Here is a 57,071-nt window from a genome sequence, read left to right as displayed (position 1 = left end):
CTGTCGTACGATGACTACCTATATCCACTGGACAAGCGTGCCGGTATAGCCCAGCTACCACGGCACCAACAATTTATGGACAGTATGCTCGTTCTTGCTATGACAACTGGTATACATAGCCTGAGAGACCCAATAGAAATTGGCGAATATATTGAAGAAGCGGGCTTAGTGGGTTTGAACGATGCTGTTTTAAGTGCTCTAGCGAAAATTGTTCATTTCGGGCAGTCGGGTAAGAATTATAATCTTCTGGGGCAACTTCGTGAGTATGGCGCAGAATACTCTGATTACAACAGAGTATATGCATATATTAAAGCTTTGTATGATGAGTTATTTGAGGAAGATTTGCGCGATCACAAACAACAGACTCCACAAAATGGCCAAGGAGAAGGTGGCGGACAAGCAGGACCTCAACAGAATAAGCAAGCAGAGGGCGATCAAATTGAGAATCCATTTGACTATTCAAAATCCGGTGGCTGTAAGCACGGCGAGCATAGCAGTGAAGAAAAGTTAGGTGAAGAATCTGGTACAAAAAACAATCAGCCCGGATCCCCAGGTGACATTGGTGAAGCAATAAAAGAGGTTGCCAAAAAAATAGGTGGTGAGATTATTTCTTCAATCAACGATGCCAAAAACGCTAAGCAAGACCAGAAGCAGCAAAGCCAGTTAAGTCCAGAACAAATAGCTCAGCTCAAAAAGGAGCTCGGTCTGTCTGATAATGATTTTGACGGATTTATGAGACTATCAACGCTCTACTCCGCAGAAATAAACGCCATAGCAGATATGATCAGGATGCTGAGACGTGATAGGCAAAACGAGTTCCTTGCACCAAGTCGAGAAGTGGCTGCTCGTGGACATCGGGTGCATATCGGAAAACTCCTGGGCTACCTAGCAGGCGGCTCGAACAACCCATATCCGGATGTTTGGAAGTCTTCTGAGAAAAAAGAGAATATTGAGCATGAGTTTGATGGTGCAGATTTTATATTTATGTGCGATGTTAGCAGAAGCATGGCCGGCGATAAAGCTATTCAAGCAACGGCCAGTGCGGTTACTCTTTCGCAAGGTGTACAGCTTGCTGGGCTCGAAGTCTATGCCGATGAGCCGCCGATTCGAATACAAATTCAGGCTTTTGGCGCAGGCGACGAGATACTTTGTCCGCTCAACGATATGCCGGATAACGCTAGTCTAGGAAAAATGTATAAATCTCTTGCTCACCCAAACTCTAACAGTACTATTGTTTCGGGGGCACTTGAAAAAGTTGAACCTGCTGGAAGGCGTTTGACACTAGTAGTTATCCTGAGCGATGGGCAGTTCCATGATTTAAGTGCCGCCCAAAAGCAGGCCACACGTCTTGAGCAAGAAGGTGCGACGATACTACAGTGTGTTTTCGGCAATGCCGAAGTCGGATCTTTATCTGAAAATAGTAAGCGTATTAATATTGCTAATGCCAAAGATCTTCCTAACTTTCTGCTCGGAATTATGCCAGAACTAATTGATGTGCTTAGGAGTAGCTCTCATGCCTAAACCCCTCACCCCTGAACAAGTCGAAGCACTAGTTAATCTTGGTGCTATGGCAAGCCCAGAAGCTCGAGGCTCTGTAGGTCAAGGAGTAGAAGCTACTCAGGCAACACTAATTGCTCTTGGTAATCTTGGACTTCCTTCACTTGCTCCTGTTGAGCGTATGGGTTCTGACTCTACTAACAACGGCAGTCTTGACTCGCTGTCATCATCTCCTGAAGGTAGAGCTTTTGCAGAATTAGTAAAACAAACCCATCATCAAATGGGTAGGATGATAGAAGAAACAGGCCACGTCTTCAGTGATATACCTAATCTAGACAGCCCAGAGTTTGCTAACACCAACTGGCAACGACTTCTTGAGGCTACTAAAGCCTATGAAGAACTGAATATACCTTCACAATTGGTGTTTACTCCCATCAATCGGCCACTTGGGGAGAAGCTCGCAGATGGTAACTACACACCAGGAAGCTGGCGAGCCTTATTCTCAGGACTAAGGGCTTGGCAAGACACCAATCATCCCGACTCTGCGCACAAGCTCCATAACCTAGCAGATGGTGATGGATTATGGATAAACAATGAAGTTGCTACACAATGGATTAGTGTCATAGACACTAATCCTAATGCCCCACAGTGGCAAGTCAGTGTTGTACCAGTCAGTAGTAAAGTCCCAGTCCCCAATGTTGCCCACAATGGCACCGCAGCTGACAGATCTATCCCTGAAAACCTTCGTGACATTCTAGACAAATTGCCAACTGGTCCAGACAATAGCAACACTGACCCAGACATATATACAATCACCAACCCTAAGGCTGAAACGCTACTTACTATCCATGCTATGAGACAATTCAACAAACAAGATCCTATTGATGGCAAGATAGGCATCACCTACAACTGGTCATGGGCTGAAGGTACCATAAACAATGGTGCGGACGGGCTCGCCGTCGACTGGGATCCTGGCCGCGGTCGGGTGTACTTGAGCCGCAGCGGTGTCGGCCTTCGTGGTGGCGACCTGGGCGTGCGTCCCGAGGTGAGAGGTTAGAGCTTCGGTGATCGTCGTAACTGTCGGTTTGGTCTGATGTTTGCGTAAGAAGAACAGAAAAGCTTAGCATTAATTTTGATTTTTTTTAGGATTTAAAATTTAGGACTTAGAGTTTTTATTTTAGCTTATGCTAAAATTAGCTTAAGGTATGGATCAACACAAAAATTACTTTCCTAAAAACTTTTACTGGGGTGGCAGTACCTGTAGCTATCAAGTAGAAGGCGGTAATGTCAATCAGTGGTCGGTTTGGGAGCTAGAGCACGCTTCTGAGCTAGCTAAAACCGCAGAGAAGCGACTTGGCTGGGTACCAGCTTGGGACCATGTAAAACACAAGGCAGAAAGCCCGGCGAACTATATTTGCGGCCGTGGAATTGAGCATATCAAGCGGTATTCTGAAGATTTTAGCTTGGCTCGTGAGCTCAACTTAAACGCTTTTCGTTTTGGTATTGAATGGAGCAGGGTAGAACCAGAAGAAGGCGTTTGGAACAAAAAGGCTTGGGATCACTACAAAGCCTATGTGGCGGAAATGCGCAGATCAGGTCTTGAGCCATTCTTGAACATCTGGCACTGGACTGTGCCTGTTTGGTTTGCCGAAAAAGGTGGTTTTACTAAAAGGTCCAACCTGAAATATTGGGACCGCTACGTTGCTAAAATCTGCGAAGAGCTGGATCTAGAACACGTCCGACATATTCTGACAATTAACGAGCCAAACGTCTACGCTAGTTTTAGCTATATGACTGGTGAGTGGGTACCACAGCACAAAAATCCGCTTGAGTTGGTTAAAGTCTACTACAACTTAGTTCGTGCGCATCGCCGAGCGTATCGGATCATCAAAGACAAGTATCCGAATATAAAAATTGGTATCGCTCATCAGATGGCCAACATACAGTCGAAACGCCCCCATAACCTGATTGACGTTGTCACTACTAAATGGATGAGGTATTCATGGAACTGGTGGTTTTTGCGCAGAATACGCCGCAGTCAAGACTTCGTAGGCATAAATTACTATTTTAGTGATTATTACAAAGGTTTCTGGCGAGCTAACCCCAAAACACCACTGAACGATCTGGGGTGGTACATGGAGCCTGAAGGGCTTTATCCTCTCGTATTACGGGCTTGGGCTCACTTCAAGAAACCAATCTATATTACTGAAAACGGAGTAGCTGATTCGCGGGATGAGTACAGGCAGTGGTGGTTACAAGAAACGATGATTGCGCTAAACCGCGCCCTCAGCGAAGGAATAGATGTAGCCGGTTACTTCCACTGGAGTCTACTTGATAACTTTGAATGGAAGTATGGTTGGTGGCCAGAATTTGGCTTGGTGCATGTTGATCGCAAGACCATGAAACGTACGATTAGACCAAGCGCCCTGTGGTGGGCTAAAGAAATAGCCGCCTCAAGAGAGAAGTGATTAGCAAACTATTTAAGCTTATTGACAAAAGCATAAGCTTTTGCTATAGTTAAATATATGTCCAAGCATTCACGCAATAACAACAAACGAAATCCTTTTACCACCCATCCTGATGGCAGTATGCGAAAGGTGGGCGAAACTCCAATACCTCGTTCAAAAGATAAACTTAGCGTACCTAACTACAATAGGCGTAGGGTGACATCTGCCTTAGTAGGATTTTCTGCATTGATGCTCGCAGGAGCTGGAATAAAAAGCCTTGTAAGTGATTCATCTTCGCCTGAAGCACCGCCAGCTACTACAGTGGTAATTGCTGAAGAAGGTGATAGTCTGTGGGAACTCCAGTCAAAAGAAGGTAGCCCAGCTGGAAAAACTCTTGGCGAAACAGTTTACGATGTGGTGAAGATGAATGGCGGTAGCGAAATTTATCCAGGTCAGCCGATAAAACTTATCGATGGCCCAAAAAATCCTACACAAAACTCGTAGTGTCCGGTAAGAACAAACTACGCTACATGTTGTGTATAAGTAACATAAAAAAATTAGTACTGTGGATAACCGCTCATAAAGGAGCGGTTTTTACTTAAAAAGTACTTGATTGTGGGTGTGTGTGGGTTGTAGACTCATGTTAGTGGGTAAATGTAGGTAGCCAAAATAGCTGACCTACCAAAAATAAAAACCACTGATTAAAAAACATATGGGCAGGGTAGATTACTTCGAACGTAAGTTAGACGACAAACGTCGTTTGACGATTCCGGCAGATCTCCGCGAGGAGTTGGCCGGTGGAGTTGTTGTTACCCGAGGCTTCGGCCAGTACCTGCACCTTTACCCAAAAGGTGTGTGGGATAAACTAGTTGAGCCAACCCTTGACGGAGATATCCTTGATGAGCGGATTGCTGATCTAAACGTCCAATTTAGGACGGGAAAGGTCGAAGCCGTTTTGGATGACAAGCAGGGCCGTGTCACGCTGGAACAGCACCACTTGGCTTATGCTGGAATTGACAAGGATATAAAAGCTATCGCTATCGGTAACAAGAACCGATATTGGCGAATAATGGCTAAGTAGCACTTTAAAAATTTGGTAGATAGTAGTTGATAAAACTACTCTCCGCGACTAGCCAATTTAGGAAAACTCAAGCGACATGCGATGAGAGTACCGAATTGGCAATCAACACGTGGTTTTTAAGGTAAACACGCTAAACCCTTCGCACATTTCTTAAAAAAACACCTCCCAAAACTCCACCTCACATAAGTCTCTCAATGTTTTAAGCAGGAAAGAAGCATTACTAAGATTTTTTAAATCTAAACAAAAAAGCTTCAATAAATTCTTACTTGAAACAAACAAAAACAAAAACGAACCAAAAATAAAAAGTTGATTGCTAATTCGGTGACCTTGTCATAAAACAAACACCAAAACAAAAACAAATAATTTGTCTACTTTCGTGAGTAGGCAATAAGCCTCAGTAGCTGAGGCAAAAAAGGTTCGATACGAGCCAACAAAATCACATACCTGTGCTTGCGGCAGAGGTTATGCGGATTCTAGCTCCTAAAGCAGGGGAATCATATGTTGATATGACTGCCGGTTACGGCGGACATGCGGCAATGGTGCTTACTGCCACAGGGAACTACGAAGAAGCGTATCTTGTTGACCGCGACAAAAACGCTCAAGTCGTGTTGAGCGGTTTGTTCAGCGCGCAAGGGTGCAAGCTCCTCCATACTGATTTTTTGGAAGCTTCAAAAAATTTAGTAGACGAGGGCAAGAAGTTTGATGTGATTTTGGCTGATCTCGGAGTTTCGAGCCCGCACCTTGACAACAAAGAACGTGGTTTCAGCTTCAAAAGTCCAGCACCGCTTGATATGCGCATGGACCAAAGGGCTGAGCTGACCGCCGCAAAAATCGTTAATGAATACGATGAAACCGAGCTGGCAGATATTATCTATGAATATGGTGAGGAGCCTAAGTCTAGATTGATTGCTAGAAAAATAGTTGAGGCTAGGCCTATAGACGATACGGCTAATCTTGCGGAAGTTGTAGCTTCAGCGTACCGCGGCTGGTCAAAGCGCCATCCGGCAACCAAGACTTTTCAGGCTCTTCGAATTGTCGTAAACAACGAGTTGGGGCTTTTGAGCGAAGCTTTGCCACTTTGGCTGAAGCTATTAAGTCCTGGCGGTCGTTTGGCTGTAATCACTTTTCACAGTCTGGAAGACAGAATAGTGAAAAACGCGTTCAAAAGTGTGTGCGAGCCTGGCTACGAATCGGAATTTATTGATTTGACTAAGCATCCGATTGTGGCCGACAAAAATGAATTAGTTTCAAACCCGCGTGCCCGTAGTGCAAAACTGCGAGCCGTAGTGAAAATAAAAACAAAAGAAAGGGAATAAACTTATGCCAATCAAGGTAAAAAGCGACTCCCGCAGTTATAAAGTAAAAGTTCGGGTAGCCTGACTTTTGCGCAAAAAGGATGCTCTCCAAAATAGAGAGCATCCTTCCAAAAAACAAAAATAAAAAGGAATTAAGTTGGTAGAGCTGCTGTCTAAAAAACAGTTGGCAATACTAACGACTAATATGACGTATTCAGCATCAGTTACCATGAGTAGGGCACGGTTTTCGCATAAGGGACAGAACACAGTTACTTTTGTGCGCGAAGATCGGCGTATGGGCCCAGTCACAAACAGCATAGTTTTGGTTGTGCTTGTTTGTTTACTTGGCATGCTGTATCTTACTCAGGTAACGCACACAAACTCACTTAGCTATAAGATAAATTCGCTTCAAAAGAAGCAAGCCGATCTTAAGGACGAGAAACAAAACCTGGAGCTAAGCTCCGCTCGTTTGCAGTCAATTGAGTCTATCAAATCAAGTCAAGCCGCATCAAAGCTCGTATCCGCAACTCCTGTGGCCGTAGCACCTTAATCTGTTTTTGCTTAATAATTGGCATAAACATTGGTGTTAGTGCTTGTGATTTAAGCTAAAATATTTATATGACCAGCTCAAAAAAACATTTCGGGATTTTAGCCCGTGTAAGGGTAATTGAAGTAGTACTTTTTTTAATATTTTTGATTTTTACATTTAGGTTATTCTATTTACAAATTTTACGCGGTTCATACTATTCAAAATTAGCGATTGCTAATCAGCAAAAACAGTATGAGATTGCGCCAGAGCGGGGCACGTTGTATGCCCGTGACGGCGATAGGACAGTGCCTCTAGTTCTAAACGAAAAGCGATATCGTTTGGTTGCTGATCCGACATTAATTAAGAAAATTGAACAGACCGCCGACGCATTAAAGAGTTACGGCGACTATAGTGAGATCAAAAAGCAGCTCGAAAATAAAGATTTGAGGTATACGGTACTGGCCAAAAAACTGACCGAGGTACAAGCAAGCGAAATCAGAAAATTAGAATTGGCTGGAGTTTTCTTGGAAGAAACTTCCCAACGGATTTACCCGCAGGGCAGTCTGGCGGCATCACTGCTTGGTTTTGTAAATGATGAAGCAGAGGGTAAGTACGGTGTAGAACAGGCGCTTAACGATCGGCTAAAAGGTACGCCGGGTAAGGTAAAAGCTATTACCGATCACAACGGCGTACCGCTACTCGCAAACGGTGATAATATAGAAACTCCGTCAGTCGACGGTGAAGAGGTTGTGCTTTCTATAGATGTTGGCATGCAGCAACAAGTTGAAGAAATCCTCAAAAACGGCTTAGCTAACGCCAACAGCAAGTCTGGTGGCCTGATAGTCATGCGGCCCGATAACGGTGAAGTAGTAGCTATGGCTTCTTACCCAACTTATGATCCAGCAAAAATTGAAGAGCAAAAAGATCCTAGTGTCTTCATAAACTCTAATGTCGCCTCGCCTTATGAGGTTGGGTCAGTCATGAAACCTTTGACCGTAGCTGCTGCGCTTAATAGCGGCGTTGTCAATGCAAACACAACCTTTTATGATCCAGGGTATGTGATAGCAGATGGAAAAACGATAACCAACGTTGAGGAAGACGGTGGAGCTGGCACCAGAACTTTGGAACTGATTATTACGATGTCGCTCAACACGGGTGCTAGTCAGATGCTTAAATACATGGGGGGCGGGGATTTCACTAAGGCAGGGCGAGAGAAGTGGCATGATTACTTAGTCAATCATTATCGATTTGGACAGAAAACTGGTATAGAGCAGGGCTACGAAGAGGGCGGAATTGTGCCAGATCCAAACGAAGGTTTTGGCCTCAATATACGTTATGCTAACACGACTTTTGGTCAAGGTACCAGCCAAACACCAATTCAGATGGCAGCTGCGTTCAGTGCGCTTGTAAACGGTGGTACATATTATCAACCAACTTTGGTTCACTCTATAAAGCAGGCCGATGGCAGTCTAAAGCCTCATCAGCCAACAGTTCTGGCGAGAGATGTTTTATCTTCAAGCGACAGTCAGCAGGTGACGGGCTACATGCAGACTTTAGTAGAGAGGTTTTACTCTGCTGCTGCTCGACCGGGCTATCGTGTTGGCGGTAAAACTGGCACGGCACAAATCGCCGATCCCAATGGCGGTTACTATGCCGATCGTTTCAACGGCTCATTTGTAGGGTTTATTGGCGGTGACAAAATTGAGTACGTTGTTTATGTTCGAGTCGATGACCCGAAAGTGCAGGGCTATGCCGGCCTTAAGGCTGCTGGACCTATCTTTGTTACTGCTGCACAAATGCTGCTAAATAACTTTAATATACAGCCCAAAACGGCCAAATAATGCTATAATCATAACGAAGCGAGAAAAGATAAAAACATGACAGAACTACTCATAAACTTTCAGGCAAATGAACTCATTCAGATATTGCTTTATGGATTCTTTGGGTTCTTGATGGCCATGGGGTTGACGCCACTTTATACTACCTTGGCATACCAAAAACAGTGGTGGAAGAAACCTCGCAAAGATGCGGTAACAGGCGAGAAGGCAAAGATCTATACCAAATTACATGCTCAAAAGCATTATCGACAAATTCCAACCATGGCTGGCATTATTTTTGTGGCTGCAACATTTCTGATTACAGTTGCGACCAACTTAAGTCGTAGCGAAACCTGGCTGCCGCTTGGTGCTATGGTAGGCGCAGCAGTGGTTGGTTTCGTCGACGATTTGATAAATATCGGTAGCGGTGGTCGAGGAGTAGCTGGTATGCGTGCGAGAATTAAGTCATTACTGCTGCTGATGGTTGCGGCAATAGGGGGTTGGTGGTTTTACGCGAAACTCGGGGTTCACACTATTGATATTCCACTGTTTGGGTTATTGTCGGTCGGCTGGCTGATAATACCCCTGTTTATTTTTGTGGTTTATGCAACCGCTAACGCTGTTAATATCAGTGACGGCTTGGACGGCTTGGCTGGCGGCTTAAGTGTGAACGCTTTTGCTGCTTACGGTTTAATATGTTTGACTCAAGGGCGCCTAGGTCTGGCTGGATTTTGTTTTACAGTAGTTGGGGCGCTGCTCAGTTATACATGGTTTAATATCTACCCGGCCAGGTTTTTTATGGGCGACATAGGTTCCTTTGCTCTTGGTACTGCTTTAGCGGTGGTAGCTTTGATTACCAACACCGTGTTCATTTTACCGATTATTGGCGGCATGTTTGTTGTTGAGGCTGGGTCTTCACTACTTCAGATTACCTCCAAAAAACTTCGCGGCGGCCGCAAAATTTTTAAGATTGCTCCGATACATCATCATTTTGAGGCTAGCGGTTGGCCCGAAACAAAGGTAACAATGCGCTTTTGGATTCTTAGCCAAGTCTTAGCGGTTCTTGGTTTGATCGTATATTTTATCGGCCTAGGCAGGTGAGGTAGGGGCGTATGGTTGGCTACTCACAGCGTGGCAGTTTTGCTAGACAGCGAGACGCGTTAGCTGGCTGGAATACTCCAGAAAAAACTGAACTAAAACGTAAACATAAGCCAGATTATATTTTGGCTCTACTGGCGTTGTTTTTGGTGGTAACTGGTCTGGTAGTAGTATATGCAATCAGCCCAGGTATTGCGATTTCTAAGCAGACTAGTGAATCAAGTATTGTGTTGAAGCAGTTCTTGTCGGCCGGTTTAGGCCTTGTGGCTTTCTTTGCAGTTTCACACGTGCCAACTACCTGGTGGAAAAAGGCCGAAAAACCGCTAATCATTGCTTCGATTATTACCGTGATTGTTGTTAAGTTGTTTGGCGAGACGGTCAATGGTGCTCAAAGGTGGATACAGATCGGTGGTCTGTCTTTTCAAGCGGCCGAGTTAGTAAAACTAACTTTGTTAATATGGGTAGTAGGCTTTATCGTAGCTAGGTTAAATCGCGGTGAACTATCAAATCGAGACAAGAGCTTAAAACCCCTGATCTATGCCCTAGGCGCCATTGGGCTAGTTATAGCAGGGCTAGAGAGCGATCTAGGCTCTGCTGGCGTTATGGTGGCCATGGTGGCAGGTATAGCATATACGGCCGGTATGCCGATGCGGCGTCTTGTAATTGTTGGAGCGGCTATATGTCTGCTGTTAATTTTGGCAATTGTATCTAGCCCTTATCGGCGTTCGCGCGTTGAGACTTTTTTAAATCCTGAGAAAGACTGTCGTGCCAAAGGATATCAGATATGTGAGTCGCTAAAAGCAATTGGTTCTGGCGGTATGTTTGGCAAGGGTTTGGGGCGTAGCGTTCAAGCATATGGTTACCTGCCCGAGGCTTCTAATGATTCAATTTTTGCGATTGTAGCTGAAAAGTTTGGATTTGTCGGCTGCGCTACGCTTCTAGGGGTTTTTGGGTTACTTTTTCAGCGAATAAAACGTATCGCCGAACTAACAGCGGATAGCTATGACAGGCTTTTGGTCATCGGTGTATTAGTGTGGTTTAGTTTTCAGACTATCGTCAATATTGGCGCGATGATGGGTTTATTGCCACTAAAAGGTATAACCTTGCCGTTTATCAGTACTGGCGGGACCAGTTTATTCTTTGTATGTTGTGCGCTCGGCATTGTTTTTCAAATTTCGCGCTATACCGCGTTCCGACCGATTGATAGCGAAGTAGTTGAGACTAACAATCCAGAGGCACCATCTAGGCCCAGACCAACTATCTTGAGGAGAAATGTATGAGCCAAGAAGACGAGCTATATTTTTTTAGTGGTGGTGGCTCCGGCGGTCACGTCACTCCTCTAGTAGCTGTAGCTGAAGAACTAAAAAAAAGATGTCCGCAGGCTCGAGTTCATGCCGTGGTTCACAGAGGTGATAGTGGCGGTGTTAACAGGGTAGTTAAGGACTCAGGTGCTATAGATGAAGTACATGAGATATTCGCTGGTAAACTAAGGCGTTATCATGGTGAGGGGCTTAAGCAGCTACTCGATATCAAAGAAATGCTAAAAAATTTACGCGATGTATTCTATGTCATAGTAGGTTTCATGCAGTCGTTATATCTAGTTTTACGTTATAAGCCAAAGGCTCTCTTCATGCGAGGCGGCTATGTAGGTGTGCCTTTAGGCTTTGCTGCAAGACTTCTTCATAGGCCCTACTTAACGCATGATTCTGACGCGGTTGCCAGCCTGGCGAACAGATTAATAGCCAGAGGCGCTTCGGCTCACGCTGTTGGCTTACCGAAAGAAAACTACCGCTACAATCAGTCGCGCACGCACCATGTCGGTATACCCGTTAACAAAGCCTACACAGTAATAAACAGCGATCTTAGAGAAACTGCCAGACAAGAGCTCAAATTGCCTCATGACGCCGAGGTAGTACTTGTGACGGGCGGTGGGCTAGGCGCACGGAGTCTTAATAGGACCGCAGCTGCGGTTCTATTAAGACTCCTAAAGTCAAGACCGAGACTATTTATTATCCATATTGCTGGCAAAAAGCTTCAGGAAGAAGTCGAACATCTATATCGAAACACTAGTCGGTCGTTGGTTTACGGCTTTACTAATGAACTTAGACTTTTGAGCGAGGCTAGTGATGTCGTTATAACTAGAGCAGGGGCGACGGCCTTAACAGAATTCTCTATTCAAAAACAAGCCATGATAATTGTTCCCAACAACCAGCTAACGGGGGGGCACCAACTGCAAAATGCCCGAGTTTATCAGGAAAACTCGGCAGCAGTTTTGGTTGATGAGGACGAAAACACCCAAGAAGTCTTGTATAAAACTGTCAACGAATTACTTAACAATCCAGCAGAGCGGGGGAGACTGGGTGAAAGTGCTGAACAGCTAGTCAAGAAAGATGCTGCAGAAAATGTGGTTGATATACTGATAAAATTACATCATAAAAAATAATGACAGAAGAACGAAGACAACTAAAAACAGTAACGAAAGCTCCGACCTTCCGTTATTATAAAGCGACACATAAGCCTGAGTTGAATAGGCGGCAGAAACACACAAACCAAAAATTGTCGCTTACTAAACCTAAGCTCATTAGGCTTAGGAATCTACCAAGCATTATTGCCTTGATGATAGTTTTTGTCGCTGTGGTGTTCAACGGGTTGGTCGATACAGCAGCCAACTACAAGTATGCTGCTCACAGTGGTGTGTTGCCGGCAGAAAGCTATTACACAAAGTCTATAAACGAGATATTGAGCAGGAGTCCGCTCTACCGTACAAAAATAACTTTGTCGACGCGTGATCTCGAAAACAAAATAATCCAAAAATTTCCAGAGATATCAGCGGCCACAGTTTCACTGCCGCTAGTTGGCACGCGGCCAATTATAGGTATAGTTTTTAATAAGCCTGTACTAGCTGTTCAGACAAATCAAAAAATGTTACTTCTCGGAGAAGATGGTCGTGTTTTAGCTGAAGCTGAGGGTGTCACCGATCTTCTGCCTAAGCTATCAGATGACAGTGGTTTAGACTACAAACCCGGGCAATGGCTGCTACTTGAAGATGAAGTCAGATTTATCTTAGATCTAGTAAAAGAGGTTAAATCCCAGGGCCTTACTGTTCAAGAGATAATCATAGGCACATCGCCTCAAGATGTAATAATTAAACTTTCGGGTGATAGTTATACCGTAAAGTTAAACTTTGGTTTTGATGTTCGACAGCAATTAGGTGCGCTTTGGGCTACAAAACTACAAATCAAAAACGAAAATAAAAACCCGGTTGAGTATATAGATGTACGGCTAGGTGAAAGAATATTTATAAAATAGTCACACTACAGTAGTGAAAGCGCACTGCTTAACAGGGGCCTACCTCTGTTAAAAAACTATTTTGCTGTACTAATGGAGCGGGGGAGCAGGGGAATGATGAGTATTTTCAATTAGTAATTACCAGTTTACAAATATTGGTTAACAGTTACAGATGAGGAAAGCAAAAAAACTATATAAATAAATAAAAACAACAAAAAAACAAATAGTGCTTGTTCGTAGATTGTTCGCCCTACTTCGTTCGTAATTTGTTCGGCTGGGGATAAGTGCTTTTCGTTTCATCATAAAACTATACAATGCTGCAGAAACTGTACAATGTCAAAAACTGATATTTCGCGGTATTTAGTTTATATGGGCGGTTAAACCTTTTCTGCGCCTAAAATCTCCTGCAGGCGCGTGAAATGATTAATTTGAGTGTGTTTATGTAGTACTTCTGCACCGCTAGGGCACAATCCAAAGAGCCATAGGAGTTAATCGCAAATATCCCCCGCCTAGCAAAGGTATAGCCAATCAACTATATGTGGAATAGTAGAGTCGTAAAATATACATTGTGCGACATTCTGTCTATACTCCCTTTTGGGTGTTTGTATGTGTCTTCCGGTACTTCGTTTTTTATTTTTTGCTTTGCTTAAATAATTTTTTATTTTCCCTATTCTATTTCCCTGTGCCAAAGCCCATATGTTCTTAAGTATTATTTAATCAATCCATTGAAGTATATATTGCTTGTTCGTAAAATGTTCTTAATATAGCACATAAACTTTTTTTGATGAATGAGCAGATATCACTAATTATGCCAATTGGTCGCAAGCCGCCAAATAGCAAGCCTCGGCAACCTTGAATACTAATACTGGGCCAAGCCCTCTCGCCACCTGGTTGATCCTGTTTAAAGACGGATTAAGGCGGAGTCCATCAACTATATTATTAGAGATAGAATCGGACGAATGAGACTCAATTACCGAACCCACTATAACACCTAGAGAAAGTGGGTCCATAGCCATGCCCAGCTCTGCAGAAATAGTGGAAGCTCTCTCTGCGGCGGCACTGCCTGCATTTCGTATCTGTTGCTTGGCATAGAAATTTTCTCTTTTACTATTGATACCCGCAACTCTTAGCGGGGTCTCTTTGCTTCCTGATAGAGGGAAATCTCTCGCAGTATTCCGAATCATTTTGACCCATTCTTCAGTTTCTAGGAATTCACGACTAGTTTTAAAGCCGTAGGGTGTTGTTAAAGAGGTTGGTCTTATAGTTATCATCTCATTTTCCCCTCTCCTTTTGTTTACTCTGCTAGTGCGTAAGTGGCTTTGGCGACGCGCTTGAACTGCTTTTTGCCTTGTAGGTTCAGTAGGATTGTCGTTTCTTTGACAAAGCGCTTTTTGAGCACTCTTTTAACGATTTCATCGCGGTGTAGTGGCTCTTTGGCATCCTTGAGGATATCTGTAATAACATCGGCGACTGTTCCCTGCTTGAAGCCCCATTCTTTAAGGGCATAGATACCGCGTCCGACAAGTATGAAGCGGCTGTCTTTGATAAGCTCGTTATGGATAGCTTGAGTGGTAACGTTCTTGCGCTTAAAGTCACTGTCTTTGATAGATTTGGCGATCTCGCCAAAGTGCATGTGTTTGCCGTTTTCGTAGAGGATCACATAGATCTTGTCTCGAATGTTCTTAGGATTGACCATTGGCCAGCGAACTAAGCCGACACGGCCATTTAGCTGAGCAAGTGCCTTACTAACAGTTGCTAGGCTTTCAACAGCCTTGACATCTTCGTTGCCAAGCGCACCGGCCAACTCTGCGGTGGTGATAGGCTTGCCGATTTTTTTGATAGTTGAAATTATCTCTTCTAGATATTTTTTGAGTGATTTCTCTGTTTGCTTTGGTGCAACGCTTGCGGCTGTAAAGTAGTGGTCGTTTTCATCGATAAACACGACTCCAGGTGTCATTTCGGCCAAAAAACAGAGGCGAGCCTGGGTGATTTTGTCTTCACTAGCGGCGATCATCTTTGCTAGTTTAAGAATGCGGGCGGTGTTGCCGGTCTTAGCAAGCTCACTCCTAAAAACAGCCTCAACGAGCTCTATGTTTGGTAACTCATCGGCCGACTGTTTCATCTTAGTTACAGTAGCCTTCTCTAGCTGCCTTACTCGCTCGCGAGTGATACCAAGTAGCTCCCCAATCTGCTCAAGGGTTTCTCGGCGTTCGTAAAGACCGTAGCGACGTGCTACGATTTCTCGCTCACGTTCTTTGTCAATCGTTGCCAAAATATCGGCGATTATTTGCTCTAGGTTAAATGTCGAGTCAGTTTCTTTGACCATTTCCCTACTCTACTTTCATTTAGTTTGTATTCATTGTAAAACAATAAAATATATATGTCAAACAAATTGTTTGGTATAACTCATTGTACCATGCTTTGGCTGTAAATGCACAAATTTCTGTTCATAGCTTATGATGTATAAAAAGCGACAAATTGGCAACAAGTTAATGAAGATTAGTGATTAAGGATTAATGATTAAGGAATGGGATCAAGGAACTTCGTGAATTATCTTCTTTAATCCTTAATCTTTAATCGTTTTTCGCTATTTCTTCTTGCGGCGAGTAAAGCGCCCTTTTTTGGCGGGTGCTTCGTCAAGAATTTTACGAGCCTCCGCCTCTGTTAATTTTGTTGGATCCTGTGTTTTTGGAATGGTTGCATTCTTCTTGCCGTCTGTTACATATGGGCCGTAACGACCTTTTAGCACCTGGATATCGCCAAACTTTGCAATAAACTTCTCTTTCTCTGCCTTAAGCTTGGCTTTGTATAGCTCCAAAGATTCTTCTAGTGTAATGTCGTGCGGATCATGAGGCTTGATGCTTACGAATAGCTTGCCTATCTGTATGTAGGGGCCAAAACGGCCGATGTTGGCCTTTATTTCTTCACCTGAAGCGGTGTGCCCCACTAGTCTAGGTAGTTCAAATGCTTTAAGTGCCTTTTCTAGTGAAATAGTCTCGATTTTTTCACCACGTGGCAGGGAGGCAAACTGCGGCTTATCAGACTCATCGCCTTGTTCGCCTAGTTGAAGCATTGGGCCAAACCGACCGAATCGGGCGTAAATCGGCTTCTTGCTCTTCGGATCTTGACCGACTAGGCGGGCTTGAGCGGCTTCAGAACGGCTAATGTCGTCACTTGCCTTTACTAATCGGCTAAACGGCCCATAGAAGTCGTTTAGTACCTCTAGGCGTGTTTTTGTGCTGTCAGCAACGTCATCTAGTTCCTGTTCAATGCTTTTGGTAAAATCGTAGTCTACTACTTCGCCAAAATGTTTTACCAGAAAATCGGTTACGACCTGGCCCCTGTCTGTTGGGACTAATTTGTTGCTATCTTTACCATATTCAAACGTCTCTGATCGGTCGCTGATCGTGCCTTGAGCTAAGGTGATATGACGTATTTCACGTTGTACGCCCTCAACATCAGTGCGCTCGACATATTCTCGACTTTGAATGGTGCTAATAATGCTGGCGTAGGTGCTAGGACGACCAATCCCCCGCTCTTCCAGAGCTTTAACGAGGGTAGCTTCGGTATAACGAGCTGGCCCGCGACTTAGAGCCTCGATACTTTCGGCAGAGTTTAGTATTAATTTGTCGCCAGTTTTTAGGTTTGGCAGCAGCGTGTCGTCACCAGATCTTCCATAGACCCTAATAAAACCATCAAATGTTAGTACCTCACCCTTGGCTACTAGTCTTACTGGCTTTGAACCCGATGATTCGACAACTACCTCTGTTTTTTCAACGACAGCGGGCGCCATTTGTGAGGCCAAAGTTCGACGCCAAATCAGATTGTACAGTTTGTTTTGCTGCTCATCGGCACCGGCAGTTTTGCGGCTTGGGTCTGTTGGTCTTATGGCTTCGTGGGCTTCTTGGGCACCCGAACTCTTCGTTTTGAAAGTGCGGAATTGATGATAATTATCGCCGAATTCTTTTTTGATATAGCTAGTCGCAGCACCCAAAAACTGCTTGCTAAGATTTAGAGAATCGGTGCGCATGTAAGTGATATGGCCGGCCTCGTACAGTCTCTGTGCAAGTTGCATGGTGGTACGCGGGCTATAACCAAGTCTAGCCGCCGCTTCTTGCTGCAATGAGCTTGTGATAAATGGGGCGCTCGGATTACGGCTGCCGGGCTTTTTAGCGACGTCCACGACGCTAAATTTGCTGTCTTTATAGATGTTAAATAGCTGTTTCACTTCTTCGGCAGTTGCTAGTTTACCACTTGCTTCGGCCTTCAGCTCGTCGCCATTAACAGATTCAAAGTTGGCGCTAATCTTGAATGAGCTTTCCGGCAAGTGAGACTCGATTTCTCTTTCTCGATCAACAATCAGTCTGACTGCAACCGACTGAACTCGGCCGGCGCTAAGCTTGGGTGCGACTTTGCGCCACAAAACTGGACTTAGTTCGAAGCCGACTAGATAGTCTAGGGCTTGTCTAGCCTGCTGTGCCTCAACTAGTGGCATATCTATAGTTCTAGGGTTAGAGATGGCGCCGTCTAGTGCGTCCTTGGTTATCTCATGAAAGACTATGCGTTTTGTAGTGGCTGGATCAAGTTTTAGCACCTCACTTAAATGCCAAGCTATTGCTTCTCCTTCGCGGTCTTCATCACTTGCCAGCAGTACGCTTTTGGCGCTCGCTACGGCTTTTTTGAGCTCTGCAATGATCTTCTTTTTGTCTGGATCGATCTGAAAAGTCGGCTTAAAGTTGTTGGCCACGTCAATAGAGCCGTTTTTGCTGGGCAGGCTGCGGATATGGCCGATACTGCTTTTAACGACATAGTCACTACCGAGATATTTCTCGATTGTTTTGGCTTTGGCCGGGCTTTCGACGATAACTAGATTTTTAGGCATATATAATTAATAAGATTGTAACAAACTGCTTATGCATTTAGCTAAATCTTTATCAATGCATACCCTAACAGAATTATGGTGGATAAATCAAACGCAAAAGATCTTTTAGGCGGTCTTATTCCGCAATTTTAGAGGGATTTTCGTCGACTTTGGGTTTGACACATAGTAATCCTGCCAATCCAGCGGTAGTTGTCCAGGCGATATCCAGAGGGTCATGCGTAGATGGTCTATTCAAAACAAAATCTCCAATTGAAGTTTCCATGGCGGCGCTGACTGCCATCGTGGCACCAAACGAAATGAGGTTGCGAGTGGCAGAGCTTAATTCTTTGAGCCCCTCGCTGCTAAGTCGCAATACGTAACCCAAAGCCATGCCTCCAAGTAAGTGCTTAGAATGAGCCGGAAATTTAAAGGGTTCAGCGAAGTCCAAAAACTTCGAGCTTTTCTGCCGATTCATATCAGCTATGAAGCCGCTAACACCAATACAAGTAGCTAAAGTCTTTATCCTAGTTCGATCTATAGCTTCGCCCACAATGTGCTCAAAGCGCTTTATAGTCTCCCCCACTGATCCCCTCCTAGAGCCTTAATAATTCCCTTTATCTCAAGCATTGTTAGGGTTTGGAGATAAAGCTCAGGGGTGAGGCCGCTGGCGAGGCGGATTGCAGCGCCGTCAGTAGCGCCTTGATTAAGCGCTTCCAGAATTTTGCTTTCTGCTTCTGTATCTGGCGCGTAATCTGTTGAAATTGGATTGTCGATCTCTAGCTCGCGCAATATGTCTTGTGCGCTTAAAATCGGCGTCGCTCCTTGTGCGATCAATCGATTACAGCCCTCGCTTAGCCGGCTAGTTATGGGGCCAGGTACGGCCATTACCGGAATACCCATCTCGAGTGCAAATCTGGCTGTGTGGAGACTGCCGGATCGATCGGCTGCTTCCGGGATAACCAAAACATCGCTTAGCGCGGCGATAATACGGTTTCGAGCGATAAACTGGTCATGTCGTGGTGATCCATCGCCGCTGTATTCGCTAATCAGTAGGCCGCTATCCTCGATTTGTCTGCCTACGCTTGCATTGGTCGATGGATAAAGCCGATCTATGCCACTCGGCAGCACAGCAATGGTTTGGCCGTTTGTTTTTAAACAGGCCTGATGTGCCAAGCAGTCTATACCCAAGGCTAGACCGCTGATGATCACGATATTGTGGCGAGTCAGCTCGCTGACTAATTTATCAACAATGCTTTTCCCGTAAGCCGTAGGTGTACGGGTGCCAACTACTCCGACGCATGGGCGGCTGAGTAGTGCCTCTATATCCAGGTGGCCGCGGTAATACAGATGAGTTGGCTGGTCGAACAGCCTACTCACCTTTATCCCTAGCTGACCACTTATGTTTAGTTCTTGAGACTTCATGTTGATAAATTCACAAATCCATTAAAAAGTATTGACACAATGAAACTTATTTGCTAAAATAGCAATTCGTAACCTCCTGTGAGGAAGTTATGCACCTTATACCGCTGATTGTACGAACAAAATTGTTTTTTCGCAAACAATCAGCAATAAACACTTATCTTTTCTGAGACAAAGCTTCGGCTTCAATCAGTAGAGATGAAGTGTAATAGATTGATTTAGAGCGTGCTGTAGACAGTTGTTACCCTCCACTTTCTACGAGCCGTCTCCCTTGTTTATTCTTTGGGAAAATATGCGTTCTAAATCATCCTATTCCCTTTAACCAGTTCCCCTCCCTCGTTTTGTTTGAGTGTGAGTTTAACGGAGAACGTCAAAACCTATGAGTGGGCCGTTTTAGTCAGTTGAGAGACGACTAAATCGGAGGCCTTCAAGGTGGGTTGAAGGGTGTAATTAAGGCTCAAAATCTATTTGAGCCCTAAATTGAGCTTCTAGCGGTGCCCACCCCCTCTAGAAGCTCTATTTAGTTTGTGCCCAGCCACATTCTGTGGCCTCAGAACTTTCAAACTATAAGCAAGCTTATAATCTGAAAGGTTCTCTTGCGCCAGTCCACCAGACTGGCTCACCCTCAGTAGGCTTTTTATATCACTAAGAAGAAAGCAAAAATCGTGGTGCCGCCAGCCATGGTGTTTTGAAATAATTATAATGTAGACCATTATGCTAAATTATGCTATAATCGGATATAAGAAAAATGTTGTAACGGAGTTAGAGAAAATCATGCGACCACGCCTAGAGGAAGAAGCAAGCTTTGATTATAGTGATTGGAAGATCGCAAATAGACTAGCAGCAGGTATTACGCAACCTGAAGTGAGCTCGTATGTAAATCTTGCTAGTTTTATTGAGGAGGTAGGCAAGCTCGCGGTAATCACTGCTTGTCGTGAGTTGCAGGCTGCAGAACATGGCGAAACAGATCAATCAATCAGCAGTATAAATAATAGTCAAATAGCCCCAAGCGATGCAAGATTGTATAAGCTGAAAGTTCCTGGCAAAATTATCGACAGATCTTTAGCTGCTAGACAGGAAGCAGAAAAACGACTATCGGAGTATGAGAAAGCCGTGCCAGAGAGTTTGCGAGCTAGGACGGCAGATGCACATACTAAATTGGACAAAGCTAAGAAAACTATTCTGGATAAACTTGATGGCGGAACTTTTGGTGCCATGATAGACCTTGATACGGCTGAAACTTGTAATCTAGATGCAGTGGCAATACGGCGTTCCTTACTCAAAAAACAGGATCCAGCTTTGGCTCAGGTTGAAAATCGCTACTATCCTAACGATAGTTCCGAATTCAATGAACTTGTTTATAGAGAAGGAAGATTTACAGTTGTGAATTATACAGGTGAGAGACGCAGAATAGTTGAGCCAATTTCTAGCTTAAAAGATGATATGTACTTGTGCTTCTGGTATGATATGCCTGTTGAAAAAACGAGATGGCTGAAACGTAAAGTAAATGTTGATGATCCTTCTGTGTTGTCTGAATTGCCGCTCACAGTAGGAATTTCAACGGTCTATGGGGTGATACCGCTTCTTTCTAGTATCAAAACGAGCACTGGCTGTAATGTTGTGAGGCCTGATGACGAAGAATTTGCGAGTGAAAACTTTAATAAGCCCGACTTACTAGCGCTTGTGAGCGACCTTATCGATCGGCCAAGCATTACTAGCCTAAATACACTACTGATAATGTTAAGTGACAGCGTTGTGGGTGATATGGCCTATAGGGAAGCCGTGGCCCTCACAAGTAGATTAATGGGTAGGGATATGAATGTCAGTCAGCTTTTGCAGTCGATAGAAGGTATGGCGGTGAAAGAGAGTGTACGTACTGACCCAGATAACAGCAAAAAAACTGATCTCAATGTTATAGCGAAGTATAAAACAACTGTTGTTGTGAAAGAGAATGACAGGCCGAAGTCTGCATGCTTGCGACTTTGTTTTAATGAGGCATTAGATAAAACTGGCTTGGCTTCATTAAGCCTTACAATTTATAGTGGTCTTGACCAGGACAAGTATGGTGATGTAGTAGTAGCATATCCTAAGTTTTTGTTAACTAATGATGGTGTTAATGAGCCAACCATAGCCGCGTACGATTTGGGGGGTATCATTACTTTTGCTACTAGCGAGCAGCTGGTAGAATTTGAAGCCCTGTTAGGGCCGCTTTTGGGTGAGCTAAGGCAGGGTGGAGCATATTAAAGATACAATCATTGTACGCTAGTTACCTAATTTATATTTTTAAATGTTAGCGGTGACTAACTAGGCTCTGGCTAGCCCGAACTTTATGTCGTTTTTTCCTTATTGACAAGTTGCTTAAAGAAGAATATAAAACTACTTAGATGCGGGTGGTAGTGTCTATAAATAGTAATCTAAGAATTTACAGGAGTACGTGCATGAAAAGATCAGCAATAAGAAGTTTAATAGTGGCGGCCTTGCCGCTTTTTGTTTTTGTCGTCATTTTGATGTCAAAAACCAATAAGGTCTATGCGGCTTTGCCTGGCGAAGACGGGGTTATAGTGAGTGTTGAAGTGCCAGCCGACTCTGCAGGTAGTGTCACTCAAATTGTTGCAACAAATCCAGATACGGGCACCACTACCACAGTGGCGACTGTCGATAGCGAAAATGCTGCTATAGAATCCGTAACCGTCTCTGCTCCTAGCGGTACAAGCGTTGCAAATCAGACCAACGACGTTGTTTTTGGACAGGTTAACTACACAGACAACGAAGATGCACGGTATGAGATCGATCTAAAAAAAGTAACCATAGACGCAGAAGGTAATCCAACAACTTCTGTAACAGATTTAGCGACAATACCTTCACAAAATGGCTATGTAGAATACGCGGAGTCGGAAGATTTATCTTACTCTCCTGATTCTAGTAACGTTCTAGCGACCAGCTACTTTGAGGGTGAAGGCAGTTGGACACAACTAGACAAGGTAGACACCGCTACAGGTGCTGTGACCAATATCATTACTGATAATACTTATAACCCAACGTTTCTAAACGGTGGTTATGCGGCAGACGGCACAATTTATTTTTCACAGTGGCACCCATTAAGTGGAGGAGAATTTCCTGATTATGGCTCAGATATTTTCAAAATTACGTCCGGCAAGACCTACGCAGATCGAGAGCAGGTAACTTTTACGGACGAATATGACGAAGTCTACCTAGACGCCGCACCAGACTCCTCGACACTACTTGTATACTGTTTTGCTGACTGGGAGAGATCTTCTAGTATTGTCGAAGGCTATTACAAGGTAGACACTGCTACTGGAAATATTACCTACGTCGCTACAGATGACAGCGATCGACTGGCGTTCTTTTCTCCAAAGGGTAACCGCTTCGCAGGAGTACAGGACGACTACCGAAATTTTAAAAAAGTTACTGATGACGAGATGGTTATGCCTCAACTTGCAACTTTTAGTACGAATGGAGCACGTTTGAGTGGCCTGCGCGCAATCAACGCTATGCATAGCTATTTAGGTTTTGACTCAACATTTCCACAGATGGAATGGGCTCCAAAACTAGCCGTAGCCACGCCACCACAGGTGCTTGGATCGTCTACTACTGTTAGCAAAACCCCAGTTCTTCAAAACACTGGCTCTACTGCTGCCCTACCTAGCTTAATAGCTGGCGTGGTGGTTGCAGGCGGCGCGTTAGCAGTTGCCAAAAAACAAGAGAACTAAACAAAAGTAAAAACAATATTTCCTCCGTTTTGGTTGGTCCTGGCGGAGGATTTATATTTTTCGGGTTTCGGGCTTTAGCGATCCGAAAACAAAGTCATTGATCATAGTTAGCGATTCGTTGATGATGGGCTTTAGCTTTGACTGTTCTTCCTTCGAAAACTTTGCTAGCACGAAGTCGGCGCTGTCGATTTCTGCTGGGCTCTTTGGCCCAATCCCAATGCGTAACCTTTGGAAGTCAAGCCCTATTAGTGTAATTATCGACTTTAGTCCGTTGTGCCCGGCGCTAGAGCCGCCGAAGCTGGAACGAATTGACCCAAAGGCGATATCTAACTCATCGTGTAGCACTAAGGTATCGGAGCTAGGAATTTTATAATATTGCTGTACGGCAATGAGGCTCTCGCCGCTATTGTTCATAAAAGTTGTTGGTTTGATAACAATTACGCGCTTGTCGCCCAGCTTGAGCTCGGCAATATGGCATTTTAGGGTCTTTTTCTCATGCCACGAGCCCTTTTCGGCCTCAACAAGCTTGTCGGCGACGGCAAAGCCTATATTATGGCGTGTTTGACTATACTCTGCTCCTGGATTGCCCAGACCAGCCACAAGCAAGGTCTTCTCTGCCCCAATTCGGTATAGCGGTAGATTATTACCAATTTCACTGCGTTTTACAAATAAACCCATAATAAATAGTATCTAGTAGCAAGTAGAAAGTAGCAAGTCCGCCGAAGGCGGGCCTAGAACGATGAACGAGGAACGAGGGGAAAATTCTAAACTCTAAGCTCTAAAATAGTCCCTAGTCCCTAGTCCCTGGACCCTAGTCCCTAGTCGGCACGGGGTAATACTTACCAACTACCAACTACTAACTACCAACTACTAACTTAAACTCGTCCCTCGTCCAATTCAAGGGTCAATAATTGGCGCTGACTTTTTGGCTTAGCCTGAGCTCATTTTTTCTTTTTGCCATGTCATAAGCTTCAGCCAGGCGGCGGTGGATGCTGGCACAAAACCTTCGGCCCAAAGGATTAGTTTGCCCCCCCTCGCGCAAAATGCTAACGGGGCCGCCGAAGTGAAATTCGACAGGGCTCTTGTAATACTCGAAAACGAAGCCGTAAATTGGCGGGAAATCTTGCTTCAGGGCGATGTTGGTTGGGAGCGGCGCCTCAGCCGGAGTTGGCAGGAACTCGATTACAGTTAGTCCCGTTTGATTTAAGCTTTCGGAGACTAGTAAGCCAAGATGTGTGTTGCGAGGTGTTTCATGATCTCCTAGGGGTATGTAAGTAGTATCTTCTGAGTTCCAAAGTAAAGGTATAAATGGTATGTACTGCCTGGCAGTTTTGAAGTCGGTGCGAACTTGCTCTGGGTCGTAGAAGTGACGGAATCCTTCGTTAGTGTCAACGTACTCAGGAAGTCTCATGCTACTTGCCGTATGGGTTACTTAGGTGAGGCTGCTTTTTGGTTTTGTAGTCTGGGTCGTCGGGATCTTTGGCGCCATTTTCGATAAACCAAAGTTGAATCGGTGAGCCGATGTAGTCGAAGGTTTCGCGCATTGCGCTTTCTAAGAATCGGCGGTAACTCCAGTGCACGAAGCGGGTGTCTTTGCCAAAAATCTTGAATGCGGGGATGGGGTTGTCCTGCTCTTGGACCATGTAACGTAGTTTTGGTTGTCGATTTTTGAGGCCAGCCGGTGGGTGACGGTCAACCTGGTGACGTAGCCAGCGGTTTAGCTCGGTAGTAGCGATTTTGCGCGAGCGCCTCTTCATGATCTGTAAGGTTAGATCAAAAATTTTGACAGTATTCTGACCAGTGACGCTGCTCGTGAATATTAGTGGCGCCCAAGGCACAAAGTCGAAGTCGGTGGCAATGAGCGGCGCCATGCTGTCGCGGGTGTAGGCTGTTTTATCCTCTACTGCATCCCACTTGCTTACGACAATCACCAGACCTTTGCCGGCTTCTTTGACCATGCCGGCGATTTTTTGATCTAGCGCTACTCTAGGTTCGTTGGCGTCAATTAGCAGCAGACAGATGTCGGCTTGTTCTATGGCGCTCAGCGCCCGCAGAACAGAAAAATGCTCGACTCCGCGTTCAATCTTGCCACTTCGACGTATGCCGGCTGTGTCGAGGAGTTCTATTTCGCGTTCGTGGTACTTTACTATGGCCCGGTTGATGTCGCGCGTAGTGCCAGCACGATCGGCAACGATTGCCTGCTGTTTGCGAGCAAGGTTGTTAAAAAGACTAGACTTGCCAACATTTGGACGACCCAGCAGTGCTAGGTGAATGCGATTGTCGTCTTCGCGGATCGTTGCTGTTGGCAGAAGCTGCTCCAGTTCGTTTTCGAGCTTGTCAAAGCCAATTTTGTGAATGGCGCTGGTACGAATAGTGGTTTTGATACCAAGTCGTTCGTACGGGGCGTCAGCACCTCTTACCTTACGGTCGGACTTGTTTATCAGTAAGATCACTGGCTTCTTACTCCGTAAAGCGAGCTTGGCGACGCGGCGATCTTCTTCGGTGATTTGCCCTGCGGCCTCAACGACTACAAGAATTATGTCGGCGTCAGTAGCTGCCTGCGATATCTGTTCTTGGATCGAAAGTTCAAAATCGTCCTGGGCGCTTTTGAGCCCGGCCGTGTCGACAAGCCAAAAATCATGCTGATCATCGAGGCTGACTTTGCCATAAATAGCATCTCTGGTTGTGCCCTCTTCGTCGGCGACGATCGCCTCGCGGCGCCCAAGCATCGCATTAAAAAGACTAGACTTGCCAACATTAGCGCGCCCAACAATTGCAACAATCGGGACTCTACTCATAGCGACTTACCGAACAGTTTCCTAGCCCTAAAAGGCAGGAACACGGCGTAACTTTTACTGGTACTCATTACTGCAAGTATAACAGAGGTGAAAGAATTTGTAAAATAGTAATAATTGTTACAAAACACTTGACTTTTTATTATATAATGAGTATTATACGCACAAATTAGGAGAGAGTATGAAGAAAATTGCAGAAATGGATAATGTCGAACTAGGGATATTCGTAGCCGCAAGAATGGCATGTAAAGATGCTCCTAAAGGCGTTATAGCTAAGGAACTTGAATCTGATCTGACTAAGGCGGAAAGAATTTTACTAGCCGCACCTTACTGTGGTATCTGTACGGTTCGACCAGCTTGCCTAGAACTTGGCAATAGGTTCCCAAATTCACAAGTTGCTGGCGATATATATGGTGGTGTAATGTTCGGTGCAAGAAAGACCAACATCTTAAGAAAATAATAGATGAACCCCAATAAGAGTAGCTACAAAAATTACGATCTGATGGAAGTCTTATTTAGTCATGGCGAGTGTATTAAGGCAAAAGACTTCAAGCCGTCTTCTTGGAGATCATTATCGGTTTGCGCGAGCTGCGCTGTAAAAGAGGTCTGTGCTGTTTCTGCAGTTGTGAACCAATTTGGCAAAGCAGGCGGAGATGTATCGGGGATGGATGTAATGGTAGGTTCTAAGAGACGTGAAATATCTGATATGCTTAGATCGAAAAATGGCTTAGATCAGTTCGTCCAAGTAACGTTGGCAAAATTCCCCCCAACGAATTAGGATAACTCCTCCCAGTTCTTATGTAGGCTCTGCTTTGTATGGTCTGTCTTAGACTAGGCGCTCGTAGCGTTAATTAGATAGCGGATTTTGGTGGTTAGCTACTAAGATTGATCTTGCTAATGCCGAGTTGTTTGACGGTAGATAAAGGTAAGTTGGCTAGCTCATAAGGCCCCTGCCTTGTTCGATGCAGCCTAACTACTTTATGTCCGATTGCTTCAAAAGAGCGACGAATTTGGCGGTTTCTACCCTCGGTAATTATCACTACATAACTCTTGTTATGAATAGGCTTTACTTTGAGTAGGCTAGGTCTAGCGTCGTCTATATTAACCCCTGTTTGAAGCTGGTTTAATTGACCAGGGGTCAGTATTTCTTGGAGCGTAACTTCGTAAACTTTTTCATGATTATTACTAGGGTGAGCCAGTTTGTTTAGTAATTCTCCGTCATTAGTCAAAAGTAAAAGCCCAGAGCTGTCTTTGTCGAGCCGGCCAATTGGATTGAGGTGGTGTAGGGGCTTAGGCAGTAAATCATAAATTGTTTTGCTTCCCTGCCCACTTCGACTGCAAACATACCCCACAGGCTTGTTTAGCATATATAGCTCGCGCTTTATGGGCTGGCTAGCTACTTCTGCGCCGTCAAGGCAAACAGTATCGTTATATTCGACAGTGTCACCCAGTTTGGCTTTCTTGTTATTAATTGTAACTCGGCCTTGTTGCAACGCTTCGTCTGCCTTTCGGCGCGACAATGAAGTGTGTTGAGAGAGCCATCTATTAATTCGCATACTGATAAAATTCTAAATCAAAAATAATAAATACTAAAATCGGAAACAGAAGCCAGCATTCCTTCACTAATCCTTAATCTTCAATCACTAATCTGTATTTGCCCTACAACGCTAATGAGTTGGGGTCAATAGTGTCGTTTGGTTTGGGTGTTTCTGTTGCTGGAGTAGTGTGTGCAACTTCAGTATCTAGCGGCTGGATAGGAGCATCCGGTGTGGGCTGTGAAGATTCGGTAGTCACGGGGTTTAGGATGCTGGCCGCAGTAGACTCATCTTCTTCTTTTTGTGCTAAGGCTTGTAAATCAACAGGTGGTTTCGATAAATCGTTAAGAGGCTGAATTACCTTGTGGCCGGGCATACTCATGCTACTTGCGGGTGGAGCACCTGGAACGTTTTCGACTGTAGCTGAGCTTGGTGATGATGGAGCGGTTTGATCTTCCAAGACCAGTTTGTGTGGTGTTGGTTCTGCTGAAGAGCTAGTGGCTGTGTCAACAAATTTCATTGTCTCGAGACCAGATTCGGCTACAGGGGCTGGGGTGGCTGTAGCCTCAGTTTGGACGGCAACTGACGGTGCGAGATTTGGGGTGCTCACAGCTGTTTCCTTGGTGGACAGGAACGACTCAATGGATTGAGCAATTTTAGATGACTCATCAGCTTCGGCGGGAGGTATTGGTGTTGTGCTGGCTGGAACTGGGGTTGGCCCATCAACTAAGAAGCCAGGGGCTTCACCAGCAGGTTTAGTATCGGTACTGGAGTCAATGGCAGGAGCGGCCGTCTGGGCAGGGGTTATGTTTGTGCTGGTACTTGTTTGGGCGGATGTGTCGGCAATTGGCGTAGCACTAGCCGAAGAATCATCGTTTGAAGTTGGGACAGTTGTGTCAACAGTAGTGTTTACAGTTGGCAAAGGTACGCCAGTAGCGTCACTGCTATCAGCTACAGGCGGTGAGTCCGAAGCGGTTGTAGGCTGTGGTATGGTCGAAGCTGCAACAACAGGATTATCTGCGGCTGGTTCACTGGCTGCACTTGCTGGCGAGGAGCTAGTGGGCTGGGTACTACTGTCTGGAGTTGCTGGCATGGAGTCACCTTCAAGTACCTCCTTTGCGACTTTGGCAACATCTTCAAGTGTAACTTGTGATTTAACTAAATAGCGATCGGCACCGAGCTTGTCGGCTCTTGCTTTGTCTTCGGCTTGGCTGAGAGCAGTCATCATAATCACCTTGCAATTCTTGGTCTCAGGGGTACCTCGCAAGATGTCAAGCATATCAAAGCCGCTTATTTTGGGCATCATTACATCGCTGATGATAAGGTCTGGTTTCTCTTTGACGGCTACTGCCAACGCTTCTTCGCCGTCTCTGGCCGCGATAATATCGTAACCTTCTGCGCTCAAGCGGGCTTCATAAATCTCCCGCAAGTTATTATCATCTTCGACCAAAAGTATTTTTGCCATTACTTAATTACCCCTTCATTCTACTTACGTTTAGTATATCATTTTTTGATTTTTTCATAATTTAGCTCCATTTGCACTAACATCCAAAGGTGATGTGATCGTAGTAGCTTTTAGGGCCTCTGCCCTGTCGTTGTTTAGACGAGGTAGATTGATGTAGAAAGTACTACCTTTTCCGACTACGCTTTCTACCCATAACTTACCTTGATAAAGCTCGATTATTTTTTTGCAAATGAATAAGCCAAGGCCCGTGCCGCCGATAGTACGAGTGGCTGAATTATCGACGCGGTAGAACTTTTGGAAAAGGTGAGGTATGTCTTCTACCGGTATGCCTGGTCCTGTGTCTGCAACATGAACTTGGACATTATGGTCGTTACCAGTTATGCCTAGGCGTACAGCCCCAGATTCAGTATACTTAACGGCGTTATCGAAGAGGTTGGTAATTACTTCTTGTAAACGATCCGGATCAGCGTAGACATAGTAAAGTGGTCTAAGAGTTTTCATGCCGGCCTGTGTGACGGTGGCATCTATAATTGCAGATTGTGAACCAACTACATATTCCATTTTGAGACCTTTTTTTGTGGCGGCGAACTTGAGGCTATCGGCCAGTTTCTCTGTTAATTCTCCCAGCTCAACTACTTGAGGGTGGTTTGTTAGGCGGCCGTCTTCGGCTTTGGCGCTTGTTAGAAGGTCTTGAAAAAGTTGCCCAAGGTGTTGTGTGCTGGAGTGGGCCTTCTCGAGGAAGCTACGGGCTTTGGGGTCGATTTTACTGACGTTTTCATTTAAGGCTAGCGCTAAGTAACCTTCAATTGCGGCAACAGGCGTGCGCATTTCGTGGCTAGCTGTCGAAATAAAATCTGCTCTTCGCTGCTCTTCCGTGTGTTTTTCGCTGACATCACGAAAAACTGCTATAACGCCTCCAACTTTGCTGCCGTCCATCAACGGCGAGACACTAAACTCAAGTAGTATGGTAGTGCCCGTTTTGGTTAAGAGTGAAGCTCTGACACCGGTCTGCGGCTCCCCGCTCTTAAAAACTTTATTTATTGGGTGCATACCTGGCTGTAGTGCTTCACCTTTTTCGTCTACAATTTTTATAACCGATCTATAATCTAGGCCGATAGCTTCTTCACTTAGCCAGCCACTGATACGTGCTGCGGCAGGGTTAAATATATGGATTACTCCTTTTTCGTCGATCAAAAATACGCCATCTATGATAGCGTTTATGATTATGCTAGTTTTAGCCTGCTCGCTTTTAAGCTGGCTTATTAATGCGGAATCATTATTGTCTGTCTTTTTTCTATTGAATAAACCCACCGGTGCCCTTCGATTTACTTAGTATCATTATCTGACAAAACAAGCTTAAGCACAATATATTCTTTTTAATCTTATTGCAATTTGTACAAATTGTAGTATTATTAATGCATTATGAAGAAGTCTAAGTCCGTAAAGTATATTATTTTAATAGTCGCGCTATTAAACGCAACTCTAATTAGTAATTTTAATATTCAGCCTACTTTTGCACAGGAAGCTTCGCGCACTGGCGCCTCAACAGGACTCTGTAAATCTAGTCGACGAATAAATGGAATAGTCACTAGTGAAAAAGTAATTTCATTCACATTTGACGATGGCCCATGGCCAACCAATACCAATGCTGTGATGAATTCTTTCGAAAAGTATGGATGGAAGGCAACCTTTTTCATGGTGGGTCGGAACATAAAGGCTAATCCAGCTATTGCCAAATCCGTTGCTAGCCGCGGTCACGAAGTTGGAAATCATTCAATGACGCACCCAACGACACAATCAGCAATCGCAAAAGAAGTTGTTACAACGAATAACGTCGTCAAATCTTATACCGGCGTGGCACCAACTTATTTCAGGGCGCCGGGAGGCAACTTCGGTAGCAGCTACAGCTCCCCTCGTGAGGTTGCATTTAGAAATGGTCTTTGTAACATCTGGACAGACTCCGATCTGGGGGATTGGCGTAGCCCACGAGTCAGTTCATCGACCTTGTGTGCCCGTTTTAAGTCTAAAGTGCGACCAGGTTCAATAATTTTGCTTCACGACGGTGGTTCTCACTCTCAGACAGTCAATGCTGTACCCTGCATGTTAGCATGGGCAAAGGCTAATGGTTACACAGTGCTACCCCTAAAAGAGCTATTGTCCCGTGGCTATACGTCAGGCTATCGTTATAATTACATTTATTAAGCACTAACCAACTCCTAGCTCGACAAAATAACACCGATAAATATACGTTTTAGCGGGTCTAGAAGAATTCAAGCAGAAATCAAATGATCCTGAAATTGTCTCTGCGAAATACCCTATTTAAATCCTAGCCTTTTTGCCTCGTCACTTGAAAGAAAACCACGAGCAAAGAGGAATGCAAAAACGATATACCAGACAATGCTCACAGCCAAAACAACAATCCTGTTATTGACATTAATTAAAGCAAGAGCCTTACCAATTGCAAAATATGTTAAGTATGCGAATGCCGGTTGTAAAACTAATATAAAAGTTAGAGCAAAAATCTTGTCCATATATTTCATTATAAGTCCTCTTAATAAATGTGTATACAAGATTGCACTTACTCACTACATCTTGGATACTTGCAGCCTGCGAATGGTTAATCCGAGTGTATCACAGTATTCACTTGGAGTGAGATAGTTTAAGGCATGCGAGCACTGTATAACCGTATCGGATTCGGTTCCGTCGAGCAAGGCTTGCACAAGAAAATAGTCCAACCGCTAATGGGTTGGACTATTTTCTTTGGTGATCTCACCGGGAATCGAACCCGGATTGCCAGGATGAGAACCTGGTGTCCTAACCGTTAGACGATGAGACCAAATATTAACTAAGCAGTATTTGCCAAATTAAGACAAACAAAATTATAGCATAACAGAGGTAGATAAACAATGTCTAGTCAAGACGTTGCAAAAATTCAACCAACTGCTTGGGGGTGATTTCGGCCTTCACTAGATAACCATCGGCAATACTTTCGATAGCCTCACGTTTTTGATCTTCCTGGTCCAGATTGGTTGCGATAATTATTTTTGTCTTAAGCGGCTTATCTTTAGTACGCTCGCGGATATTCTTAAGCGCATCAATGCCATTTAGGTTGGGTAGCATTATGTCTAGCAGCACAATATCGTATTGGTCTGTCATGATCATCTGGAAGCCATTCATGCCATCGGTAGCAGTTGTGACGTTATAGCCAGCTTTTGTCAGTGCGCGGGTATACAGCTCGCTTATAAAATGTTCGTCTTCGACTATTAATACTCTTTTTTGTGGTTGCATACCCTAGCCCTTATATATGTTATGATTTTTGATCCAACCGTGTGCACCTCTAATAATACCATCTTGTCCTTGGTCTGCTTCAGATTTAACCATGCCATACGGCAGGAGAGTGAAGCTGAAAGTGCTCCCCTTACCTTCATGGGATTCGGCAGCGATTGTACCCCCATGGGCCTTAACTATGGCTTGGCAAAGGTATAACCCCAACCCAGTGCCGCTAGCTGTACCCTTGGTTCGATGGCTACGATAGTACTTTTCAAAAAGATGTGGCAAAATCGATTGTGGTATTCCGACGCCAAAATCTTGGATACTAGTAACGACCAAACCTTGTTTATTCAGGCCGGCTCTAACAAGAATCTGGTTTGCGCCGCCGCTATATTTAATCGCGTTTTCGACTAGATTATTAACAACTTCCTGTACACCCATTCGATCAACAGCCACCTTCGGTAGCCCTGGGTCAATAGTCAGCTGGATCTGTTTTCCATGAACCTGAGCTCTCAGATTCAAATCGTTTATTGCGTTCGTTAAAATGGGTGTCCACTCTTCCTCTCTAAGAGACAAAGTTAGTTGATTTTGTTCGACACGCGCCATGTTCAATATGTTGCTAACAAATGCCGTAAGCTGCTGGGCAGAGGCATGTAACTTACCCATAAAGCCTCTCATCTCTTCGTTAAGCGTCGGAGTTACTTCCTCCTCAAATACTTCAATCAAGCCGCGCATTATCGTCAAAGGCGTACGCAATTCGTGAACAGCAAGTGCCAAAAAACTGACGTCTTGGTCGTCGTGATTGTAACGATCGCTCTGATCAAAAACCGCCAACAAGGTTTCCGCTCCGGTAGAATCGCCTTTACTAAAGTATGCGATCATATCAAACTGCTTAGGAGAAGATTGATCGTCTAGTGTCAATCTTACGCGTGTCCAGCTTTTTGTGTCGGTGACCTTATTATTTCGGCAATCTGCTAGCCAGTTGTCGAAAGTGTCTTCGCTAGGAAAAGACAAGTTCGCAATTTCGGTAAAGTTACTATTAAATACCTCTCCCTTTAATTCAAAGTAGGCCGCAGCAGTCTTGTTCGCGTAAGCGATTCGGTTATCGCTTTTAATTGCTATGACAGGCATCGGTAGATTACTGGCTATGGTACCGACCAAATTGCCAGTAGTCTGGGCAGTATTTATAGTCTCAACGGCAGATGTCTTGCCAACATCGACTGATTTCAGTAGATCTCTTAGTGCTTCAACCAATTCACGGCCGGTAGTTATCTTGGATGTGTCTGGCTCGCGTGCGTCAAAAGTTGGACGGAATTTGTAAGAGAAAATATCTTGCAAAGTCCTAACTGGTGCAGCAGCACTTTTAGCTAAAGCCAGAGTAATGAGAAAACCGCCGGTAATGGCGACGCTAGCCATTGTCATGAAAAAGAACGGGCTGTATAACGGCCATATACGGTAGCAAACAAATGTAGCAGTACCTAAAATTACAAAATAGATTATCAAGTAGCCAAAAATCTTAAAACTCAACTGGTCGACATATTTTTTGTAGTTATCCACCGCTATTTCTACCTAAGGCCCTCTAAAGCCGATTAAATCTGAGCTTCCGACGGCCGTGAACCAGGTTTGGCCTGGGTTGAGGGCAACAGCGCTGCCAGCAGCGTCGGTAAAAGTAACCTGCTCAGTCCTGCTGGCTTTATGCCAAGTAACCTCGGCAGCTACGCCATTTTGGAATACTATAGCCTTGCCTGAACCGATCGTGCCGTAGACGCTGTGAACACGGTCGGGGTGAATAGAGTAAGGCACTACCCACGCAATGACGACTTTTGGCATGATTTGGGCACCACTTTTTTCATCGACATGTGGCTGACCAGCTAAAAAGCGCTTATATGAATTTGTTGTAGCGTCATAATCGTAATGAACTCCGTAAAGTTGGCTAGAGGGGTTTATATCAATTGCTGCTGCAGTAACCGGAGAAACCGCTTTTTCCTCGCCTCTTTTTAATGAGGTAAAACTGCTGCCACCATAGCCTTTTCGGCTGCGAGCGGCGTCTAGGTTAGCGCTAGATGTGTAGAGGTTATGAGGAGCGTAGCGACTATTTATTCGCCAAAAAGTCTGGTTTAGCCCATCGTCAGGTATGTCTTTTAGTCCTAGTTGAGCTATTAGTGAAATTGCTTCTGGGCTACCGCCAGCGTGGGCGTAAGTCGGGTCAAAAGCGCTTAACCAATCAATGTAATAAGGACGGGCGCTACGAACTGGCCCGATGTAATCTGGCTGAGCTTCTTGAAAAAGTGCCAAGAATCTAGTGATTCCACCCTCGGCTATTGCTTCGAAAACCACCCCAGCATCTTTAAGTCCAGACTGAGGACGCGCATCAGGGCTGTTTTCGATCATTACGGCTGTGATGCCTCTTTTGTTTAGCTCGGGGGTGATTTGTACCCCAGTAAGCCTTGAGGCTTCAGTCGTAGGTTTTGGTGGCTCAACAACAACGGGTTCTGCCTCTTGTTTGTTAGATTGATCTGTTTCTTGAGCTGGTTCGTTTTTTATAAACAAAGCGTAAGCTCCATAACCCGCACCGCCAAGTATGACTACTAAAACAAAAATCATAGCGACTTTTTGCAGTCGGCTGGCGCCGCGCCAGATTTTAGTGAGCTTTTTAAAGGGGTTTTTAGATTGTTTGCTGGCTTTCACGATTGGCTCACGTTGGTTGTAGCGATCTTCGGCTTCAGCCATTTTTTCCGGCTCAATAAATGCTGGCTCTTCGAATTTTTCTTTTCTATCCATAAGCATAAGTATAAAGAGTCGAGAGTCAAGAGACAAGAGTCGCGAGGCATGAGCAGTGAGCCATGAGCCAAGAGCTAGGGACTAGGGACCAGGGACTAGGGACTAGACTAGCAAGTATCACCCCGTACCCTGTACCGCGTACTGCGTACTGTTCAAGCAGAGCCTAGAGTCAAGGGTCATGAGCCATGAGCCAAGAGCTAGGGACTAGTAGCCAGTGTCTAGGGTCTAATTCATACTTTATACATGATACGTAATACTTGATACTATCTTTGTTTAGAATTTAGATTTTAGGATTTAGAATTTTACACTTACTATCAACTACCAACTACTAACTACTACCTACTACCTACTTACTACTATCCCCCCTGCGCCCTGTACGCATCTCTTATTACCCTGTACAATATGCTTAATGAAAACGGAGTTAGTGGAAAAAATTACGGCCAAGCTTACCGAGGGTTTGACGGTGCCCGCGCGCGCAGAAGTCGAAGCCGCAAAACCTTTGCGTCATTTGCCGGAAGGAGCCGAAGTTACAAGGGTAGCACCAAGCCCAACTGGCTTTGTGCATATCGGCACTATTTATACTGCCCTGCTCTGCGATGAATTAGCGAAGCAAACCGGTGGCGTTTTCTATCTTAGAATCGAAGATACTGATAAAAAACGTGAGATTGAAAACGGTGACCAAGTAATCCGAGCAGCTCTCGATAATTTTGGACTAACTCCGGCGGAGGTCTACAAACAAAGCGAACGAGTCGAAATATATCTGGCATACGCGGTTGACTTGCTAAAGAGCGGTCGAGCTTATCCTTGTTTCGCTACGCTTGAAGAGCTCGAGCAGAACTTCAAAGCTCAGCAGGCCGCCAAAGTTCGGCCTGGCTATTACGGTCAGTGGGCTCTATGGCGCGATAAGTCCGATGCAGAAATTGAGGCCGCACTTGATGCGGGTAAACCCTTTGTTTTACGTTTTCGATCAAGCGGCTCTCACGATAAAAGAGTTGCTTTTTCTGATGAGCTTAAAGGTCAGTTAGAGCTTCCAGAAAACGACCTAGATATACCACTAATAAAGGCCGATGGTTCTCGTTTGCCTACCTATCATTTGGCTCATGTTGTAGACGATTTTTTGATGGGCACGACTTTAGTAATCCGTGGTGATGAGTGGCTGCCTTCGTTACCGCTCCATATCGAGCTAGCTCAAGCTCTTGGCATAACCCCTTTTAGATATGCGCATATTGCGCCAATCACTATCCTCGACAAAGCGACCAATAATAAACGCAAGCTTAGTAAGCGTAAAGACCCGCAAGCGAATGTGGCGTTCTTTTACGAGTTGGGCTACCCGATTGATGCGCTGAAGCTCTACCTTTTTGGGCTTGCCAATTCAGATCTCGACGTTTGGTTTAAGGAGCATGCAGAAGAGCCGATATCCAACTACGGCCAGTTGGTAACAATGGATAAACTAGCTAAGTCGCGTGCCCCGCTGTTTGATGAGTCAAAACTGGATTTTTATTCGAGAGACATGATAGGTGTTCTGCCGCAGGAAACATTCAACCAGAAGATACAGCAGTGGTTGAGTGAATACGGAGTTGAGTACTGCAGAAACAATAATCTAGACCCCGAAGTCCCTACTTTACTATTGAATCATTTCGAAGAGCTAAAACCGGCGCTAGCAATTGAGCGTAGCGGCGAAAAGGTGCGCAAAGACGTGGCCAAATGGAGCGATGTAATTGAGGAATATGGCTACTTCATAGACAGTGTTTATGACAAAATATTCGCTGGCCGAATAGACGAACTTTTGCAGGATTTTGACACTCAAACTGTATCTTCTGCTTGCGCTAACTTTCTGTCCAGTTACTCTAAAGCCGATGATCAGCCGACTTGGTTCGAAAAGCTAAAGATAGCAGCCGAGACCAGCGGCTTCGCGCTAGACAATAAAGCTTACAAGGCTAATCCAGAAAACTTCAAAGGCAATTTGGCAGACTTTGCTCGTATCATTAGGGTTAAACTAACCGGCAAAAACCGCACCCCCGACATGCACTCGGTAATGCGAGTTATGCCGCAAGACACTATAGGTAGAAGAATAGCCTAAAAACTGCTGGCGAGGCGGGATATTTGATCACTTGTCAGGCGAGAGTCACCCTCAATCTGATACCAAACGCCGTTTTTTACCCAGGTGGCATTGCTACCGTCGTAGAGGTAGATTGTTTGATTTCCGTCTTGTAGAGTTTGGTAGTTTGGCTTGCTAGCTACAATGTTTGCAAGTAGTGCGTCGTTGTTCCAGTCGCTTGTTTTTTGGGTTAGCTCGAATTCCCTGCCATCACCAGTTTTGCTGCCAAAACTAACTGTTACTTCTCCGCTTTTGTACTGAACCGGTCCAAGCACTGCAAATCCGCTTGGTTGATAACCGGGCATCTGTGCGGCAAAGCCAGCTCGCGTGCTTGCTACACGCATGGCGAAGTTTGGCACGTTTTGATAAGCAAAAAACACCCCGAGAACTAAAAAGGCTAGCATTAGGCTACCAGCTCTAAGCGTTCTAGGTTTGATGCCTAGCTTGCCGGCTATCTTGTGCCGTTTTAAGGGCTTGTGAGCGCTCATTTGGTGACTAGTTGATATTGATAAGGCTTTGTCAATTAAGCTTTGGCTGGTACTAGGTAGACTATCGTGGTTTACTGTCGAGGTAATATTAGCTTCAGTCTTGGGCTGAACATACATTAGTGGCTCAACGCGCTTCTCAATTTTAGTAAAAACGCTACCATATTTCGATATCAAAGGGCTTCTAGGGCTTTTAGTTGTTTTTTCGGCGTTTGCTCGTTTAGCTGTTATTGGTTTTTTGACGGCTTGCCGTAGAAGGGTGTGAGATTTTTCGATCGGTCGCTTTTTGTGAACCGCTGTAGGTTTCACTAGGTTGTTATGCTTTTTTGGCGCCATCCCATCAACACTAAACCCAGATACGCGCGAAGGTTGGTTGATAAGTTTACCAGTTTGGGAGTCGTATCTCTTACCATTAACTTCTATGAAGTTTTTCATTTTTATATCGATCTGCCTCTGTTGATGTTAATGCTTATACTTTACACCGATTATACCACCGTTGCAACCCCCCTACTAATCTACCCAGCCCCAACATCCAACTTTTTACTGTACGACATAAAAACCACGATCGTGGCAAACATGTTGACATGCCTACGCGATAAAAAGAATGGCAAAAATAAGTGACAGTAAGCTTATGTTAGTCTGCGATGAGTCGGGTGGTTGTCATCTGAAATAGGCTACCGTCTTTGCTTGTTAAGAAGGAATAAAGCCTTGTGTAGTCCCGGTCGAAATACGCACCGTATGCAGCTCGACCCGGAATAAGTTTTTCAAGGTTGCTTCCATCAAAGTCGACGCTATAAAGGTAGTCTCCACTGACTATGTTTAGTCGTGCACCGTCCATCCATCTAAGTGGTTTGGTCTGGTCGTAGATTAGGTCTAGCTTATAATTGTAACTTCTGTCGGCCTCGAACTCATGGGCCGCGAACTCGCCCTCGCCGTATAGCATTACGATGCTGGCACTGGCAGAAAAACTGGCGAACTGTGGGTTTGTGACTCTTAAGGCAGTTGTAGCAACAGGATGAGATACATTCTGATTGCTCTGTAGGTACTCGACCGGGTTTCGATAGACCATGATCTTTTTTTCTGCCTGGCTTCCGGCCAACATAACAAGTGTTCGTCCGAGTTTTGCCATGTCTAAAAAGTACTTTTCTGAACTAAGGACTTCACGTATTTCATAGACCTTACCCGACTGGAATAGCCTGATTTTTGTCTTTGTTTTGTCTGTTTCACTTGGGGTAGCATAGAGTATTTTGTCAGACTCGAAAGCTTTAAAGGCTAGAACGTTTTGAGCCACCGGCTGGTCGATCAGGGTTTTATTATTTAGGTCAGCGAACCTTATGCTTTTGTCTGCTGGAAGATAGACTACGTATTGGTTTTCCTTGCGGTCGCGCATAGTTACTGTAGCACCCGAAGGGATATTTAACTCGCGTGTAATATTGCGCTGCTCGTTTATCTGCGAGGTTTTGAGTAGCAAGTATTCACTCATCTCGGAGGTAGTTCGCTCGACTAGCACGAACTCGGCATTTTCGGTCCACTCAGAAACGCGATACGTTGCTTTGGCCTGCGGGTTAGTAATTAAATCACTATTTAGCGTCAAAATAATTGGCGCATTGAGCGGCTCATCGGTTGAAAAAATCTGCATTTGTAAGGGAGAACTTGCCATGTGTAGCATGATTAATCGTCTATTGACGCTACTCTCCACCATGTCAGGTACTTCGCCAAAAGTTTGTGTTACGTCGGTTTTTAGAGACACAGGATACATTCTGGGGTATGTTATTCGGCGTACGCTGCCACCCGTCAAATCAAAAGTTCGGCGCCAAGGCCGGTATTTGTCGGCGCTTAGGATAAGTTCGTAAGTTGATTCGGGTATGACTAGTCTGGCATCGGTAGTGTCGTTTTGTTGCTTACCGTTCAATGAAATCTTTGCGCCTGATGGTGAAGACTCGACATAGACTAGGCCATTTTGGATAACTTCACCGTTTTTGTTCAAATAAAAACCGTTACCAATATAAAGTAATATCCAGGCTGCTAAACCAATTGCAATAGCAATTAAAACGTAGCCAATGTAAAGGCGTCTAACATGAGCCTTTTTCTTTTTTGGATCAAGATAGTCCACCATATTAATATAGCAGGAAAAGCTTTGTTGAAGTTGAGAAATAATAAATGGCGGACGAGGAACGGTGACGAGGAACGACGAATGGGGGGGCTCTAAATTCTAAGCAGTAGATAGTATCAAGTATCACGTATCATGTATAAAGTATGAATTAGACCCTAGACACTGGCTACTAGTCCCTAGTTCTTGACTCTTGACTCTAGGCTCTGCTTGAACAGTACGCAGTACGGGGTAGTATCCGCTAGACCTTAGCTCCTAGTCCCTAGTCCCTGGACCCTGAACCCTAGTTCTTGGCTCATGACTCTTGGCTCTTGGCTCTACTTGAACAGTACGCAGTACAGGGTACGTAGTACGGGGCACTAACTACTAACTACCAACTACTAACTACCAACTACCAACTACTAACTACCAACTACTAGTCCGTAGCCCTAATCACTCTAACCTATAACCTCTAACCTATAACCTCTAACCTAATCCTGGCTCTTCTATCAATCATCAACTTTTTTACTAAACAGTATTAGTTGCCGAATAGCCGGCTCCACAAGCTTGGTGCATTGCTTGGAAGCACTTTTGGTTCTTCAACGGGGGCCTGCGTAGCCTGCTTGTTGTTAGCTGGGTCAGGACTAATCTGCTCACCGACGACTACGCGCCTGCGCAGGCTTGTTCCAGGTGGATCGCAGGTAATCAGGGTTGCTGTGTTGGGTTTACTCTGAGCCTGCAAAACGCTGACATCGTTAGCCTCGACAACCCTGTTCTCGTAAATCTTGTAAGTGTAGCGAACACCGTCTTTTTGTAGATAAAAAATATCGTCGACGGCTAGCCGATTCAAAAGCACAAAAGCGAACTTGTACTTGCCTTTATTGAGAATGTTATTGCTAGAGTGGCCAACAATCGCGACGTTACCATTTTGTCCTGGGAGGGCTGTGCCTGTGTAGTAGACGACTCCCTCTTCAAGGGCATTCTGAATGGCTTTTTCTTGGTTGGTACCGAGGTTATAAACTACCGGTACTTCGAGATTGATTTTTGGAATAATAATTTTTGGGTCAGTCCCAATGGCTTCGCCAGTCCCAATGATGGGTGTGGCGCTAACGCTCTTACTTGGGCTAATAAAGGGGGCAATGAATCTTTCATTGAAAAAACTGAACAGTAGTATTGTCAGCGTTAGTGCGCCAAAGCCTAGGCCAAAAGCTAAGGACTTAAGATGGTGGCGAGCTTTTAGCCTGCCCCCTGATGAGACACGGTAAGCTATCCGATCTTTTAGCTCGCTGACGGTCCGGGTATCGGTAATTGGCCTTTTGAGCTGCTTATGGTCGTGGTGCTTGGCTAATTTTAGGTCGGCTACTCTCGGAGTGCTATTTGAGGAATTGGAGGCTGAAGCATCTTTGGCATTCGTCAATGCCTGTTCTTCGTAAAACTCTTGCCAAACCTGATGCTTCTCGCGATCAGATAACGACTGATAGTATCTATGCCACTCCGTTTGAATCTCTGCAACGGATTTGCCGGATTTTTGTAAAGAAGCAATATACTGTTGGTGTTTGGAGCCGCGATGGTGAGGCGCAGTGGCTTCGGCTAGTTCTTCTTGGGCCTTTGGCTCATGTTCGTACAATGCGTTTATCTTTGTTCTAACGAACTGAGCGGCGTTTTTGGCATCGGCTTGATCGGTAGATTTAGACTCAGGCTCAATAATTTTTGTTTGATGACCAAGTAGAGCCTCTGTCTTAGACACTAATTCATCTAGTTGTTCTTCATCGATGTCGGCGATAGCTTGTCTAGCCTGTTGGGCATGGGTTACGGCATCATCAGACCAAGGCTGTATAGTTTTCATTAGTATAAGTATAAAGTACAAACTCTAAACTATAAAGTTAGTGCTTTATATGAAAACTAAAAAACTAAAGCAAAATAATTTGGTACCGCGGGCCGGACTTGAACCGGCGTTGGACGTAAAGCTCACAAGATTTTGACGTTTGCGGCCGCGTAGAGGCGCCCTGGCGCATAGACACTGGTGGGCGAGGAGGGAATCGAACCCTCAATCCTTACGGAACACGATTTTGAGTCGTGCGCGTATACCAATTCCGCCACTCGCCCGTCTGTGTCTATGATTTTATGCGGTGCATAAAATAGCTACCATTCCACCATCGCGGCTTGATTCGATAACAGATGAATTATAGCATAAAATGTTTAAAATAATTGCAGTACGATAATCCCGATACCGACTCCAATTGCGTCGAATACTATGTCGCTTAAAGAATTGCGTATAGTTTCGTGGCCAAAGAGTATGCCCAGCTTCGCTAAAATAGGCGATAAAATAAAAAGCTCCAAAGGTTCCCACAACACTGTTATTACAAAGGCCCAGCTGGCTCCAAATATCAGTGTCAAAGCGGCGGCACTAAAAAGATGAACTATGCTCCACTTGTCAAAAAAAGCATTATTACGTGGCGTGTTGTCTTTGATGTTCGGCATACCTAAAATATATTACTACAAACTCAACTTGGAGGGTCTATCTTATCGAGCAGAAGTTCTGTGCGTTGATTTAATTTGCTGCTGCTGAAAGGTTCTTGACATTGGCTTTCTTCGACTAACTCTTTAGCAATTCTGACAACATTAGTCTTGTCGACTAATTGTCCGGCTAGTTTGCTTTTTTCTCCTGGTAGCGCTAAGTCTTCAGCAACGTACAGCATAGATATACCATCATGATATGGTATTTTTTTAGCTCGATTGTCCTCTGGAGTTAATGCGGTTGATTTTACTTGAATAAAATAAACTGGTGTTGGAGAGGTTGATTTATTACAAAAAGCTGTAATGTCCCAAGAACTATTGCTATTTTGGCCGACACTTCTTAGTCCTCGGTCTTCTCTGAGCTGTGACGAGGTTGCGATAAAATCCTCTGCCCCTACATCCTTGATAGCGTGCCTGTTAAGCATGCATCTCACAACAGCTTCACTCAACCAACCAATTTGTTGTCTTTTGACCAAGCTTGATTGAGGTTGGGGACTACCAAAAAAGCTATTAAGGATTTTGATTGTTTTTTGATATGTTTTTTGAGCATGTTCAGCATTTGGCATCTGTTGTTTGCCGAAAATTTTAACATAAACCGGCAGCTGTGATAATAAATCTTCTGCCGGTAACTCGATGTTTAGAAGTCTTATAGCCTTGCTTAAAACTAATGCATCTCTAGCTAACTCTGTTGATCTGCCAAAAAGTCGATATTGTAAATCGGTGTCCGGCTTACATAATGTAGCGGTTTCTAGTAATGCTCTTGCTCCGAGAAAAGAAGCTTCAGCCCCACCAAAATCTCCAATAAATTCAGCCGCTTCAACAGCGCATTCCAGAGAGCTAGCTTTTTTAAAAGCTTCTAGTCTGTTAGATAAGCTTGTTTTATTGCCATATTTTCGGCTACGCTCTAGAGTATCGAGACGTCCTCTACTGTGATTATTGCGAAGCTGTGACATATTACTACTATAATGCATTTTTGTCAGAATTAAAAATGTAGCAACTGGTACTAATAGCTTCTAACTGTTTTTTTGGGTTTTGTAGCCACCAGACTGTTGCTCTAGCAGCAGTTTCGACTCGCCATTTCTTTGGTTCTTTTGATCTCGAGGTTACGACAGTCTCGTCTTTTGCGAGTATAAGGTCGTCGCCCAGGCGTGTCAAAAAACAGACTGAAACTGTTTTACTCCAAGCCCCGACCGCTCCAACATTTCGGACTAAGCCATCGCTAAACTGCAAACTTTTAGGGGCTTTGGACGATGTTGCAAGCTTCTGAATTTGGGCGAAGCTGCCAACAATCAAAGTGTTTGGGCGAACAACTAATTTGTCTGCAAAATTGTAACAATGCTCAACAGTATCTTGAGTAATACATAGTAGTCCATCATATTTGAATACAAATTTTTCAATCATGCTAGCAGTTTCACTGTTTCGACCAAAATCTCCTGCTAGCAAAACAGCATCTGCCCATTCCGTCTGTGTTAGCAGTTCAGTCAACGCGCTAGTACCAAAACTACCGCTCGGCGTACTCGGAGCAAAAAAAGCTTCGGGCAAAAACTTGCCAAATGTCTTACGGACGTGATCGGGCAGGATTACCCTCACCGCCCCTGCTCCCGCGTCTTCGGCCGCGGCGAATGCAGTGGCTGGCGCAGCAATTGCGTGAGCGTTGCCGCCGATAATCAGCAAACGGCCGGCGCCGTTACGATTCTCAGGTCTGCTCCACAAAATCTCTGGGTACAAAGGCTTGTCAGTTTGTTTTAGCCACATGTAGTCATTATTACATATTTGTTGTGTAAGATTTACACATCTTATAACATAAAAAACAATGGGAAATAAAAATATCGATATACCCGCAAATTCAGCCGTAGAATATATCTCTAAAGCTAGTGAATTATGTGACCGGTTGATGATCCTATAGGGCAAGGTAGCTTTAGCTTCATGCGGCGAAATAGACCTCGATCAAGCAATGGAGGATATTAATTTAGAAGTGGCAACTTTGGAGATTGCACTTTCGTCGATGCCGGAGTTAGTCTACACATTTGACGGCGAAGGATTCGCACCATTAGTAAATGTGTTTACCGGCAACGGCTCAACAATATATAAAAATTGCGAAGCAATCAGAGCTAGATTTTATACGCTATTTATTGCTGAAGGTGATTCGCTAACGGAGACGCCTAACTACACCGACCTCAAGGATTTTTTGAACGATATTGGCGAAGAAGATCCAGAGGAAGCAAAGGCAAAATTCCCAAATTTAAAAAAACAAATCGAAAGCTATCGCACGCCCCTTCCTGGTATGCAACTTTTTGTAGAGTTTAACGGTGTATCGAATATTACGAATGATAACCCTATTGGTGGGCCGGCTGTCAAAACTTCGCAGATAGATTATCGGACTACTATTTCCGGCGAAACTCTAAAGATTCATAATATAGATTATGAACAAATGCGAGAACCTTTAGACGAGGACGAACTAACCGAGCTGTTAGAAAAAGCCGTTTTTGATTTCGATAAGATGCTAAAAAGTAAAAAGTTTAAAGATCTGCCGTCGAAAATTCAAGACGGGATAATTGAAAAAAGATTAAACCAGATCAATGACACCATGCATCTCGAGGATTTTGACATGATATTTGAACCAAAAAGAATGTATATGCACACGGAGATTAATGGCAAAAATGCGGTATTTCAAGCAAAGTACGAACAAGAAAGCCTATTTTGTGACAGTGCTTCGCCAATTAGGGTTGATCTCTTTAAAGAAGTAGACCGTCCAGAAGGTACTTCGACGTATGACCTAGATACGGGGTTGTGCTTAGTAGTGTCTGTAGGTAATCTTGTTATTCATGGTAAGAAAATTGACATAGTTTGGCTGCCTCTTACTGATCATGAGTTCTTTCACGCGTTTCAATGTAAAAATCTCGTTTACTAGACGTTTGTTGTAGACACTTTGTAATGGTCGCCGTCTTTGGTGAGGCCGTAGATCATGTCTTTTCGTTCAATTACGATCATCCAGCCCCGTTCACGTGCTGCTTTGAAAAGGGCTTGGTTGGGATTGAAGCAAATCGGCTGGCTAACCATTTCAAACATCGGTATATCGCTGCTTGTATCCCCAACAGCGATAGAGTTAGCGGTGTCTAGGTCGAACTTATGAATCATGCCTCTTAGGATCTCATTTTTTTTGTAAGGTACAACCTCGATATTGTTGGTAATCATTCCGCCTAGCTCTCTGTATTTCACTGCCCCGAGCCAAGCATCAAAGTCTAAAGCGCGAGCGAAATTTTCGACGGCCCGAAACTCTGAGCCAGAGATTGCAATAACAAAGTAGCCTCTGGTCTTAAGGCTCTTAACGAGCTCTGATGTGTACAAGTAGCGGTTGGGTATGCTTTCGCTCACTACAGTTTGAACGGCAATGTCGTATTCGCTCGATCTGAGACCAGCCGGCATGTCGGCGAACATCATCTCGACGGCTTTTTTCATGAATGCACCAAATGTGTCGTCGCTAATTCTTTGCCTGTAATCATTCAGGAGTTTTTCGATTGCGATTGCTGTACCTATACTCACATGGCCTCTGTTAGCAAGCTCACGAACGATCAGCTGAAGCAAGCTTGAGCGGGCAATTGTTCCGTCGACGTCAAAAACAGCAAACGGCCGACTCACTTACTAAAACCCGCTTTCAAATTTTTTAGCATAAGTACATTGTAAACAGTACAGATTAGACAGTAAACAGTCATTGGTTTTCAGTAATAAAATTAGCTTGCGAAAACCTTGGTTTCGAGGTGAGTGAGGCGCTTGTCGGTTTCTTCTTGGTTCTCGCCGACGGCGTTCATAAAAGTATCAAGCTTGGTGTCGATTTCTTCAGTGGTTGCTTCAAGTCTGGTAACTTTTTGGTCCAATGATGTAACTTTTTGGTCCAATGATGTAACTTTTTGATCCAATGATGTAACTTTTTGATCAAGTCCAAAGACTTCCTCTCTAATGTCACTAGTAGACTGCGAAACAGTTGCTGCAATAAATTGCTTAAGGTCTTCAATCATTTCTTCATTAGTCATGTACTTATTCTACGCTTAAATGATTTTGTAAATCAAAGTAATTTTTACCAAATCTACATACGGTTTTGGGTTTGACCATAAGTCGTCGTGCTGGCCTGGCAGTTCCACAAAATCCCAACCTTCTTGACTCTTGACTCTTGGCTCATGGCTCATGGCTCTTGACTCTTGACTCATGGCTCTATTTCAATACTTACCGGACAATGGTCGCTGCCCATTACATCGGCATGAATGCTGGCTTTATGAACTTTGCTCTTTATTGCTTGACTGACCAGAAAATAGTCGATTCTCCAGCCGACATTCCGAGCTCGAGAGTTAGCGAAGTGACTCCACCAAGTATAGTGCCCATTACCGCTCGTAAAAATGCGAAAAGTATCGACAAAACCCTTAGCAAGCCAGTTGTCGAAGCCACTTCTTTCTTCAGCCGTGAAGCCCTTTTTGCCAATGTTTGGTTTAGGGTTTGCTAGATCGTCTTCGGTGTGGGCGACGTTCATATCACCACAATATATAACTGGTTTTTGAAGTTGTAGCTCTGCACAGTATTCGGCGATGGCTGCGTCCCATTGTTGCCGTAGTGGGATTCGAGTCAAATCGTCCTTTGAATTAGGTGTGTAGGCAGTAACAACCCAGAAGTCTTGAAACTCGGTAGCAACTACCCTGCCCTCATCGTTACTGTGGCCGTATTTGTCGGCGACTAGACTGTGACTGGCAGCAATTTGGCTTGGGATGTCATTAACTACAGAGGTAGGCTCGGTTTTGGAGAAGATAGCTGTGCCACTGTAGCCCTTTTTGGTCCGGCTAGAATTCCAAAACTCATGGTATTGAGGCAAGTCTATTTCGGCCTGGGCTTGTTCGGCCTTGGTCTCCTGTAGACAAAGTATGTCTGGATCGTGCGCATCGATAAACTTTTGAAACTCGCCTTTACGTACGACTGCACGGATACCATTTACGTTCCAAGAGTATATCTTCATGAGTGTATATTAGTTTAAGTTTAAAGGTCAGGCAAATCTATACCAACAACTTCTGATAGAGGCAGCAAATACTCTGGTAGCTGGTTAATAGGACGGATAAATAGCGCTTCAGCTCCGTCGACAACCCTAACGGTGAACGAAGAATGATTATCTAGTAAGAAAGACGACACACCTCTATACAAATCTAAATATATGCGTGCGGCAAAATCTACTGGCTTTGCGAGGCAGGCAAGGTACATATATAATTTCATGAAATCACTACTTGTACTATTGGGGTAGTTCGCGAAGATGTCCCGAACGGAAAATAAGTCGGGTATGTCTTGTATGAGCGCATCATCGATGCGCTCACGGTAAGGGTTGTATTTTAACTCACTGCAAAAATCTATAGGCACTACACTATCGGCAGCAATAAAATCTGGGGTGTCCTTAAATGTGTCGGAGATCTGATAAGCGAGCCTAGAGTGATTAGCGATATGTTGCTCGTCGACAGTTAGCACTTCAGTCACGACAGCCACCCCTACGTACGAGCCGAAAAAATACTGATCTTGTTGTTTCGTAAAGCCGCCATCTTGCCACAGCTCTGGCTCAAAAAATGCTACTGGCGCCAAGGGTGACAAAAATGTCTTGGCTAGTTTCTGCAAATCTAGTCTGTATTTTTCGGGGTCAACCGGCTGTTCGCTTAAAAATTTCTGGCTGAACTGGCGGAGCGCTTCGATACCTTCACTGCCAAACATTAGTTAATAGTATACGAGTATTTATTTTCTGACAATTTTCGTGGTAGGATATGGATAATGTATAAGAGAGTACTGCTTAAGGTGTCGGGTGAACAGTTGGCGGGTGAGTTTGATGGTGGTCTCGACCCCAAAAAAGGTCACTGGCTGGCCAAAGAAGTTCGTAAGGTGCTTGACGAAGACTGCCAGGTAATAATTATGGTTGGCGGCGGCAACTATCTGCGTGGGGCTCAAATTGCCGGCCACGGGATCAAGCGCGTTACGGCTGACCAAATGGGTATGTTGGCGACAATGATGAATGCCCTAGCTCTTACTGATCTGTTTGAAGATGCCGGTATCAGCACCAGATGTTTGAGTACTATCTTCGCTCAGCAACTAGCCGAGCCTTTCGTGCATCGCTTGGCTGAGAAGCACCTTAAACGTGGAAGAGTAGTAATTGTGGCTGGCGGTTCGGGTCGTCCTTACGTAACTACAGATACGGCAGCAGTTATTTTGGCACTCGAGCTAAACTGCGACGCCGTGCTCAAATCTACCAAAGTTGACGGAGTTTATGACCGAGATCCGACCAAGTTTAAAGACGCCAAGCGCTACGACAAGCTAAGCTTTCAGGAAGCTGTCGAGAACGAGGAAATAAAGGTCATGGACAAGGCTGCAATGGGGTTAGCTATGGAGCAGCATAAGCCAATAGTTATTTTTGAGCTTGATAAGCCAGGTAATATCGCCAGGGTTGTTCGTCAAGAAAATGTTGGTACGCTGATAAAATGAGCGAGCGCCATGAAAATTGGGTGGATGATACAATTCGAAAAATTTTTGAAGAAAACTCTGCCCCAAATAGCACGCTTTATTCAGACTGCATCAGAGAGAACGAAATTACTCGAAACACAACACCCTATGATCAAGAATCCGATGGAAGTTCCGCGCAGTCTACTGGTCGTATAAAAAAGAAGGAAATAAGCAAAATCATTGGTATATCTGTAATACGGGGATTTGAAACACTAGGCAAAGCATGCGGTAGGTTGACCTTCATGATTAATCCTATGGTTCCGACATATGATTTTATTGATATTCCACCAAGTATGGCTAGATCGGTAGGCCGAGCGACGATAGGAATTGGGTTGTTTGCCATTAATCAATTAATAGAAACCAAGACAGGCTATAATCCAGTACTGGATACTGGCAGAGTAGTCTATAGTGGTCATCTATAGAAATTAGACATTTTCTTTGACATATCAAATCATTATGTTATTATATTGTCATGAATGAACTCAGACCTTCCCCGGATGATAAGCCGAATAATCTGAGCGCTGCTAAGCGCGACCGAGCAATATTGGCTGTATTGGCAACCGGCGGAGCGCTTATGACGACCCAGGTAATTGTAGAACAGTATACGGGTGTCTCTGTTGCAGAAAAGGTTGGCCGGATTGCAATTGGGCTGTTAAATATCTTTACAAGAATTTAGTAATGACGCTCAATATCGCGCTTTTTTATGGTCTCACGCTTGTCGTAGGCTTTTTTGCCGCGGCCAATCGCGATTCTGAGCTTGATAAAACGAGTTTTAGTCAGGATTTCGGTAGGAACGATGGTTTTGCCCTGTTGCTTGGCGGCGATTAATGCATCGATTTCCCTCTTTTTGGCTAAAAGTTTTCGCGCTCTAGTTTTATCTGACTCCTCAATGGCAATGCCGTTGGTGCCATGGATTTGAGCGTTGATTAGCCACAGTTCCCCATCTTTAATCGTCACATAAGCACCCTGCAGTTGTCCCCGCCCGAGCCTTAATGCTTTTGTTTCACGGCCGTTGAGAGCTAGACCACAAGTAAAATTATCGCCCAATTCATAATCAAACCGTGCTCGTCGGTTTTGAATCTTACTACTTGCTGGCCTCTTTTTATTCATAATACTAGTGTATAATAATGTAGTAGGATTGACAATAACAAAAACAATGGTAAAGTAAAAGTATGAAAAATAAATTCAACTCTGCTTATCTATCTTCCTTAACAAACGGGCCGGGAGATTTCTTGCCATCTTCAGTCGATATATTAGCAAACGGTATAAAAAGGGCCGAAATAAATGGTCTCGAAGGGGAAACGATCGAGTATGTCAGGTTTGCGCCGGACTCATCCGCTAAAGCCCAACAAAAGCCCAGTATCTATATACCGGGTTTTACTGAAGGTATAACAGCCAAAGCACCCTTCGGAATGGCGATGCTTGAGCTTGGCAACGATATAATTATCCCCGACCAAAATAGAAGTGCTAAGCCCGATAAAAAGGAAGCCGCAAAGACCCAGGCCATAAACTATCTAGCCGTACTTGATGCTGAGGGACTGACACATGAGCCTATTAATGCTGTTGCGCACAGTTATGGGAGTTATATACTCGCAGAAATGGTTAAAATAGCCAAAGAACGAGGCTGGACTTGCTTTGATGAGGCTAAAGTAGCTCTTCTGGCTCCAGGTGGCAGTTACCCCGATGAGGCTATGTTTAGTAAACTCGGCGTACGCTTCGCCAAAGAGATGCTGTTTGAGCTAAGCAAAAAAACAAAAAAAGCTCTACCTGATGTCAGCAAACAAATGGATAAAGCTGGAAAAAAGAATTTAACCAAAAACATCGGTCGAACTTGGGCGGAAGCTCGCCAGTTGGCAACACAGATGATTAGATTTGAGGGCGATGGTGAGCCCAGGAGCCTAGGTCGTTATGTCGGAGAAATTGGTTTGTTTGGGTATACCGATGATAAACTCTTTTCTCACAAACAGCTAGAGAGGGCAGCACAGCAGCTAATGGATAATAATGGATCTTATGCCTCACCCGTACAGTTCCTGGAAGTAGTAGATCAAGACGGAAATACTAGAGTGGTTAAGAACAATAATCCGCAAACTCACAACGACGAACAATGGAACCCGAGACGTGTAGCTGGAGCTATAAACGAATTTTTCAGCTCCTAATTGACTAACTTCAGTATATCGTCTATTACTTTGGGGTCGCCTTCGAGCTCGCGCTGACGCCACCATTCTCCACCCCAGAGATCTATTGGGTATAATCGCATTAGTTTGGCGATATGAATATTGCGTCTAATCTGTTTTGTATTCATTGAGCGGTCTTGTTCATTATGATCCATCTCCCATATGGCTCGTGGACCCCAAGGCTCACACTGAAGTTCGTGGATAAAACTCTTGCGCCGCCCGAACGTTGTCAGTTTGTACAGTAAGGCTCTTAGGCGGTAGATAAGCGGGCTCTGTTCGGTCCCTCCGTAAGACTGTTTAGAGCTGTCAAAGACTATGTTGTAAACAGAGAAACCAAGTATTTTCGGGCGAGGGCGCCGGATTGGAATCCCCCACGATGTTGATGTAGTCATGATAATTGGCCTATCAGGGTCTAGCGAGTGGACAAGTGCATACTCTGCCCTCAGGCGACTTCGACTTACTTCGCTACGCAAGCCGAAGGATTCAAGCAACGCCTCGTTTTCTAGTTGATAAGAAACTATACAAGAACGATTTTTGTAGCGTTGGACTACTTGAGTGATAAAGTCACCAAGTGCGTCACTGCGTTCTTGGAAGCTAGCTGCCCAAGCCCAGTCTGGCCAATGGTTTTCTGGCCAGCGGGGTTGCCTAGCGCCAAGACAGAGGGTAATCACGCCGCCGGCCTTCTCTACCAAGTCAATTTGCCAGTCTAGCTGACTAAAATCTTGCTCTGCTTGAGCTTTTTCAAGCTCGTCCCAATAGCTCATCAGTCGAAATCGCCTGAAGCCCTTTTCTATGAGCCAAGCTAGAGTTTCTTTCGGGTTTTGATTGAAGTTCCGACATTGCTTGATCGAAAAACTAACCCCCCAGTTATCAGGATTAACAACGCTTTTTTTATTCACAACCTAAGCCTAAAGGCGTTCAAGTGGTATCCCGGTTTTAGCTGAAACCTTTCTAGCCCATTCGAGCAATCTATCAAACTGCCTGTCCTTGAATGTCTGCTCTGTTTCGTTGTCATCTAATCTCTTGACAAAAGCATCTATCGTCTTGACTAGTTTATCCATACTTTCACGGTTGGCTGTGTTTTCAAGTTTGGCATTTACTTCTAGCCTAAAGTCCTCAATGTATTTGAAAAGTTTAGTGAATTGTTCATCTTGCATGAATTAATTATACTCCCTAAGCAAAATATAAAGAAGCTCCGGCTGGACAAAAGCACCCATAGCAACCAGACAATTGAATTGTAGGATTATTGAAATAAATACCCGCTCATTTTCCCCCACCAGATCACTTTTTCAAGATATTACTGAAGCTAGGAATTCATTCCCCCTTCTGAGAACTCGTGAGGAATTGAATGTTAAAAAGACAATTAGAGCGAGTGACGTGTTTGAAGCCAATGTAATCATTGGCAAGTTGTCAGAGCATTGTCCTTTTTAACAATGAAAGCTTCAAGAGTTCGAAGCTGGGGTCGTTTCTTTTGGTTACTTTTCTGTCGACATAAGAAAAGTAACTAGGGCAGCCAGCAGTAAGCTGGCGCCTAAACAGAATCTTATCTATACTTTGCTAGTTCGTCTTTGGCGGTGTCCCAGAGTTTTGGTTCGGCACGCTTAACTTTCATGTAATACCACCATTCTGGCCCCCAGAGGTAAATGTCTTTCATACCAGTAGCAACGCCGTATTTGATTCGGTCGCGCAGGCGCTCAGGGCTTAGCGATTTGTCTAGTTCCTCGGTAGTGGCTGTTTTCATGTCAAAGCCTTCCGGTAGCCAACTTTCTGTTTGAAGTTCATGCAAAACCATGCTTTTTCCAGTAAACAGTTCCCCGCCCCCGGCAAGGCTAGCGTAAAACCAAGCTGGCAATGGGTATTCAAAATAGCGTTTTGTAATTGTCTTGTCCCAGACGCGCTTGTAAACCGAAATACCGAATTGGTCTGGGCGTGGATCACCAAGTGGTAAGCCGACCCAGTTGTTGCTGCGGCTGACGATTATTGGGTGAGTTGAATCGAGGCTTTTGATCATGTTGAATTCATCTGTTAGACGATCGCGTGAGAAGTCTGGGCAGATGCCAAAAACATTCATAAAGAACTCGTTTTCTAGCTGGTAACTTTCGAGTGTCGGGTTGTTACGATATCGCTCAACGACCTTAGTTATAAAAGTTTTTAGCTTCGGTACCCAAATTGGCTTGTCCGCCCCGCCAATCCACTCCGGTGCATGGCATTCCGGCCAGCGTGGTTGTCTGAGCCCGATCGCCAAAGACACTTTGCCACCAGCTTTGGCGACTTTTTCGAATTGCCAGTCTAGTTCGCTAAAATCGAACTTGCCTTCTTCGGGCTCGATGTTTTTCCAATAACTAACTAAGCGGAACTGTTTTATGCCAAGATCATTAATCATGGCATCCATCGTTTCTTTGGGGTCAAGCTCAAAATGGCGAGCATAATCCGGGATAAAAGTAGCGCCAATTCGCAGTGGCTCATTACGATGCTTCCAAATATACCACTGAGCAACGCCGTACATCACGCCGAACCATGCAAAAACTACTAGCAGCAACGACACGAGGACACGCTTGAGCTTTGACAGTTCTTGCCAGGGCTTAATTACTCCTAAAATTTTAGCTTGGTGGCTAGCCCGTTTTATATTTGTTTTAGATAGTCTTTTTTTCATAAGGTTTAATAGCTATAAATAGCAGCATCAGTACATGTTAGTCTTTAGTAATCTTAACCGTAAACACCAAAAACTCAAATCGCTTATGCAAATGCTGGGCTCAGTATGGTTCTTGTAGACAAATTTTGAATTCTTATAACTGCTCTAGCGCTTGTTGGGCTAAAATCATCGGGAAGTGTCTCGCCAAAGCTATGCCACCGCGCAGCACTATAAATGCTACTATCAAAGGACGGAGTGTCGCGTTCGTCGGAGACTGCTATAAATGATTTGATAATTTTTGGCCTGACACGATTTTTTTCATCCATATCATGGCGGGGTTTGACGACAACAACTTCTGATAAAACGCAAATACTCATACCAACGATTCTTTTAAAACATCTAGTATTTCTTCAATTCGATCGCTACACTCAAACATAGCAAGTGGTAATTCCCACTGTTTATGGCCGTAAGATTTTTGCATTATCAAAAACTGATTATCGGGGCTAAGTATTAGGGTTGCATCTCCACAATTGGGAAGTTCGGGACAGTTCTCATATAGCATTTATAACATAAAATACGACAAATAAAAATCATGTTATAGTTTATTGTAATGACCATAAGCATTGTCGTGCCAGTTCACAACGACGCGGAGCATCTTAAGTGTTGTTTAGATTCTATATCCGCGCAGTCTAGTTCGCCTGATGAGGTCATCGTCGTTGACAACAATTGTAGCGACGATTCCGTGAAAGTGGCTGGAGGGTATGGCTTCGTTACCCTACTTAAAGAACCTAAGCAGGGAGTGGTTTTTGCCCGCAATCGCGGCTTTAATGCAGCTAGTGGGGACGTAGTCGCAAGGATTGATGCGGATACGATTTTGCCGCCAGATTGGCTCGCTAAGGGTTACACGACATTTTGAGGCCTCCGAAAACCCCATTTCTGGCAGTAGTTACTTTTACGATCTTGGGAAGTTTGGTGTATTTAGTGGCTGGTTGCAGGCCCGTGTACCGTTTGCGATTAATCGACTCTTGCTAGGACAGCCAATAATGTGGGGCAGCAACTGTGCTTTCTTGAGATCTGACTGGCTAAAAGTAGCTGGACGCACAAGTGCTCGCACCAACATCCATGAAGATATCGATTTAACAATCTTATTTGGAAGGTTGGGTCGAAGGACTGTATTTGATTACGGACTAAAGGTTGGCATTGACTCAAGGCTACTTAGCGACAGTCGGCGCGGTCGTGATCAACAAATGAAATACCTGAAGATGTGGCCTCGTACACTCAGTAATCGCCGATTAAAAACCGCTTGGCTAGGCTGGGTCGGCGTTTACGTAGTTTATTTGTCGTATGTTCCGCTACTAATTATGTACAAGTTAATTGGTCTTTTTGATAAAGATAGGCCTAGTTAAAATGTATATTTATAGGTGTTGTTATGTCGAGCTAGGGTTAGTTGCGGAAAGTAGTGCTGGGGCTCAAGTCGTTTTCGTTGACGTCGCAGCCGCTCCAGAGGCCGCGGTTGTTCTGACGAGCCTCGCGCTCGGCTGTTAGAAATTCTTGTTGTTTGTCAAAAGGAAAACTGACGTAGGCAAAGCCGTAGCCATCCTCGATTAGTTTGCGATTTAATAATGTGCCATCTTCGGTAAAGACATAGCGTAGCAACCGGTCATATCGGTCGCGGTTATTGCTCTGTTGGTCGCTCTCAAGTCTCACTACTTTGCCGTCAACTAGGTCTTTGGTGAATTTGGCGGCAGCCAGACCGAAACACTGAACCGGTTTTTCCGGGTGGTGTGTCTCTGGGGTGTCGACGCCGATCATTCTGATTCGCTCCTGCGAGCCGTTCATTTCTACTACGATTGTATCACCGTCTACGACCTCAATTACTCGGTAGTAGCCGACGGGAACCGGCTTTTTGGCAAATGGGTTTTTGATTGTAATATGAATGGCTCTGAAGTTGACCGGATTGACGCGCCAGGCATAGTAGCCTAGTCCACCCAAGATTGCAAAAAGCACAAAAAATAACCAAAACGCCCTACGGTTTACTCGCTTTGTCTCTTCGAAGTTTTGAATTGAGCTCATATATGCGACAGCATAACACGGATTGACTCGGCGTTAACATGTTGGCCGTCTATGATCACAAACTCTTCGTTCGCAGGTAACGGTGCTTCAAAAACACCAGCTATACGATCGAACATGCTTTCTGGGCTTTCGTCTTGGGGAGTTAAGTCTGGTTGGGGTTCGTGCTGTACGCGGCGTTTCTTGGCCAGTTCTTTGGGGGTTTGTACCCAAATCAGTATCGTTTTGAGGTTAAACTTACTGGCTAGGGTGTATTTCTCAATACGATGTTCTAGCCGGTTGAGGTTCGCGTCATAAATGACACTTTTACCTTCTGCAAGCAGCTTCTCAACCTTTTTGTCGATGTGTTGGTACAGCTCAGTGTGCTCATCTTGGGTGAAGTTAGACTTCTTGAAAAGTTTGCGCCTTTCGTCATCTGAGGATATGTGTACCGCATGAGTCTGCTTTGCTATTTCGCTAGCAGCGGTAGTTTTGCCCGCACCGGGTAGACCGAGCATTAGAAATAGAGTTTGCATATCTTAAGTCTACTTTAATATTGACAGTTATAGTTATAAAATGTTATAATAATACATTATGGCTTATGCATTCATTGCCTCCTTTTTGTAGTCATTCATTACTTCAGTTGCTGTTTTAAATCCTAGTATTTGCCTCGGAACCGTATTAATCCAGTTTTCAATGTAAGCTATATCTTTGTACGTAAACCTCGCTATGTTACAACCTTTTGGTACAAATCTTCGAATAAGCCTATTAGCGTTCTCAACACCACCTTTCTCCCATGAGTGGTAGGGTTGGCAGAAATATATTGGCGCGTTCAATGATTTACTTAGGTCCAAGTGTCTTCTGAACGCTATGTCGTTGTCTAGTGTCAGGCTCTTGAACGGTCCTAGTTTACTCACGGCTTCTGCTAACGTATCTTCAACTTGTTTTGCTGTTCTGGCACTGATCTTTCGGATGTAGGTATATCTACTAACCCTTTCGTGAAGTACCAGGAGTGATGTCTTTGGATACTTCTTGCCTCCAACTATGAAATCTCCTTCCCAGTGACCATACTGAGCTCTCACGTTAGCTGCCTGCGGACGCTTATCTATGAAGATACGGTCTCCTAGGGTAGTTATTTTACGTTGACTCTTCCTGGTGCGCTTATTTTTGGCTAGGCTTAGCTCGTATTCTAGCTGTCTACCATGAGGACTGCGAATGTATTTGTAGATAGTAGGTGCAGATACGGGCTCGAACCCAGCTTGTAGGCTAGTCTTCCGGCTATCTGTTCTGGTGACCAAGCAAGACGTAAGTGTGTGTCGATATATTCCCGAAGTTTCATATCCTGAATTATACGCATTGCTTGGTACTTTGCGTACTTACGACGCACATAAGATTTGTGATGAGCTTTCTTACCTGAATAAACTCCACGCACTGAGTTGATGCGTATCTCCCTGGATATGCTACTTGGGCTTCTGCCTAGTTCCACTGCAATTTCACGAACTGAATATTTTTTTCGAAACAAGATACCAATTTCTAAACGCTCATACCTTGTTATATGTTCATACTTCTTCATAACCAAGCATACTAGCAAAAGAAGTAGGTGTT

General features: G+C 44.5%; 61 protein-coding genes and 2 tRNA genes (1 of these 63 running past the window's edge). 25 read left to right on the top strand and 38 right to left on the bottom strand.

What is annotated here, in order from left to right:
- From IPO96_00315 to IPO96_00260, 12 genes are all read left to right on the top strand, one after another.
- Positions 1-1,521, top strand: the 3' portion of a protein-coding gene (locus IPO96_00315; GenBank protein QQS64991.1) for a VWA domain-containing protein. Its footprint begins 438 nt before the window's first position; only the last 1,521 of its 1,959 coding nucleotides appear in the window; its start codon lies off the left edge, out of view; it ends in the stop codon at positions 1,519-1,521.
- Positions 1,514-2,554 (top strand): hypothetical protein, encoded by a 1,041-nt coding sequence (locus IPO96_00310; GenBank protein QQS64990.1) that lies wholly within the window; start codon positions 1,514-1,516, stop codon positions 2,552-2,554. The genes IPO96_00315 and IPO96_00310 overlap by 8 nt, the downstream gene beginning before the upstream one ends.
- A 148-nt stretch (positions 2,555-2,702) precedes the next feature.
- Positions 2,703-3,965: a glycoside hydrolase family 1 protein gene (locus tag IPO96_00305; GenBank protein ID QQS64989.1), complete on the top strand. Its 1,263-nt coding sequence runs from the start codon at positions 2,703-2,705 to the stop codon at positions 3,963-3,965.
- Between the two features lie 57 nt (positions 3,966-4,022).
- Complete coding sequence (locus tag IPO96_00300; protein QQS64988.1) at positions 4,023-4,448, top strand: hypothetical protein; 426 nt, start codon at positions 4,023-4,025, stop codon at positions 4,446-4,448.
- Positions 4,449-4,656: 208 nt separating this feature from the next.
- Positions 4,657-5,025 (top strand): hypothetical protein, encoded by a 369-nt coding sequence (locus IPO96_00295; protein ID QQS64987.1) that lies wholly within the window; start codon positions 4,657-4,659, stop codon positions 5,023-5,025.
- A 464-nt stretch (positions 5,026-5,489) separates the two neighbouring features.
- Positions 5,490-6,341 (top strand): 16S rRNA (cytosine(1402)-N(4))-methyltransferase RsmH, encoded by an 852-nt coding sequence (rsmH, locus tag IPO96_00290; GenBank protein ID QQS65401.1) that lies wholly within the window; start codon positions 5,490-5,492, stop codon positions 6,339-6,341.
- A 184-nt stretch (positions 6,342-6,525) separates the two neighbouring features.
- A complete protein-coding gene (locus tag IPO96_00285; protein QQS64986.1) occupies positions 6,526-6,870 on the top strand; it encodes a hypothetical protein in 345 nt (114 codons plus the stop codon).
- Between the two features lie 68 nt (positions 6,871-6,938).
- Entirely contained in the window at positions 6,939-8,690 is a 1,752-nt protein-coding gene (locus IPO96_00280; GenBank protein ID QQS64985.1) for a penicillin-binding protein 2, read from the top strand.
- Between the two features lie 36 nt (positions 8,691-8,726).
- A complete protein-coding gene (gene mraY, locus IPO96_00275; GenBank protein ID QQS64984.1) occupies positions 8,727-9,767 on the top strand; it encodes a phospho-N-acetylmuramoyl-pentapeptide-transferase in 1,041 nt (346 codons plus the stop codon).
- An 11-nt stretch (positions 9,768-9,778) separates the two neighbouring features.
- Positions 9,779-11,044, top strand: coding sequence for a cell division protein FtsW (locus tag IPO96_00270; GenBank protein QQS64983.1), 1,266 nt, complete (start codon positions 9,779-9,781; stop codon positions 11,042-11,044).
- Positions 11,041-12,207 (top strand): glycosyltransferase, encoded by a 1,167-nt coding sequence (locus IPO96_00265; GenBank protein QQS64982.1) that lies wholly within the window; start codon positions 11,041-11,043, stop codon positions 12,205-12,207. The genes IPO96_00270 and IPO96_00265 overlap by 4 nt, the downstream gene beginning before the upstream one ends.
- Positions 12,207-13,073, top strand: a complete 867-nt coding sequence (locus IPO96_00260) for a hypothetical protein (protein QQS64981.1) — start codon at positions 12,207-12,209, stop codon at positions 13,071-13,073. The genes IPO96_00265 and IPO96_00260 overlap by 1 nt, the downstream gene beginning before the upstream one ends.
- A gap of 785 nt (positions 13,074-13,858) precedes the next feature.
- Here IPO96_00260 and IPO96_00255 read toward each other — a convergent pair.
- The 6 genes from IPO96_00255 to IPO96_00230 all read right to left on the bottom strand — a co-directional run bounded on the left by IPO96_00255 (position 13,859) and on the right by IPO96_00230 (position 20,045).
- The gene (locus IPO96_00255) at positions 13,859-14,323 is read right to left on the bottom strand and encodes a hypothetical protein (protein QQS64980.1); all 465 of its coding nucleotides are present in this window, start codon (positions 14,321-14,323) and stop codon (positions 13,859-13,861) included.
- Between the two features lie 23 nt (positions 14,324-14,346).
- Positions 14,347-15,378, bottom strand: coding sequence for a hypothetical protein (locus IPO96_00250; GenBank protein ID QQS64979.1), 1,032 nt, complete (start codon positions 15,376-15,378; stop codon positions 14,347-14,349).
- A 261-nt stretch (positions 15,379-15,639) separates the two neighbouring features.
- Positions 15,640-17,934, bottom strand: a complete 2,295-nt coding sequence (topA, locus tag IPO96_00245) for a type I DNA topoisomerase (protein QQS64978.1) — start codon at positions 17,932-17,934, stop codon at positions 15,640-15,642.
- 115 nt (positions 17,935-18,049) lie between these two features.
- The gene (locus IPO96_00240; protein QQS64977.1) at positions 18,050-18,496 is read right to left on the bottom strand and encodes a hypothetical protein; all 447 of its coding nucleotides are present in this window, start codon (positions 18,494-18,496) and stop codon (positions 18,050-18,052) included.
- The gene (gene dprA / locus IPO96_00235) at positions 18,481-19,335 is read right to left on the bottom strand and encodes a DNA-protecting protein DprA (GenBank protein ID QQS64976.1); all 855 of its coding nucleotides are present in this window, start codon (positions 19,333-19,335) and stop codon (positions 18,481-18,483) included. The genes IPO96_00240 and dprA overlap by 16 nt, the downstream gene beginning before the upstream one ends.
- 485 nt (positions 19,336-19,820) lie before the next feature.
- Positions 19,821-20,045 carry a hypothetical protein gene (locus IPO96_00230; protein ID QQS64975.1) on the bottom strand — a complete coding sequence of 75 codons (225 nt, stop codon included), beginning with the start codon at positions 20,043-20,045 and terminating at the stop codon, positions 19,821-19,823.
- A 1-nt stretch (position 20,046) separates the two neighbouring features.
- On the opposite strand from IPO96_00230, the gene IPO96_00225 reads away from it, so the two are divergent.
- Positions 20,047-21,576, top strand: coding sequence for a hypothetical protein (locus tag IPO96_00225; GenBank protein ID QQS64974.1), 1,530 nt, complete (start codon positions 20,047-20,049; stop codon positions 21,574-21,576).
- 194 nt (positions 21,577-21,770) lie between these two features.
- On the top strand, positions 21,771-23,063 hold the full coding sequence (locus IPO96_00220) for a hypothetical protein (GenBank protein ID QQS64973.1): 1,293 nt from the start codon (positions 21,771-21,773) through the stop codon (positions 23,061-23,063).
- Between the two features lie 51 nt (positions 23,064-23,114).
- On the opposite strand, the gene IPO96_00215 is transcribed toward IPO96_00220, so the two are convergent.
- From IPO96_00215 to der, 3 genes are all read right to left on the bottom strand, one after another.
- The gene (locus IPO96_00215) at positions 23,115-23,741 is read right to left on the bottom strand and encodes an aminoacyl-tRNA hydrolase (GenBank protein QQS64972.1); all 627 of its coding nucleotides are present in this window, start codon (positions 23,739-23,741) and stop codon (positions 23,115-23,117) included.
- Positions 23,742-23,967: 226 nt separating this feature from the next.
- The gene (locus tag IPO96_00210; protein ID QQS64971.1) at positions 23,968-24,474 is read right to left on the bottom strand and encodes a hypothetical protein; all 507 of its coding nucleotides are present in this window, start codon (positions 24,472-24,474) and stop codon (positions 23,968-23,970) included.
- Between the two features lies 1 nt (position 24,475).
- Positions 24,476-25,861 carry a ribosome biogenesis GTPase Der gene (gene der / locus IPO96_00205; GenBank protein ID QQS64970.1) on the bottom strand — a complete coding sequence of 462 codons (1,386 nt, stop codon included), beginning with the start codon at positions 25,859-25,861 and terminating at the stop codon, positions 24,476-24,478.
- A gap of 178 nt (positions 25,862-26,039) precedes the next feature.
- Between der and IPO96_00200 the strand changes: the two genes are divergently transcribed.
- Both IPO96_00200 and IPO96_00195 read left to right on the top strand, forming a co-directional pair.
- The gene (locus tag IPO96_00200; GenBank protein ID QQS64969.1) at positions 26,040-26,318 is read left to right on the top strand and encodes a hypothetical protein; all 279 of its coding nucleotides are present in this window, start codon (positions 26,040-26,042) and stop codon (positions 26,316-26,318) included.
- A gap of 3 nt (positions 26,319-26,321) precedes the next feature.
- Positions 26,322-26,636: a hypothetical protein gene (locus IPO96_00195; GenBank protein QQS64968.1), complete on the top strand. Its 315-nt coding sequence runs from the start codon at positions 26,322-26,324 to the stop codon at positions 26,634-26,636.
- A 94-nt stretch (positions 26,637-26,730) separates the two neighbouring features.
- Here the strand turns inward: IPO96_00195 and IPO96_00190 are convergent, their stop codons facing one another.
- The 3 genes from IPO96_00190 to IPO96_00180 all read right to left on the bottom strand — a co-directional run bounded on the left by IPO96_00190 (position 26,731) and on the right by IPO96_00180 (position 30,169).
- Complete coding sequence (locus IPO96_00190; protein QQS64967.1) at positions 26,731-27,414, bottom strand: rRNA pseudouridine synthase; 684 nt, start codon at positions 27,412-27,414, stop codon at positions 26,731-26,733.
- Between the two features lie 103 nt (positions 27,415-27,517).
- A complete protein-coding gene (locus IPO96_00185; GenBank protein QQS64966.1) occupies positions 27,518-28,858 on the bottom strand; it encodes a response regulator in 1,341 nt (446 codons plus the stop codon).
- 54 nt (positions 28,859-28,912) lie between these two features.
- Positions 28,913-30,169: a PAS domain-containing protein gene (locus tag IPO96_00180; GenBank protein ID QQS64965.1), complete on the bottom strand. Its 1,257-nt coding sequence runs from the start codon at positions 30,167-30,169 to the stop codon at positions 28,913-28,915.
- Positions 30,170-30,280: 111 nt separating this feature from the next.
- Here IPO96_00180 and IPO96_00175 point away from each other — a divergent pair, with 111 nt between their 5' ends.
- Complete coding sequence (locus IPO96_00175; GenBank protein QQS64964.1) at positions 30,281-31,060, top strand: polysaccharide deacetylase family protein; 780 nt, start codon at positions 30,281-30,283, stop codon at positions 31,058-31,060.
- A 113-nt stretch (positions 31,061-31,173) separates the two neighbouring features.
- Here IPO96_00175 and IPO96_00170 read toward each other — a convergent pair whose 3' ends face one another.
- The 5 genes from IPO96_00170 to IPO96_00150 all read right to left on the bottom strand — a co-directional run bounded on the left by IPO96_00170 (position 31,174) and on the right by IPO96_00150 (position 34,909).
- A complete protein-coding gene (locus IPO96_00170) occupies positions 31,174-31,389 on the bottom strand; it encodes a hypothetical protein (GenBank protein ID QQS64963.1) in 216 nt (71 codons plus the stop codon).
- 230 nt (positions 31,390-31,619) lie between these two features.
- Positions 31,620-31,694, bottom strand: a tRNA-Glu gene (locus IPO96_00165).
- A gap of 74 nt (positions 31,695-31,768) precedes the next feature.
- Positions 31,769-32,146, bottom strand: coding sequence for a response regulator (locus IPO96_00160; protein QQS64962.1), 378 nt, complete (start codon positions 32,144-32,146; stop codon positions 31,769-31,771).
- A 3-nt stretch (positions 32,147-32,149) separates the two neighbouring features.
- Positions 32,150-33,685 (bottom strand): HAMP domain-containing histidine kinase, encoded by a 1,536-nt coding sequence (locus tag IPO96_00155; protein ID QQS64961.1) that lies wholly within the window; start codon positions 33,683-33,685, stop codon positions 32,150-32,152.
- Positions 33,686-33,697: 12 nt separating this feature from the next.
- On the bottom strand, positions 33,698-34,909 hold the full coding sequence (locus tag IPO96_00150; protein ID QQS64960.1) for a DUF3048 domain-containing protein: 1,212 nt from the start codon (positions 34,907-34,909) through the stop codon (positions 33,698-33,700).
- Between the two features lie 409 nt (positions 34,910-35,318).
- Here IPO96_00150 and IPO96_00145 point away from each other — a divergent pair, with 409 nt between their 5' ends.
- Positions 35,319-36,989 carry a glutamate--tRNA ligase gene (locus tag IPO96_00145; protein ID QQS64959.1) on the top strand — a complete coding sequence of 557 codons (1,671 nt, stop codon included), beginning with the start codon at positions 35,319-35,321 and terminating at the stop codon, positions 36,987-36,989.
- On the opposite strand, the gene IPO96_00140 is transcribed toward IPO96_00145, so the two are convergent.
- The 7 genes from IPO96_00140 to IPO96_00110 all read right to left on the bottom strand — a co-directional run bounded on the left by IPO96_00140 (position 36,986) and on the right by IPO96_00110 (position 43,853).
- On the bottom strand, positions 36,986-37,927 hold the full coding sequence (locus IPO96_00140; GenBank protein ID QQS64958.1) for a hypothetical protein: 942 nt from the start codon (positions 37,925-37,927) through the stop codon (positions 36,986-36,988). The genes IPO96_00145 and IPO96_00140 overlap by 4 nt on opposite strands.
- Positions 37,928-38,126: 199 nt before the next feature.
- Positions 38,127-39,608 carry a PEGA domain-containing protein gene (locus IPO96_00135; protein ID QQS64957.1) on the bottom strand — a complete coding sequence of 494 codons (1,482 nt, stop codon included), beginning with the start codon at positions 39,606-39,608 and terminating at the stop codon, positions 38,127-38,129.
- 511 nt (positions 39,609-40,119) lie between these two features.
- Entirely contained in the window at positions 40,120-41,427 is a 1,308-nt protein-coding gene (locus tag IPO96_00130) for a sortase (GenBank protein ID QQS64956.1), read from the bottom strand.
- Between the two features lie 175 nt (positions 41,428-41,602).
- Positions 41,603-41,687 (bottom strand) — tRNA-Leu (locus tag IPO96_00125).
- Positions 41,688-41,780: 93 nt separating this feature from the next.
- Complete coding sequence (locus tag IPO96_00120) at positions 41,781-42,062, bottom strand: hypothetical protein (protein ID QQS64955.1); 282 nt, start codon at positions 42,060-42,062, stop codon at positions 41,781-41,783.
- Positions 42,063-42,085: 23 nt separating this feature from the next.
- Positions 42,086-43,051, bottom strand: a complete 966-nt coding sequence (locus IPO96_00115; GenBank protein QQS64954.1) for a hypothetical protein — start codon at positions 43,049-43,051, stop codon at positions 42,086-42,088.
- A gap of 7 nt (positions 43,052-43,058) precedes the next feature.
- Entirely contained in the window at positions 43,059-43,853 is a 795-nt protein-coding gene (locus tag IPO96_00110; protein ID QQS64953.1) for a hypothetical protein, read from the bottom strand.
- 199 nt (positions 43,854-44,052) lie between these two features.
- On the opposite strand from IPO96_00110, the gene IPO96_00105 reads away from it, so the two are divergent.
- Positions 44,053-45,009: a hypothetical protein gene (locus tag IPO96_00105; protein ID QQS64952.1), complete on the top strand. Its 957-nt coding sequence runs from the start codon at positions 44,053-44,055 to the stop codon at positions 45,007-45,009.
- On the opposite strand, the gene IPO96_00100 is transcribed toward IPO96_00105, so the two are convergent.
- The 5 genes from IPO96_00100 to IPO96_00080 all read right to left on the bottom strand — a co-directional run bounded on the left by IPO96_00100 (position 45,006) and on the right by IPO96_00080 (position 47,831).
- Positions 45,006-45,737, bottom strand: coding sequence for an HAD family phosphatase (locus IPO96_00100; protein QQS64951.1), 732 nt, complete (start codon positions 45,735-45,737; stop codon positions 45,006-45,008). The genes IPO96_00105 and IPO96_00100 overlap by 4 nt on opposite strands.
- A gap of 92 nt (positions 45,738-45,829) precedes the next feature.
- Positions 45,830-46,129 (bottom strand): hypothetical protein, encoded by a 300-nt coding sequence (locus tag IPO96_00095; GenBank protein QQS64950.1) that lies wholly within the window; start codon positions 46,127-46,129, stop codon positions 45,830-45,832.
- A 15-nt stretch (positions 46,130-46,144) separates the two neighbouring features.
- Positions 46,145-46,303, bottom strand: coding sequence for a hypothetical protein (locus IPO96_00090; GenBank protein ID QQS64949.1), 159 nt, complete (start codon positions 46,301-46,303; stop codon positions 46,145-46,147).
- Positions 46,300-47,097, bottom strand: a complete 798-nt coding sequence (xth, locus tag IPO96_00085) for an exodeoxyribonuclease III (protein ID QQS64948.1) — start codon at positions 47,095-47,097, stop codon at positions 46,300-46,302. The genes IPO96_00090 and xth overlap by 4 nt, the downstream gene beginning before the upstream one ends.
- Before the next feature lie 20 nt (positions 47,098-47,117).
- Positions 47,118-47,831, bottom strand: coding sequence for a hypothetical protein (locus IPO96_00080; protein ID QQS64947.1), 714 nt, complete (start codon positions 47,829-47,831; stop codon positions 47,118-47,120).
- A 57-nt stretch (positions 47,832-47,888) separates the two neighbouring features.
- Between IPO96_00080 and IPO96_00075 the strand changes: the two genes are divergently transcribed.
- From IPO96_00075 to IPO96_00065, 3 genes are read left to right on the top strand one after another with little or no spacing between them, the layout of a single operon-like run.
- Positions 47,889-48,593 (top strand): UMP kinase, encoded by a 705-nt coding sequence (locus tag IPO96_00075; GenBank protein ID QQS64946.1) that lies wholly within the window; start codon positions 47,889-47,891, stop codon positions 48,591-48,593.
- Complete coding sequence (locus tag IPO96_00070) at positions 48,590-49,033, top strand: hypothetical protein (protein ID QQS64945.1); 444 nt, start codon at positions 48,590-48,592, stop codon at positions 49,031-49,033. Before IPO96_00075 ends, IPO96_00070 begins: the two co-directional genes overlap by 4 nt.
- A 50-nt stretch (positions 49,034-49,083) precedes the next feature.
- Positions 49,084-49,287 carry a hypothetical protein gene (locus tag IPO96_00065; GenBank protein ID QQS64944.1) on the top strand — a complete coding sequence of 68 codons (204 nt, stop codon included), beginning with the start codon at positions 49,084-49,086 and terminating at the stop codon, positions 49,285-49,287.
- On the opposite strand, the gene smpB is transcribed toward IPO96_00065, so the two are convergent.
- Complete coding sequence (gene smpB / locus IPO96_00060) at positions 49,284-49,721, bottom strand: SsrA-binding protein SmpB (GenBank protein ID QQS64943.1); 438 nt, start codon at positions 49,719-49,721, stop codon at positions 49,284-49,286. The two genes, IPO96_00065 and smpB, sit on opposite strands and share 4 nt — an antisense overlap.
- 62 nt (positions 49,722-49,783) lie before the next feature.
- Here smpB and IPO96_00055 point away from each other — a divergent pair, with 62 nt between their 5' ends.
- Positions 49,784-50,767 (top strand): hypothetical protein, encoded by a 984-nt coding sequence (locus IPO96_00055; protein ID QQS64942.1) that lies wholly within the window; start codon positions 49,784-49,786, stop codon positions 50,765-50,767.
- On the opposite strand, the gene IPO96_00050 is transcribed toward IPO96_00055, so the two are convergent.
- From IPO96_00050 to IPO96_00035, 4 genes are all read right to left on the bottom strand, one after another.
- Positions 50,764-51,684, bottom strand: coding sequence for a hypothetical protein (locus IPO96_00050; protein ID QQS64941.1), 921 nt, complete (start codon positions 51,682-51,684; stop codon positions 50,764-50,766). The genes IPO96_00055 and IPO96_00050 overlap by 4 nt on opposite strands.
- Positions 51,685-51,693: 9 nt before the next feature.
- Positions 51,694-51,942, bottom strand: a complete 249-nt coding sequence (locus IPO96_00045; protein QQS64940.1) for a hypothetical protein — start codon at positions 51,940-51,942, stop codon at positions 51,694-51,696.
- A gap of 386 nt (positions 51,943-52,328) precedes the next feature.
- Positions 52,329-53,438 carry a beta-galactosidase gene (locus IPO96_00040; protein QQS64939.1) on the bottom strand — a complete coding sequence of 370 codons (1,110 nt, stop codon included), beginning with the start codon at positions 53,436-53,438 and terminating at the stop codon, positions 52,329-52,331.
- 83 nt (positions 53,439-53,521) lie between these two features.
- The gene (locus IPO96_00035) at positions 53,522-53,794 is read right to left on the bottom strand and encodes a hypothetical protein (GenBank protein QQS64938.1); all 273 of its coding nucleotides are present in this window, start codon (positions 53,792-53,794) and stop codon (positions 53,522-53,524) included.
- Positions 53,795-54,027: 233 nt separating this feature from the next.
- Between IPO96_00035 and IPO96_00030 the strand changes: the two genes are divergently transcribed.
- The gene (locus tag IPO96_00030) at positions 54,028-54,333 is read left to right on the top strand and encodes a glycosyltransferase family 2 protein (protein QQS64937.1); all 306 of its coding nucleotides are present in this window, start codon (positions 54,028-54,030) and stop codon (positions 54,331-54,333) included.
- A complete protein-coding gene (locus IPO96_00025; protein ID QQS64936.1) occupies positions 54,278-54,823 on the top strand; it encodes a hypothetical protein in 546 nt (181 codons plus the stop codon). The genes IPO96_00030 and IPO96_00025 overlap by 56 nt, the downstream gene beginning before the upstream one ends.
- A 37-nt stretch (positions 54,824-54,860) precedes the next feature.
- Here IPO96_00025 and IPO96_00020 read toward each other — a convergent pair whose 3' ends face one another.
- The 4 genes from IPO96_00020 to IPO96_00005 all read right to left on the bottom strand — a co-directional run bounded on the left by IPO96_00020 (position 54,861) and on the right by IPO96_00005 (position 57,039).
- Positions 54,861-55,490, bottom strand: a complete 630-nt coding sequence (locus IPO96_00020) for a thermonuclease family protein (protein QQS64935.1) — start codon at positions 55,488-55,490, stop codon at positions 54,861-54,863.
- Positions 55,487-56,002 (bottom strand): ATP-binding protein, encoded by a 516-nt coding sequence (locus IPO96_00015; GenBank protein ID QQS64934.1) that lies wholly within the window; start codon positions 56,000-56,002, stop codon positions 55,487-55,489. The genes IPO96_00020 and IPO96_00015 overlap by 4 nt, the downstream gene beginning before the upstream one ends.
- A 63-nt stretch (positions 56,003-56,065) precedes the next feature.
- Entirely contained in the window at positions 56,066-56,764 is a 699-nt protein-coding gene (locus IPO96_00010; GenBank protein ID QQS64933.1) for an IS30 family transposase, read from the bottom strand.
- Complete coding sequence (locus IPO96_00005; protein ID QQS64932.1) at positions 56,656-57,039, bottom strand: IS30 family transposase; 384 nt, start codon at positions 57,037-57,039, stop codon at positions 56,656-56,658. Before IPO96_00005 ends, IPO96_00010 begins: the two co-directional genes overlap by 109 nt.
- Positions 57,040-57,071 lie beyond the last annotated feature (32 nt).

Source organism: Candidatus Saccharibacteria bacterium (genome assembly GCA_016700315.1).
In the GTDB taxonomy this organism is placed as follows: Bacteria; Patescibacteriota; Saccharimonadia; order Saccharimonadales; family SZUA-47.
This window is presented reverse-complemented; position numbering and strand designations above follow the sequence as displayed.

Coding starts and splice junctions, on each gene's coding strand:
- IPO96_00310 (QQS64990.1), top strand. CDS start 1,514: ATGCCTAAACCCCTCACCCCTGAACAAGTCGAAGCACTAGTTAATCTT.
- IPO96_00305 (QQS64989.1), top strand. CDS start 2,703: ATGGATCAACACAAAAATTACTTTCCTAAAAACTTTTACTGGGGTGGC.
- IPO96_00300 (QQS64988.1), top strand. CDS start 4,023: ATGTCCAAGCATTCACGCAATAACAACAAACGAAATCCTTTTACCACC.
- IPO96_00295 (QQS64987.1), top strand. CDS start 4,657: ATGGGCAGGGTAGATTACTTCGAACGTAAGTTAGACGACAAACGTCGT.
- rsmH (QQS65401.1), top strand. CDS start 5,490: ATGCGGATTCTAGCTCCTAAAGCAGGGGAATCATATGTTGATATGACT.
- IPO96_00285 (QQS64986.1), top strand. CDS start 6,526: ATGACGTATTCAGCATCAGTTACCATGAGTAGGGCACGGTTTTCGCAT.
- IPO96_00280 (QQS64985.1), top strand. CDS start 6,939: ATGACCAGCTCAAAAAAACATTTCGGGATTTTAGCCCGTGTAAGGGTA.
- mraY (QQS64984.1), top strand. CDS start 8,727: ATGACAGAACTACTCATAAACTTTCAGGCAAATGAACTCATTCAGATA.
- IPO96_00270 (QQS64983.1), top strand. CDS start 9,779: ATGGTTGGCTACTCACAGCGTGGCAGTTTTGCTAGACAGCGAGACGCG.
- IPO96_00265 (QQS64982.1), top strand. CDS start 11,041: ATGAGCCAAGAAGACGAGCTATATTTTTTTAGTGGTGGTGGCTCCGGC.
- IPO96_00260 (QQS64981.1), top strand. CDS start 12,207: ATGACAGAAGAACGAAGACAACTAAAAACAGTAACGAAAGCTCCGACC.
- IPO96_00255 (QQS64980.1), bottom strand. CDS start 14,323: ATGATAACTATAAGACCAACCTCTTTAACAACACCCTACGGCTTTAAA.
- IPO96_00250 (QQS64979.1), bottom strand. CDS start 15,378: ATGGTCAAAGAAACTGACTCGACATTTAACCTAGAGCAAATAATCGCC.
- topA (QQS64978.1), bottom strand. CDS start 17,934: ATGCCTAAAAATCTAGTTATCGTCGAAAGCCCGGCCAAAGCCAAAACA.
- dprA (QQS64976.1), bottom strand. CDS start 19,335: ATGAAGTCTCAAGAACTAAACATAAGTGGTCAGCTAGGGATAAAGGTG.
- IPO96_00230 (QQS64975.1), bottom strand. CDS start 20,045: ATGGTCTACATTATAATTATTTCAAAACACCATGGCTGGCGGCACCAC.
- IPO96_00225 (QQS64974.1), top strand. CDS start 20,047: ATGCTAAATTATGCTATAATCGGATATAAGAAAAATGTTGTAACGGAG.
- IPO96_00220 (QQS64973.1), top strand. CDS start 21,771: ATGAAAAGATCAGCAATAAGAAGTTTAATAGTGGCGGCCTTGCCGCTT.
- IPO96_00215 (QQS64972.1), bottom strand. CDS start 23,741: ATGGGTTTATTTGTAAAACGCAGTGAAATTGGTAATAATCTACCGCTA.
- IPO96_00210 (QQS64971.1), bottom strand. CDS start 24,474: ATGAGACTTCCTGAGTACGTTGACACTAACGAAGGATTCCGTCACTTC.
- der (QQS64970.1), bottom strand. CDS start 25,861: ATGAGTAGAGTCCCGATTGTTGCAATTGTTGGGCGCGCTAATGTTGGC.
- IPO96_00200 (QQS64969.1), top strand. CDS start 26,040: ATGAAGAAAATTGCAGAAATGGATAATGTCGAACTAGGGATATTCGTA.
- IPO96_00195 (QQS64968.1), top strand. CDS start 26,322: ATGAACCCCAATAAGAGTAGCTACAAAAATTACGATCTGATGGAAGTC.
- IPO96_00190 (QQS64967.1), bottom strand. CDS start 27,414: ATGCGAATTAATAGATGGCTCTCTCAACACACTTCATTGTCGCGCCGA.
- IPO96_00185 (QQS64966.1), bottom strand. CDS start 28,858: ATGGCAAAAATACTTTTGGTCGAAGATGATAATAACTTGCGGGAGATT.
- IPO96_00175 (QQS64964.1), top strand. CDS start 30,281: ATGAAGAAGTCTAAGTCCGTAAAGTATATTATTTTAATAGTCGCGCTA.
- IPO96_00170 (QQS64963.1), bottom strand. CDS start 31,389: ATGGACAAGATTTTTGCTCTAACTTTTATATTAGTTTTACAACCGGCA.
- IPO96_00160 (QQS64962.1), bottom strand. CDS start 32,146: ATGCAACCACAAAAAAGAGTATTAATAGTCGAAGACGAACATTTTATA.
- IPO96_00150 (QQS64960.1), bottom strand. CDS start 34,909: ATGGATAGAAAAGAAAAATTCGAAGAGCCAGCATTTATTGAGCCGGAA.
- IPO96_00145 (QQS64959.1), top strand. CDS start 35,319: ATGAAAACGGAGTTAGTGGAAAAAATTACGGCCAAGCTTACCGAGGGT.
- IPO96_00140 (QQS64958.1), bottom strand. CDS start 37,927: ATGAAAAACTTCATAGAAGTTAATGGTAAGAGATACGACTCCCAAACT.
- IPO96_00135 (QQS64957.1), bottom strand. CDS start 39,608: ATGGTGGACTATCTTGATCCAAAAAAGAAAAAGGCTCATGTTAGACGC.
- IPO96_00130 (QQS64956.1), bottom strand. CDS start 41,427: ATGAAAACTATACAGCCTTGGTCTGATGATGCCGTAACCCATGCCCAA.
- IPO96_00120 (QQS64955.1), bottom strand. CDS start 42,062: ATGCCGAACATCAAAGACAACACGCCACGTAATAATGCTTTTTTTGAC.
- IPO96_00115 (QQS64954.1), bottom strand. CDS start 43,051: ATGTCACAGCTTCGCAATAATCACAGTAGAGGACGTCTCGATACTCTA.
- IPO96_00110 (QQS64953.1), bottom strand. CDS start 43,853: ATGTGGCTAAAACAAACTGACAAGCCTTTGTACCCAGAGATTTTGTGG.
- IPO96_00105 (QQS64952.1), top strand. CDS start 44,053: ATGGAGGATATTAATTTAGAAGTGGCAACTTTGGAGATTGCACTTTCG.
- IPO96_00095 (QQS64950.1), bottom strand. CDS start 46,129: ATGACTAATGAAGAAATGATTGAAGACCTTAAGCAATTTATTGCAGCA.
- IPO96_00090 (QQS64949.1), bottom strand. CDS start 46,303: ATGAGTCAAGAGTCAAGAGCCATGAGCCATGAGCCAAGAGTCAAGAGT.
- xth (QQS64948.1), bottom strand. CDS start 47,097: ATGAAGATATACTCTTGGAACGTAAATGGTATCCGTGCAGTCGTACGT.
- IPO96_00080 (QQS64947.1), bottom strand. CDS start 47,831: ATGTTTGGCAGTGAAGGTATCGAAGCGCTCCGCCAGTTCAGCCAGAAA.
- IPO96_00075 (QQS64946.1), top strand. CDS start 47,889: ATGTATAAGAGAGTACTGCTTAAGGTGTCGGGTGAACAGTTGGCGGGT.
- IPO96_00070 (QQS64945.1), top strand. CDS start 48,590: ATGAGCGAGCGCCATGAAAATTGGGTGGATGATACAATTCGAAAAATT.
- IPO96_00065 (QQS64944.1), top strand. CDS start 49,084: ATGAATGAACTCAGACCTTCCCCGGATGATAAGCCGAATAATCTGAGC.
- smpB (QQS64943.1), bottom strand. CDS start 49,721: ATGAATAAAAAGAGGCCAGCAAGTAGTAAGATTCAAAACCGACGAGCA.
- IPO96_00055 (QQS64942.1), top strand. CDS start 49,784: ATGAAAAATAAATTCAACTCTGCTTATCTATCTTCCTTAACAAACGGG.
- IPO96_00045 (QQS64940.1), bottom strand. CDS start 51,942: ATGCAAGATGAACAATTCACTAAACTTTTCAAATACATTGAGGACTTT.
- IPO96_00040 (QQS64939.1), bottom strand. CDS start 53,438: ATGAAAAAAAGACTATCTAAAACAAATATAAAACGGGCTAGCCACCAA.
- IPO96_00035 (QQS64938.1), bottom strand. CDS start 53,794: ATGAGTATTTGCGTTTTATCAGAAGTTGTTGTCGTCAAACCCCGCCAT.
- IPO96_00030 (QQS64937.1), top strand. CDS start 54,028: ATGACCATAAGCATTGTCGTGCCAGTTCACAACGACGCGGAGCATCTT.
- IPO96_00025 (QQS64936.1), top strand. CDS start 54,278: ATGCGGATACGATTTTGCCGCCAGATTGGCTCGCTAAGGGTTACACGA.
- IPO96_00020 (QQS64935.1), bottom strand. CDS start 55,490: ATGAGCTCAATTCAAAACTTCGAAGAGACAAAGCGAGTAAACCGTAGG.
- IPO96_00015 (QQS64934.1), bottom strand. CDS start 56,002: ATGCAAACTCTATTTCTAATGCTCGGTCTACCCGGTGCGGGCAAAACT.
- IPO96_00005 (QQS64932.1), bottom strand. CDS start 57,039: ATGAAGAAGTATGAACATATAACAAGGTATGAGCGTTTAGAAATTGGT.